A 53,466-nucleotide genomic window follows, 5' to 3' on the forward strand; every position below is an offset into this window, starting at 1 on the left:
ATAGGACCATCTTATAGAATTAAGAATCATTTAAAGCCTGATGACGAGTAAATTTGTACATTCTTAAACAATCAAAAGTGTACATAGTATTCTTGACATTTATAGCGCCTTGCGTGACCGCCTCATCCTTTTTCCCACTTCACCGGGCACATTGAAGCTTCTTGCTCGACCGCATCATCCTTTTTCTCATAAAACCGGACACGATGAGCCTCTCTTCGTGACCTCCTCTCAGCTTTTCACGCAAAACCGGGCACGTATAACTCCTTACCATTCCCTCATCCCAATTAAACATCTTATCGCTAGCAAGAAGTACACTCTGCTCACTTAAAGCCTCCACCTAGCATTTCCCACGTCATTACATACTTTTCCTTTCTATTACTAATTTACAAGCACATTAAATTTTGATAACAGGAAAAAGCTTACTTTTTGGGTAAGTCCCTGTATTGAGTATGTTCCACTCCTTTTCAGTTTGTAACATTCGATTTATTTCCAATATATGTAACAAGCAATCTAGCAAAATTTTGTCTATACTAATAGAACATTGTCTATATATGATATAAAGGGTTTGGTGATTTCATGTTCTCAAATACGGAAATAGGTATTGATTTAGGTACTGCTAATGTACTTGTTTATACAAAGAATAAAGGTATTATATTAAACGAACCTTCAGTTGTTGCAATGAATACGGACACGAATCAAGTTGTAGCTGTTGGGATGGATGCGAAAAATATGATCGGTAAAACACCTGGTAATATTGTTGCGGTTCGACCATTGCGTGATGGTGTTATTGCAGATTTTGACATTACTAGCCAGTTATTAAAGCAAGTTATGAAAAAGGCTGGGAAAGCAATGGGATTATCTTTACGAAAACCTGATGTAGTAGTTTGTACTCCATCTGGTGCTACTTCCGTTGAGCGTCGTGCTATTCATGATGCTGTAAAAGGATGCGGCGCAAAAAATGTCCATTTAATTGAAGAGCCTGTTGCAGCAGCGATTGGCGCTGATCTCCCTGTGGAAGAACCAGTAGCGAACGTTGTTGTAGATATTGGTGGAGGAACTACAGAAGTTGCCATCATTTCATATGGTGGAGTCGTGAACAGCAATACTGTTCGTGTTGGTGGTGATTTATTTGATGATAATATCATTCAATACGTTCGAAAAAAATATAACTTGCTGATTGGTGAACGAACTGCAGAAGAAATAAAAATTGAAATTGGCCATGCTTTAGTAGAGCATCCTGAATTAAAGAAGGATATTCGTGGTCGTGATTTAGTAACAGGTCTCCCAAAAACAGTTACATTAAGCTCAAAAGAAATTCAACAAGCAATGAGGGAATCTTTACTCCATATTTTAGAAGCAATTAGAGCAACATTGGAAAATTCACCAGCAGAGCTTAGTGGTGATATCGTAGACCGTGGGGTTGTATTAACTGGAGGAGGCGCCCTTCTTAATGGCATACAAGAATGGCTGTCCAAAGAAATTATTGTTCCAGTTCACATAGCTCCAAATCCGCTAGAATCGGTTGCAATCGGTACTGGTAGATCACTTAAATTCATTAATCAACTACAAAAAGTATCTAGATAAAGCAAAAACCCCCTTGGGAAATTTCCAAGGGGGTTTGTTTAGTATTAATTATTTTCTTCTGTTTTATTAGCCTCAGTAGACTTCTTGTTCTCACTAATTTCTTGTGTTAGTGCATCAATGCTACCGCGGACATTATTTTTACCAGATAAGTTTTCTAGTAATTCCTTCACGTCAATACCAGCTGATGCTTTTAATGATTCTTGCATTGTAGACATTAGGTTTGTTGCATAGCCAGTAACTTTGTTGGCTCCACCGTTTTCACTATTTCCACCAGTGTCAACAACTGTAATCTTTTCAATGTTACCAAGTGGTGCAGCAACTTGTTTCGCATATTCAGGAAGCATCTTCAAGACCATGTCGAGTACAGCTGCTTTTCCGAACTGTTCGAATGCTTCTGCAACTTTCCGTTTTGCTTCTGCTTCTGCGATACCTTTTAAGCGGATAACTTCAGCTTCGGATTCACCTTGTGCTCTTTGTGCATCTGCTTTCGCAATACCATCTAGACGTATGCGTGCTGCATCAGCTTTTGCTGTCGCCTCTACACGATATTGATGGGCATCTGCTTCCGCCATTTGTCTTACCTTATCCGCAGTTGCAGCCTGCTCAACTGCATAACGATCTGCATCCGCCTTTTTCTTGACCTCTGAATCGTATTGTTTTTCACGACGTAAAATCTCTTTCTCCTCAAGTTCAATTTGCTTTTCACGCTCAATAATTTTGACTTGCATCTCATGTTCTGTTACTGCTTGCTTCGCACGTGCTGTCTCCAAGTCATATGCTTGGTCCGCATTTGCGCGAGCTGTATCTTGTTCACGACGATATTCTGCCATTTTTAATTGGTTTACTTTTTCTGCTTCAGCAATTTCAGTTGCACGTTCAAGCTCTGCTTTTTTCGCTTCTTTTGCAGCTTCTGCACGTTTAATTCTTGTTTCTTTATCTGCTTCAGCAGTTGCAATATCGGCATCGCGTTTTACTTGAGCAATACGTGGTTTACCTAGTGAATCAAGGTAACCATTTTTATCGCGTACTTCTTTAATAGTAAATGATACGATAATAAGACCCATTTTAGCTAAGTCCTGCGAAGCAACACGTTGCACTTCTTGTGAGAACTTATCACGGTTTTTATAGATTTCTTCCACTGTCATTGAACCTAGAATAGAACGCAAATGTCCTTCCAGTACTTCTTTTGCTTCAATTTCTCTATCTTCCTTAGACTTACCAAGAAATTGTTCCGCAGCAGTCGCAATTTCTCCGATAGAACCACCGATTTTAATAATTGCGGTACCATCTGCCATAACTGGAACACCTTGTTCTGTGTAGACTTCAGGTGTCGTAACTTCTAGTTTACTAGATAATAGACTAAGAGGTTCTGCTTGTTGGAATACAGGAAGTACAAATGTACCACCACCACGAATAATTTTTATTTTATTTCCTGATTCATCGACGTGGACATTTTTCCCACCTAAATAACTTCCTGTAACAATTAACGCTTCATCTGGTCCAGCTGTGCGGTATTTTGTTACGAATACACCAATTAAAGCTATTAGTATAAATGCAACAATACCAATGACAATCCAAATTCCCATTTCTGGCATATAAATTCCCCCTCATAAAAATATTTAAGTAAAGCTTGGTTTATATGGTATTACATATAAAACTCCATCTCTCACTTCTATTACAAGTACTTCTGAACCGCCTGCAATTTCTGTATTCTCGTAACTTGCTGCAGGTTTCGAAATCATTCCACTATAGCTCTCAATTACCACTTCACCAAAACCGTTTTGTGGAATTGTAATGATTGCTTTTCCCATTCGACCTTCCAAGGATTTTTCAGTATAACTCAAGGATTGTTCAGCCGAGGACATTGGAACGAGGACAAAAATATTAAGAAGTACATCTAGAATAGCAGCTATAATTGCAGAAATTACAATAATAAGAATACTATTAAGTGAGGTTACCTTTTCCAGTATATAACCGCCTGCAGAAAAAAATGTTATAAATGCTAAAATCAATACTGGATGTAAAAAACCTGTTGCTTCTCCAATACCTTCTAACACATCTCCAAATAACAGATAAAGTATTGTTAATACACCAGAGACAACTAATAATATCAAATAAATAGTTTCAATTGACATTCCAAACAATGTCATAGTCATCAATTCCTTTACATTGTTTTTTTTACTAACAATGCTATTCTACTTCTCCATCCCTCCTTGATAATTGTATTACGAATTAATTGTTAAGAAAGTTTCACATTTGTTAAAAATTTTCTCTATATTAGATCTTTCTTTTATTATACGTGACTTTTATGTAAAATAAAGAAATAGTAAAGAGAGGATGGAGAAAAATGTCATTATTGAACGAAATTCTTGATCACAATAAAACTTTTACCGAAGAAAAATTATATGAGGAATATGCTACCACAAAGTTTCCTGATAAAAAGGCAGTAATTCTAACATGTATGGATACAAGGTTAATTGAACTTCTATATAAGGCAATGAACCTAAAAAATGGTGATGTCAAGGTTGTGAAGAATGCCGGAGCAATTCTTACCCATCCATTTGGTAGTATTATGCGCAGTATTTTAATCGCTGTGTACGAATTACAAGCAGATGAAGTGTTTGTTATTGGGCACCATGATTGTGGTATGAGTGCAATTGAAAGCAGCCATATTTTAGGGATTATGAAAGAACGTGGCATATCAGAAGAGACATTAGACATCATTAGCAGTTCTGGAATAGACCTTGACAGTTGGTTAACTGGATTTGACAGTGTTGAACAAAGTGTACAACACAGTGTGGATATGATCCGTAATCACCCACTGATGGAAAAAACAGTACCTGTACACGGCCTCGTCATTAATCCTGAAACAGGTAAACTTGATTTAGTAACAAATGGTTATGAAATTTAATATGTTAAGCTATTTGTAAAATAAGCCCGGGTTACCGGGTTTTTATTATGCTTACTTTTTGCAGTTCTCCTCTTTATTATCTATTTGTTTCTTTTCCATCATATTCTTACTTCCACTGTAAAGTCCACTAGCAGATAAACCTAACATTGTTCCAACTAATATTCCTTGTTTTAAATTAAAGTCTGCAATATATACAATACCTATGATAATTCCCAATCCTAAAGCAATTACCGGTAACCACCTCGTTTTAACTCCAACCTTTTTACACAACTCAACTAGTCCAATAATAAGCGGGATAATCATTACATCATACACTTCCATTACAGCATTTCACCCCCTACATTATTTTATGAGGCTTATCTACTATTTGTAACGGCCACCCAGAATACAAAATCCATACATAAGATTTTCACCTTGTGGAAAATTAAAGTTGCAGAGATTGCGACAAAATTCATATCAAGGGGTTAATACTCATGAAAAAACTTTGGATGGCATTAATGCTTAGTTTTATTCTTACGTTAGGAGCATGTGGAACTGACTCTGACAATAAGGATACGAATAAAGAAACTCCGGAAGAAAATATTGAAAAAGATGGAGATACTACTACCAAAAAAGATGAAATCACTGATGGGAAAGATGTGGTAGTAGAAAATGGGGAACCTGCTGATGATGAAAATGATCAAAATCAGGAAGCAAATGAAGAAAACAATGACGAAGGAAAGATTGATCAAGGTACGTATAAAGTAGGAACCGATATTGCTGCAGGAGAATACCTCGTATTTGCACAAGGAATGGCCTACATTGAAAATGCATCAGATAGTACTGGCAATTTAGATAGCATCATTTTTAATGATAATTTAATGAATGATGCCCATTCCTATGTGACTCTAAAAGACGGTGAGTATTTTAAATTAACTTCTGGCTATATGTATCCAGTTGATAAAGCTCCATCTGTCCAACCTGATGATGGTTTATATAAAGACGGAATGTACAAAGTAGGTACGGACATTCCTGCTGGTGAATACAAAGTAAAATTAGATAATTCCACAGATATGGGGTATTTAGAAGTGTCCACCAATAGTAGACATGATTTATCCAGTATTGTTACGAATGAAATTGTACAAGCTGACATGTATATTACGGTCAAGGATGGCCAATATATCAAATTACAAGGTGTTAGTATTCAAAAATAAACTTGGAGGTTTTTAAATATGGCTAAAAGTAAAAAAAGTGTCCGTGCACGAAATTACTCTAGTAATAAAGGAAATGCAGCAACTAGTGTAAATCCACAAGGAATCGCAGACACAGAATTTTCAGTGGAGCCAAAAAGCAAATTAGAGAATGCTGCAAAGAAAAAGAACACAAAGTAACTGTTTTAAGAGCAATCGAAGATCTTCGATTGCTTTTATTTTTTATGATTCAAAAATGTGTGAATGAATCGGAATATAGAAATACAAACTTTTTTCCAAATCCAACTATATAGCAAGGAAAATGCAAATGTCCCTAAAATAACCGTAGAACTAATTTTAGTCGTGATTGACGGCCCAAGGATAGCAAATTTCATACCATATAATAAAATACTGATTCCTATTGTTAAAGTGATTGCAGAAAACGCAATAATAAGTATGTTCCTTCTTAAGTACTTCATACTAAAACCTAAACTAAGCCCAAGTAAACCTGTAGTAAATATGAAGATGAATAACTCTGTTGGCTGCAGTATTGCCACCAGAAGGATCGTTAGGAAATATGTCATCACACCTATGTTCATTGATAATAGACATGCTAATACAATTGGTGCTGTACTCATCATACTAAATATATAACCGACTCCAGTGAAAATCCCTGCCGATTGTAATATAGCAGCTAACCCACCTAAGCTCGCACCAGCTACGAGTTGCATCGATTTTGAATAACTATCAATGGTAGGAATAAAAACATCTATCCACATGCTAGACGTAACTTTTTTGAATAATGACCTCACCATCACACCCCCTTATATAGGTAAATGCAGGTAAAAAGTTGTTTATGCGAAAATTGATTATTTCAAATTGATTAGGTACTACAGGATATCACGTACTAATACATTAGCTCTATTCATATTCTGATAAAAGATTACTTTTAAGGGATGTGAAGCAGGGTGAAAAAAATAAAGGTTCGTCTAAGACCAATTGTTAGTAGACTAAATTTGCCTACCGTTATAAAAACAGCAATACTTCCTGGTGAATCGATGGAAAGTTTATTTATCGCTACTCAAGTTGGAGAAATTTTTTATGTAAGAAACAGAGATGTTCGAACCTTTTTAGACATTAGTTCGCAAATAATAAAACTAGGTGGAAAAAGAGGTTCTGATGAGCGCGGTTTATTAGGATTAGCTTTCCATCCTGAATTTCATCATAATGGATTGTTTTATTTGCATTATTCAGTTGCTGGAACACAAGGACCTGGTGCACTGACGGAATCATTTACACCTAACCCGTGCGACCCTAAAACATTATACCTAAAGTGGACGAATAGAGAAAAACAATATGATCATATTGATACAGTTGAGGAGTGGGTAGTTCAGAGGAATGGTCAACCTATAAAAAGTCGTACTTTACTTAACTTGAGAAGACCATTTTCGAACCATAATGGTGTGAACAGCTTAAACTTTTCACCAGAGACTGGGAAACTTGTATTAACAACCGGGGATGGTGGATCTGGATATGATCCATTTAATTTAAGCCAGGATAATCTCGAAATTGCTGGAAAAATAATTGAGATAGATGTAAAGAAAAATACATCCATTACAAATCCACCAGTCGTTTCCCGTTTCAGTGAACTCCCTGTCTCCATCCAAGAAATGCTTTCTGTAATAGTGAAAGGAGTTCGCAATATACCGGGAATCGCATTCCAACGCTATAACGACCGCTTTTTAAAATATGTAGGTAATGTTGGCCAGGGGTTAGTAGAGTCTATTTTTATATTCACGCAATATAAGCCCATCCCTGTAACACAACTCACTTCATCTTCCCTTAATACGGAAGGATTTATTAACTTAGGATGGAGAGGCTGGGAAGGTGCATTCCCTACTACCATTATTAAAGACTGTTCCAGCAACCCGAATTTGAAGGAACAAACAATTGCTTATTATAATGAAGCAGTTAACACCTCCGTAAAGAGGCATCCACCGTTAATAAGTTATTTCCATCAAGATGCCAGGCAGGATAAATTTTCGGGTACGGCCATTACAGGAGTACAACCGTATTTGGGAAATACAATTTCTGATTTAACAGGAAGCGTAGTATTTATCGACCTCGCAAATAGAAATCAATCCCCATCCAAAGGTGTTTTAGCTTATACGAGAATTACAACAGATAATAATAACTTGAGTGATTATAGTGTAATTGAAACGGATTATAATTTCGGAGATAAACCAGCATTCTATGTTAGTCTCGGAACAAATTTAGACCAAACTAGATTATTCTTAGGAGTTAATGGCTCCATGAAAGTGACGGATTATAACCAAGGTACGGTTTTTGAAGTAATTTCTTGAATAGAATATACCGCAAATAGTGAAAAAGGGGATGGAAGAATATTCACCATCCTTTTTTCTCCTCCCTTTAAATAGGTCTATAATCCCAAAATCTGTCGAAAGTAAGAATATATAGTATAATCAGGACGTTATTACTATTTAATGGGGGAAATGCAAAAAATGAATCATGAAACGAACAACCACTCTTCCACTGGCACTAGTGCCAAATCTACTAGCTCCAGCAAAAAAGTTGTAGCAATTTTAGGTGCCATCATTTTAATAGGTGTAATTATTTATTTTTTATTCAATAAGGACAATAATACTTCGGGTCTTTCTGCACTAGATGGTCTTCGTCCTATTCAAGAAACTATAATGAAGTATGACATGGAAGAATTAACTGAAGTTCGCAAAGAAGGTGTATCACCTTTAAATCTGATCCTGGTTGGTAATGATATCGATGTTAAAGGTGCTGAATTACAAAATGCAATAAAACCTGTTATTAGTGAGTTAGGTCTTAAACAACCTAACGCTAATGAAGCAACTGCTATTTGGTTCCTATCAAACAACCCAGAAAATCGTGACCTACGTGTCGGCTTATTAGCATATGAGTGGTATCTACACCATAATGTCATTATAAATAATAAGAAAGATATGACGTATCATAAAAATGCTTTGTCAGAACTACCAGCAATAAAAAAAGCTATAATGGAAAATATTTTGCCCGCTTACTTTTTGGACCGATTTAAAAATGAGATCCCTGATGAAGAAACGATGTTATTTTGGTCAGGCTCATTCCAAGATGTGTATGATTATATGCATGTTACTAATGTATATTAATGGGAGAGGAAAAAACACTTTGGATAAACATATCCAAAGTGTTTTTATCTTCTTCATAACTAAAGATATTGTACAAATGTTTACATTATTGCTACTCAGTAATTGGATTACCTACTATTGTTTCTAAGTCATTACTACTAAATTTCCTTTATATGATATCTACACCTAGTCATTCGCCTTTTCTGCATTAAAAATAGATCATCAACACACACTACTTTCATGAAAGAAAGTAATAAAATTCATGTTTACGTACTAATTCATTTACTAAAAAGGATTGATCGAATGCCACATAATTTACTTAAATTCTTATTAGTATTCTTTTCAGTAATTTCGGGTTTTTTCCTCCCTAAGAGATCAATCGTTAGGTATTTACCTGTAACTATATTTTCAACTGCTACAATACTTCTAGAAATACTTTATTTTACTATTCGCAAACTATGGAATGTTAAAGGTGGAAGGAAAGGAATTATTAGTACAGCTTTATCTTTAGTAATTGGCCCTTATTTCTTTTCTAATTTATGGGTTTTTTCCATTTATCAAAAGGGAAATTCTTGCGTTATACATTACTAAATATCATTGGTGATTTAATATATGCCTTTCCTGGTATAAAATTATTTAGAAAATGGAACTTTTTCAAACTAAACATTAGTTCGTTGCAATTTTTCATATTACTTATTACGAATGCCTACTTAAATTATGCGTTTCACAAGTTGTTCGAGAAAATAACCGTACACAAAGTCAAATAATAACAGTAAAAAGCAAGGGTAAAATATACTCATACCTTGCTATTTCTGTTTTTTAAATTCGCCCATCATTCCACTTAGCAGGTTCGGACATCCTTAAAAGTATAATAAAAATACTATTTAGTATAAAATAGGACAGTTAGTATTTGATCTTGAAAGGATGAAAGATTTGTTAAAAGCATATGCTTGGCTCACCTTTTGTGTAATTGTATGGGGGAGCAATTTTGTTTTTGGAAAGATTTTAGTGCAAGACTTTTCTCCAACTTTGTTAACCATGCTTAGACTTTTGTTTATAGTATTATTTTTACTTGGATTATTCTCATATAAAAAGCACTTTAAACGAGTTAATAAATCTGATTTACTGGCAATTTTCCTTCTAGGGGTTATTGGTGTTTTTATAAACCAATGGTCTTTTTTTGTAGGTTTACAAACCGCTGATCCAACTACTTCTGCATTAATTTTGGCAACTACCCCTATTATAACTAGCGTATTAGCTGCCATTTTTTTGAAAGAAAAATTAACACTTAGTATGATGATAGGGTCGATTGTGGCAATTATAGGTATTTATCTGGTTGTAGCAAATGGCGATTTATCTTCATTGCATGTAGATAAAGGTCTATTTTGGATTGTTATAACAATGATAACTTTCGCAATAATGATCATCATGACGAGGCTTCTTTCTCATAGAATAGATCCACTTACTATTACTTTATATTCAAATGTTGTAGGTTTAATTGTGGCAATTCCTTTTACTTTTATACTGGACAAGCCCTTAAAGGTAAGTACAAATATGTCGGATTGGTGTTTCTGATAGGAACTGCTATTGTTGTACATGGTATTGCTACACTAATTTGGAATAATAACATTAGACATGTAGATGCTTCAAAGGCTTCAATATTATCTAATTTAGAACCTTTTGTAGCAATGGTTATGGGATTGATATTACTTTACAAACCGATAACTGGCTCAGAGATTTTAGGTTCACTATTTATAGTTGGAGGAGTGGTGCTATCTACTTATCAAAGAAAAAAGTTAAAATTACCTTAATTGAATTTGTTTATGGTACACGAACCCTAAATTAGGGATCTGTCAAGTAGAGATGGATTCCTTTTTGATTACTTTTGAAAACAAAATATACTTGTATGCCCTGCCATACCTGTCTTTCTTATTCTGATTTCAATTCAATTAACTCTGACTCTTTATCCCACTCAATGAGTAACTTCATTTTGTAGTCTTTCGTCGGCAAAGGTTCAAAACTACCAGATATGCCTAAGAGATATATTCCGTTTTCAGGTTCATCTTCGTAAGTTGTACTTCCACTTCCAGTATCACTACCTGCATCATAATAATATTTTATTGTACCTGTCGGATTTGGTTTCTCACCAATGTATTTTACATACAAATCTGCTGAAAACTTATCGTTATCTCTCACCTTATAAGCAATATAAACTGCTGCCCAATTTTCCCCATGTCCCTTAAACTTAACATACTCCATATTTGAATCATTAAGAATGTCTTTAATTACAAATTCCTCAATAAAGGAATAATGATCATTACTGTCAATAATCGCCCTATCAGAAAACTTTAAATCTATATTTTGAGTAAATATAAGCATGCAACATATACCAATCGCAGTGATAGTTAGGAATGAAACTAAAAGTTTTGGAGTTAAGAATTTCCTTTGTGTGGTATCATTTAAAATAGCGTATTTCATTTTATCTTTTGATTGTCTACTTAGTTTTACTGCGTCGTTTAGTTTTATAAAGTCATTGTCTTGAAGTTTCTTCATATTTCATCCCTCCCCTTCATCTATAATTTTCTGTAGCTTTTCTATTGCTCTTGCCGTTGTCATTTTCACTTTACTCTCACTCCATCTAAGGACAGAAGCAGTTTCTTTAACAGATAATTGTTGAATTTTCCGCAATATAATAACTTGCTTATAACTTAATTTTAATTTTGAAATAGCCTGATATAGCTCTTCCAAATCACTTTTTTCCAGGAAACTTTCTTCAGCACTTTTTACATGTATAGGGGAGTCAAAAAGTGTTGGAATTGGATGCTTTTTTCTAAAATAATTCATGGTCGTTGTATAAGCTATTCGATACAACCAAGTTTTTAGCTCAGAGTTCCCTTTGTACTGATGTGACTTAATATGTGCTTTGATGAAGGTCTCCTGCGTTAAATCCTCTGCAATTTGATGATCTTTTACCATGAAAAAAATATATTTATAAATAAGTTCTACATACTTTTCAAACCAAGTTTCAATCACATCTGAAAACCCCCTTTTAATCTATAGACACATTAAAAGTTTGATTGGTCACATAATTCAAATAAATTAAATCTCACTATAAAAAAACCATCAATTGATGGTCTCTGATACACGCCGTGAATCAATCCTTTTCATTTATTTGCTTTAATAACATAATTATTTCTTGCTGTTGTTTATTCCCTTTTCTGAGCTGTGCTTCTATGGAAAAAAGCGTAATTATGATTGCGATAAGACATAATAAAAACCACATAATATAATCCCCCACTCTTTTCATTGAATATTTAACTTTATTCGATTCATCAGCCAGTTAGTAGTCTACATTCTATTTAAAAAAGCTTTATTCCTTTTTGGATCATCGTATTCTGTTTACATTATAACTACCAATTAATTGGAAAGACGATTCTTATTATATAAGAAAATACTAAACGTTAGGTTTTTATGATGTGATTTAGAAATTCAATTTTTTTAATACAGTAATATGAGTTTCAATGAAACATTCATATCTTTGTATCCGTATTAAAAGTAAGCTATTTTGTTTATTTGAAAAGAGGGCGGTTCAGTGGGGATTAAAAAGACAAGTAAAGGTTTAGGTAGTATGTTGCTTAAGGTGCTTTTGTTCACTTTATTGCTTATATTAATTGTTTTCTATTTTAAAACATTTTTTTCTTATGGTATTTATTTTGGAGAGGATAATACTTTCTTAAAAAAGAAAACGCTATCAAGCGAAACATACTATTCTGGTAGTAACTGGAGTGGAGACTTCAAAATAATTATTAAAGGAGAAAAAGACGCACATAGCCGTGCAGAAGTGTTATTTGAGCTGCCAAATAATATTCATCGTCGATACACCGTTACTTTTGAAGATGCTAGTCATTGGGATTATGGTATTCGTAATATAAAAGATTCAAAAGGGAATATCATTTTTGAAGGGAAATATTTGCAAAACAGTCCCTTTTTATTTGATAAGCATGGAAATCCAGTTATGGAAGAACCTCGAGTTCTGATGGATGGAGAATCTCCATACTCGGCAGTGTATAAAGTACCTCTGAAAACTATTGCGGATTTAGCAATGATGGTAAATGAAACAATTCGAGGTAAATTTCCTTTGCTAATTTTAGCTTTGTTTATCTTTATATATACTGCAATAGATTACAAGTTTCCATTATTCTTCTTTAAACTTAGCAATATATTGGTTGTTAGAGACCCTGAACCACATGATTTTTATATTTTTACGCAAAGACTCTCGTGGTATATTTTCCCAATATTTGGATTGGTTATATCCTTGATCGCAATATATTAAGTATAATTAATTAGTGAAGCAATGAGCATCATTACTATGTGTCTATCCAAGTCTTTTTTTAAAGTGTTTAAATTGAACTTTTAATTAAAAAAATTTGTCCCCAATTTAACCCCAAGTATAAAAAAACCTTTCTAGACCAACCTATAAACAAAACAAAAAACCTTGCCACAGCAAGGTTTGGTTGACGGCCCCGGCAGGAATCGAACCTGCGACGCACGGTTTAGGAAACCGACGCTCTATCCTCTGAGCTACGGAGCCATTATTTAGACAATATTTTTAACACAAGAAGTATTATAATATAAAATTCCTTTGATTAAAAGGAAAAACTCCATTATACTAAAAGTAACAGCACTATTATTTTCTTATTCGAAAAGAAACAAAATGATATAGCATTGGTAAAAAAGGAGGCAGTGACATGCAACTTGGCATTCTACTAGGTCTAATTTTTGTCATTGGTGTAGTAGCATTATTTATTATTTACTTTATTAATTCTGCTATGGATACAAAAGACGCTAGCATCATTGACGAAGTACCAGAAAATCATTTAAATCCAAAAAATAACTAAACGTTGGTCTCCGATTTGTTTCAAATAGGAGACCTTTTCCACATTTTCTATTTCGCTTCTTTTATTTCATGGAATGTGCACAAATTTAGTGCATACATTGGAATATATGGGAGGGATTTAGATGGATTTAATTGTGACAATTGGACTTATTGGTGTAATTGGCGCAGTCGCAGCTTTTCTTAGCTACTATCTTAGCAGTGCTTTGAATTTTGAAGATGCAAAACGAATCGATGAAGTCCCTAAAAATGATAATACACAAGAATAATGTACTAACCCTTCTTCTATGATGAAGGGTTTTTTAATTGTAACGAATTACTTCCATTTTCTAAATATTACGATACAATATATAGCTAGTACTTCATAATAGAAAGGAAATATGTTATGCACACAAAGGGAAGCTTACTTGCTGATTTAGAGAAACTCTCAATTAACCCTAAAGGGACTGTTTTAGTACATTCATCATACAAAAAAATTGGAGAAGTGAATGGTCGAGCAGACACTGTTCTAGATGCATTTGAGGAGTATATGAAAGATGGATTATTAGTATTTCCAGCACATACTTGGTCTTATATTAATGCGAAAAATCCTGTTTTTTCTGTAAAAGACTCTCACTCCATTGTTGGGATTTTAACAGAGTTATTCAGGCAAAGAGAACATACCATTCGCTCTGCTCATCCTACTCATTCTGTCTCTGCACTAGGGAAAGATGCAGTTGAATTTACAACTGGGGATGAATATTGTACAACCCCTTGTGCAAGAGAATCAGCTTGGGGAAGATTACTAGATCGCAATGCTCAAATTATACTTGTTGGTGTAGATTTGCGCAGAAATACGTTTATGCATGGAGTTGAAGAATGGGCCGACATCCCTGGAAGAATGACGGACACATATGAACCGCTTGTTTCCATCTTGGAAGATGGTACGAGAGTTGATGTACCTTCCCGTCGTCATACAGGATTAGCATGGCACGAACATTTCTGGAAAGTGGAAGAAATTCTACTTAACCGTGGTGCAATGCATATCGGAAAATTCGGTGATGCCGAAACCCGTGTATGTGATGCAAAATTACTAACAGAAGTATTAATGGAAATGTTGAAAGATAACCCAGACTTATTTTCAGATAACGAACCACTAAGTGAGGAAACAATTAAATATTATTCAAAACTTCCTCAAAATGCATAAAAACAGGATGGTCTCATCGTCATATTCATGACTTTGGACCATCCTTCTTTATCGCTTGATGATAAATAGAATAAAGCTGTTGAACGAGTCTACCGTTTTTACCGGGATAAAAGTGTTTGTCTAATTTATTTACAGGAATGATTTCTTGAACTGAGTTCGTAAAGAAAATCTCATCTGCTTGACCTAAATCTTCCACCTTAAACAATCCTATTTTCACATCTATACCTAGTTCTTGCGCAATCCTTATAATAAATTGTCTTGTAATTCCATTTAAAATTCCTGTTTCAAGGGAAGGTGTGCAAAGAACACCATCTCGTAGCCAAAAGATATTCGAAGTTACTCCTTCTGCGATAAAACCATCTTTCGTTAACATTAATCCCTCTTTATTCGGATCTGCTCCTAATTCTAATTTTGCCGCCACATTATTGAAAAAGTGATGCGATTTTATACGTATAGTTGTTTCTGGAGTATTTCGGACTGTTTTTAATATAACCGCTTCTTTTTCACGCAATGGTTCAATACCTACTAGTGGCTTCTGAAAAACAATGACAGTCGGCTCACTATAAGGATTTGTTTGTAAACCTATTTCCCCTATACCAGCAGAGACATTAAAGCGAATATAGGAATTTTGTAAGTCATTCAAGCGTGATAGCTCCTTCAATATTTTCTCCACCTGTGAAGTACTAAATTCCAGAGCTATATTCATTTCCTTCATACCACTATTAAGCCGCTCTACATGCTGATTTAATAGAAAAGCGTTACCTTCATATGTCCGCATTGTTTCAAACACACCAAGCCCGTATAAATACCCATGATCAAAAGGTGATATTGTCGCCTCTTCCCGTCGGATATATTGTCCATTAAGAAAGATATACATGGCTCAGATTTCTTCCTTCCGATAACATTGGAGGAAATTTTGCAATAGTTGCATTCCAGGGTCCGTTAAAATCGATTCGGGATGAAATTGAACACCCTCCACCGCAAACTCTTTGTGACGAATTCCCATAATTTCTTCCTCATCTGTCCACGCAGTAACTTCTAAGCAGTCTGGAAGTCCGACTTGTTCTACAATTAATGAATGGTAGCGAGTTGCCCTGAAAGGATTGTCTATTTGCGTAAAAATTGTTTTACCGTCATGATGAACAAGAGACGTTTTCCCATGAAATAGTCGTTTTGCTTTTATAACTTTCCCTCCAAATACTTGAGCAATCGCTTGATGTCCTAGACAGACGCCAAGTATTGGGATTTTCCCTGCAAAATGTTGAATTACTTCTAGAGAAATGCCAGCTTCATTCGGTGTACATGGACCAGGAGATATAATGACATAGTCTGGATTTATTTGTTCTATTTCAGGAATCGTAATTTCATCATTTCTTTTTACGATAATTTCTTCCCCAAGTTCACCTAAATATTGCACTAAGTTAAAGGTAAAGGAATCATAATTATCTATCATTACAATCATTTTAGTTCCCCCTTTTCTCCGCCATTTCTTTTGCTTTCCAAAGTGCAGCGGCTTTTTTCAAGGACTCTTTGTATTCTGCTTTTGGATTCGAGTCAATGACAATTCCAGCCCCAGCTTGGACATGGCAAAGGCCATCTTTTACAAGCATCGTGCGAATCACAATATTTAAGTGTACATCTTGATTAAAGCCAATCCAACCTATCGAACCTGTATAAATACCACGTTTTACTTGTTCTAGCTCTTCAATAATTTCCATCGTTCTTATTTTCGGTGCACCAGTAATTGTTCCTCCTGGAAAAACAGCATCGATTAAGTTAGCTACACCCTTTTCTTCTCGAAGAACACCGCTTACATGTGACACAATGTGCATAACATGTGAATACTTTTCAACCGTCATCAGTTCATCCACTTTTACCGATCCATATTCACACACTCTTCCAAGGTCATTTCGCTCTAGATCAACGAGCATAATATGTTCTGCACGTTCCTTTTCATTTTCAATCAATTCATTCACTAATCTCATATCTTCTTCTTCATTTTCACCACGTGAGCGCGTCCCAGCAATTGGTCTCGTACTTACTTTTTGACCATCCTTTTTAATTAACAACTCTGGTGAACCAGAAACAATTTGAAATTCTGGTGTATGCATATATCCCATATATGGAGAAGGGTTTAACAAACGTAATTCTTTATACACTTCAACTGCCTCAACAGCTAATGGGCGTGACTGTCGAACGGCTAAATTAACTTGAAACACGTCGCCTTCCGCAATGTATTGTTGCACTTTTTCGACTGCTTCCACATATTCTTCTTCCGTAAGTGAAACTTGGAGTTCATTGTCAACTTGAGGCATTTCTCTTGGTTTTACAGAAACTGCAGATGATAACCAAGATGATTTTGCGGATTCCAGTTTTTCTTGCGCATTACCGCGATTTAATACCATCACCCACAAACATTCTTCCACATGATCAAATACTGCCCATTCATCAAAAACGAGAAAGTAAATGAGTGGTAACTGTAAATCATTTTGTGCGATGTTTGGGAGTTTCTCAATACATTGTCCATAGTCATAGCTAATGTATCCAATTGCCCCGCCTTGGAAATCTGGAAGCCCAGGGATTGGTCGGAAATAAAATTGTTGCATCCATTTTTCTAGTTCGTGAAGAGGATTCCCTTCCAATACATATTTCTCTCCACCTTCTTCAATTTCTATTGTGTTTTTTGTTCCTTTCACAACCGCAAATGGCTTAATCCCAGCAATGCTATAGCGACCAGCTCGACCGCTTTCTAGAAGAATATGTTGCTCTTCCTTTTTAGATAAAATTTCATAACAGTGAAAAAAATGATCCTTATGTATATCATTAACTTTTTCATATAAAACTTTTTGCATCACTACATCACTTCCATTCTTCACATATGGATGATTGTACCATTTCCAGTGTTTATTAAGAATAGCTATTTTCAACAGAATGAATTTCGTTATAATAGAAAAGGATGTAAATAAATTTAGGAGTAATGACATGAGTATTTTATCTGTAACTAATCTTAGTCACGGTTTCGGTGACCGGGCTATTTTTAATAATGTTTCGTTTCGTCTATTAAAAGGCGAACATATTGGATTAATTGGCGCAAACGGTGAGGGTAAATCTACCTTTATGAACATAATCACGGGGAAACTACAACCAGATGAAGGTAAAGTAGAATGGGCTAAGAAAGTACGTGTCGGCTATCTGGATCAACATGCCATTTTAGAAAAAGGCTTAACAATACGCGATGTGTTAAAAATGGCATTCCAATATTTATTTGATCTTGAAAATGAGATGAATGAGATTTATGGAAAAATGGGTGACTCGACACCTGAGCAGTTGGAACAGTATTTAGAGGAAACTGGTGTCATACAAGACATGCTCACAAACAATGATTTCTATTTAATCGATGCAAAAATTGAGGAAATCGCGCGTGGACTTGGACTGGATGACATAGGACTTGAGCGTGATGTTGTTGACCTCTCTGGTGGACAAAGAACAAAAGTCTTATTAGCAAAACTTTTACTGGAAAAACCAGATATTTTACTATTAGACGAGCCAACAAACTATTTAGATGAGGTTCATATTGAATGGTTAAAACGCTACTTGCAGGAGTATGAGAATGCGTTCATTCTAATTTCTCATGACATTCCATTTTTGAATAGCGTAATCAATTTAATTTATCATATGGAAAATCAAGAATTACATCGCTATGCAGGGGATTATGAAAATTTCTTGAAGGTCCATGAGATGAAAAAGCAACAAATGGAAGCCGCCTTTAAAAAGCAACAAAAAGAAATTTCTGAGTTAAAGGATTTTGTTGCTCGCAATAAAGCACGTGTGTCGACTCGAAATATGGCAATGTCACGTCAAAAGAAGCTGGATAAAATGGAAGTAATCGAACTAGCGGGAGAAAAGCCAAAACCAGAATTTAATTTCCGAGAAGCGCGTGCTGCTGGTAAGGTAATTTTTGAAACAAAAGAGCTAGTGATCGGCTATAATGAACCACTTTCTCGACCACTTAATTTACGCATGGAACGTGGACAAAAAATCGCATTAACAGGTGCTAACGGGATTGGAAAAACTACCTTACTTCGTAGTATTCTTGGAGAAATTAAACCAGTATCTGGGCATGTCGACTTAGGTGATTACTTGCATATCGGATATTTTGAACAAGAAATTAAAACGAGTAATGGAAACACTTGTATTGAAGAGGTGTGGAATGAGTTTCCTTCCTTTACTCAATATGAAATCCGCGCAGCCCTTGCAAAATGTGGTTTAACAACAAAACACATTGAGAGTAAAGTAGAAGTATTAAGTGGTGGCGAAAAAGCGAAAGTTCGCCTTTGTAAGTTGGTAAACAATGAAACGAATTTACTTGTATTGGACGAGCCTACAAACCATTTAGACGTAGATGCAAAAGCAGAATTAAAACGAGCTCTCCAAAACTATAAAGGTTCAATACTTTTAATAAGCCATGAACCAGACTTTTATCAAGATGTTGCTACAGATATCTGGAATTGTGAATCTTGGACTACGAAAGTGTTTTAATTTAATCGCTAATAGACATTTCACCAGTTAATTAACTGGGAATTGTCTATTAGCTTTTGTTTTATTCGACATTATTACTTTAATGATTCTTCGAAAAGGACATTAGATGGATTCTATTAGACATTTCAACTATATGAATCCGTCAAATTGTCCATTAGAGCCATCCTATTAGACATTTCAACGGTAATTCACCTTCCAATTGTCCATTAGAGCCTTCCTATTAGACATTTCATTTGAAATACCACTTCAAACTGTTCATTAGAACCTCTACATCTTACAAACTACCTTCAATCCATTTACTAACATGTCAATTACTGCAGGATGTGTAGTGCCTTCCTCAAAATGGGATGGTGTTAAACATACAACGCTCCCTTTTCCATATTCATGCGTCCAGCCGGCGATTGATGCTCCATCTTCAGACTCAGAAGTTAGAAAAATATTAGTCTTCTCTTCCTCACATACGACAAAGTAATGTTCATCAAATATCGTAAACTCCTCAACATTCTCAACGATGCTGGATCCAGATACGGGCTTATATGTAATATCTTTTGGTGCGGGATGGTGTTCGAAATAGCCTTTTATCATCTCCGTATAAGTTTGGACATTTTGAAAAGATGCGATCCCAGAATGCCATGCGAACCAGCCTCCACCAGCATCCACATAATCACTTACTGTTGCAGCTAATTCCTCATCCATCCATGTAATTACATGTTCGTCTTGTGGGTTCAATTTATTTAGTTTAAAAAGAATCACTGCATCTGGTTGTGTCTCTAGTTTTTCTAATAACTCATTTTCAGAAGCATATTCTAGTTCCACCTCTGGAAGATTAAGCAAAGCTTTATTTAGAGCGGATATTGCCACTTCTTTCGGATGATAAAAATCCCCTACTAACGCTACAACTCGCTTCTTCATCATTTGCACCTCAATTTCAAATATTTCAGTTTATATCCAATATACAGTAATCATTATATGGATGCCAAAGATTCCTCATGTAATAGAACTTCAAAGAAATTAATTTCTTTATAAATAATCCTTCACTGAAAGCATATAGTTAATTATACTTGACGAAATGTTAACTAAACTTTACATTATGTATACAAAAGTTAACACCTTATGAAAGGAGTTACAGATGCTTCGTAATCGAGTGAAGGAACTAAGAGCAAGGCATGGATTTTCTCAAACAGAATTAGCTAATCGTGTAGGTGTTACAAGACAAACAATTGGTTTTATCGAAAAAGGAGAGTTTTCACCTTCCATTACATTATCTTTACGATTAGCAAAAGAATTACAAATAAAGGTTGATGAATTATTTTGGCTAGAAGGAGAGGATGCTGGTGAATAAAAACGATTTTCGTGTAAATATCCCACTATGGAACATTGCCTTATGGTGCATTTTGATTGTTTGGACATACGGTGTTACGTATGCAGCAGATCTGTTATTCAGTAATTTTGAAGGCTTCTTTATGATGGTGGATAACGAGTTAACAATAAAATGGCACACACCAGGAATGCTTTCGCTTATTGTTGGTTCTATTTTATTAGCGATATTCTTCCTTACTTACTATATAAAACTTAAAAATTACAATTCTAAAAATCCCCATAATAAGGTGCCAGCAATTACTTTCTTAAGACCAGGAGAACTCTTAGAAGATGACGAAATGTTACGTCAAGTGACAAAGAATGCGACCAAAAAAGTATACATTCTCTACTCCCTAACAGTTCCGTTACTGATTTTCATTATGATCATCTTTCCATTGGATCGTTATGTATATATCGTGTTACTATCTTTGCTTTTAATTGTTCATAATGCTTTATATTATAGAGAGATACGAAAGTTTATTTCTGGGGATTATTCCCTCTCTAACACGTCAAAACCAATGTTCAATAAATTACAAAGGGGATTTATCGGTTTTGTTGTAGTTGCTTTCATACTTGTCATCACTATCCCCACTATCCGAATCGTACAAATGGAAATAGAACACAAAGAATCACTACAAGAATTTAAGGCATGTGTTCATGAAGGTAAAACTGCAACATTGGAATTGAAAGAAAACGGCTCTACAACTGTAATATGTGAGTAAAAATTAATAAAAGGAAGCCCGTATAAAAAGTAGGCTTCCTTTCATTTTCTATTTTCTTTTTTTCCACTCGACGAATTGTCCTTTATGAATGCGTCTCGGCTCTACGGTAATGTTTAGTTGTCTTCCATATTTCTTCAGTTCTCGTTCTTCACGTGGCCCGACCAAGGATACAACCGTTCCTTTTGCTCCCATTCTTCCGGTTCTACCTGAGCGATGAATATATTGCTCGATGTCCGCTGGGAAGTCAGAGTGAATAACATGAGTTAATCCTTCCACATCCAATCCTCTTGCAGCTACATCTGTCGCAAGTAAAATGCTAACTTGTCCATTGCGTAATGCTTTTAGTGCTTTTTCGCGTTCATTTTTATTAAGCTCACTATGAAGAATCCCGACAGACACTTTTTCAAACTTCAGTTTCTCTGCTAGTACGGTCATGTTACCTACATCGCGTACAAATACAAGTCCCTTCATTCCCGGCATTGCAGCAATTTTTTGTAAAAGTTTCGCTTTTTCTCGTTGTTCACTCAATAAATAATAATGATTCACGTTTGATTCTGCCGTTTCACTCTTACGACCAATTTTCACAGTTTCAGGTTTTCTTCCTAAAATTGCTGTCACTTGATCAAAATCTTCTACTGGAGTTGCAGAGAAAAGTAGCAATTGGCGGTCGTTCATTGCTGATTTTACAACCGTTCGAACAGTTTCAAGGTGTTCTTTTCCTAATAACTGGTCGCCTTCATCCAAAACAATAGTTTTTACTTCGTGCATTTTTAACTTTTTCAGTTTTATTAATTCTAAAATTCTTCCAGGTGTACCAACAATGATTTGTGGTCTTTCTTTCAGTTTATCTATTTGTCTTTTTATGTTGGCACCACCAACTAATGATGCTCCTTTAATTTTCGTCCCTTTCACCCATTTTTGAACTTCTTGATAGATTTGCATGACAAGTTCACGTGAAGGAGCTAAGACAACCGCCTGTAATCCATTCGCATCCTCATTTATTTGCTGAAGGACTGGTAGTAAGTAGGCAACCGTCTTCCCGGTACCTGTTGGTGATTGGGCGATCATATCTTTCCCAGCTAAAATTTCTGGGATAGCTTCATTTTGAATATCTGTCGGTTTCGTAAAACCACTTTCTTCCCATGTTTTTTGCAACGCTGGCTTTAATGTATGTAAAAATGTATTCTCACTCATTATAATTCTCCTTTATGTCTCAAATCCTTCTCCACATCATACTACAACTAATGAAAAAAATAAAAAACTGCCTCCATTGGAGACAGTTATATTTTCAACTGGTGGATTCCATTTTCAAGTCGTTGATCCACTTCTTTCGCATCCTCTATATGATCGAGAATCATTTCATATGCTTGCGAGAATAGGTTTCTTGCTTCTTCCAATTCCTTTTTTACCGCTTCCGACAATTGCTTCTGTTCTTCTATCATATCTTGTACTGCACTGATATCTAGTTGACTATGCTCCACCGTTTTCATCATGTTGTTGATCTTATCAGCTGTATTTAAACTGACGAGAATACCTTTATCAACAAGTGCAGCACTTTTCTTCGTTGCTTGTAAAGCTATCTGTATATCCTCTTGAAGTGAAGTCGTTAATGCTTGAATGTCAGATGTGCTTTTTGCAGTGCTTTCTGCAAGCTTTCTAACTTCTTGGGCAACAACTGCAAATCCTTTTCCATATTCGCCAGCTCTTGCTGCTTCAATAGAAGCATTAAGAGCAAGCAAATTTGTTTGTGAGGCAATATTCTCGATCACACCAACGATCGATTGAATTTCACCTGAGCGCTCACTTAAATTCGTCATATTTTTTTCAGAAGCAAGAATCTCTACGCCTAATTCTTGAATTACATCTGCAGTATTTTTCACATCTTCAGAACCTTGTTTGGCATCTTCAACCATTTTTATAGAGAACTCTTTTAGCGAATTACCTTTGTCAAAAAGCTCATTTGATTTATTGGAAGTTTGATCACTTAAGTCAGATACATTCTCAAATCTCTTTTCAATTTTCTTAACGGCATCTCCAAGTTCATGATGCTGAGCATTTACTTTCTCATGCTGATCGACAGCTGCATGAATTTCCTCTTGTACCTTCAATAGCCATTCTTTATCCGCCATATCTTTATGCTGATAAGAAGATTTGAGTTGTTCTATTTCCTTTTGTAACTGTTCAATTCGTTGTTCTTTAGCCTTTTTCGTTTTAAACATAGCTGCGCCTCCCATGATGGATGCCTTTTTACCTACTATAGCATAAGAGAACAACTTTATAACAGTTTAATAGTTTGATTACTTTCTACCTACCAATTCCTTTTCACGAGCTTTTAACTCTCTACGCAAAATCTTTCCACTTATTTTTGTTTTTGGTAATTCTGATAAAATTTCAATTTCACGTGGTGCTGCATGTGCGGCTAGTCGATTTCGAACAAACAAGCGAATTTCCTCTATTAAGTTAACATCTTCTTGATAACCTTTATTTAGCACAAGGAATGCTTTTACTATTTCCCCACGTAAAGGATCTGGCTTTCCAATTACCGCCACTTCTGCTACTGCCGGGTGTTCCATCAGTTTGCTTTCAACTTCAAATGGACCGATTCTTTCCCCAGAGGAATTAATCATATCGTCACTTCTTCCTTGGAAAAACACATATCCATCCTCGTCTATTAATGCTAAATCACCAGCTACATACCATTCAGGACCAAATGGGAAATAGGATGCAAACTTTTCTGGATTTTTCCAAACTTCTTTCATGATTCCAGGCCAAGGAGCTTTTATCGCTAAATGACCGACTTCCCCACTTGGAAGTTGTTTTCCATCATCATCCAACACTACTGCCTCGATATTCGGTAATGGTTTCCCCATGGAGCCTGGTTTTATTGTCGTAGTCGGTAAATTTACGATTAGTTGTGCACCTGTTTCCGTCATCCACCATGTATCATGAATTCGTAGGTTAAGATGTTCCAATCCCCAATAAATTACTTCTGGATTTAAAGGTTCACCTACACTTAAAATATGACGAAGGTTATGAAGATCATAGTTTTCTAGAATATCGTTTCCTTCCGCCATTAACATCCGGAAAGCAGTTGGTGCACTATACCATACAGTGACTCCTGTTTTTTCAAGTGTTTCATACCAACTATGTGCATTGAACCTTCCACCGTGAAGGACAAGCGTTGCCCGATTTAGTAATGGTGCAAAAATGCCATATACAGAACCAGTTACCCAACCCGGGTGAGCCGTGCACCAATATACATCATCTTCTTTTAGATCTAACACCCAACGTCCAGTAATATATTGGTGAATCATCGCACGATGGGCATGAATAATACCTTTCGGTTTTCCAGTCGAGCCGCTCGTATAATGAATATTTAATCCATCCTCCAGATCGACCCATTCTAAAATATCCTGTTTTACTACTACAGAACTTAGTTCATCTTGTATAGAAATTCCATTAATTGAGTCATCTGTTAGAAAAATCTTTTCTAAACTCGGTAGATCTTCTCTCGGAACTCTTGTCATAAACTCCTTATTCGTAATGAGAAATTTCCCTTCACAATCTGAAATTCGATCACGGACTGCTTCTTCCATGAAAGCTTCAAATAAAGGACCAACAATAGCACCAAGTTTAATCGCAGCTAATATAGCAATATAGCAATCTGGATGTTTCGGTAAGAATACGAATAAGAAGTCACCTTTCTTTACTCCGTGGTTCTTTAATACTTGTGCCCATCTATCGGTTTCTATTTTCAAATCTTTATAGCTTAATTTCCATTCCACATCTCCCTCTACATAATGGAGAGCTGTTTTGGAACCAAAACCATCCACTACATGGCGATTTACACATTCATAAGCCATATTAACTTTTCCCGTAACATGCCAACTGAAATGTCTTTCTATCGATTCCCAAGTTATAGTATCACCATTGGAATAGTCTGTTTTAAAGTTATATTGACCACTTCTCGGCTCAATAATTTGTTGCCTAGCCATGTAGATTACCCCTTTCCTTATTTAAATCAAGAAGATGTAGAATTTCAGCCTTCTTTTCTGCCAGTTGGATATCTCCTCTGGAACGTGGTTTTGCTTTATCTATTCTAATTTCCGCATAAATTTCTCCTGGTTGTCCCCGTAAAATAATGATGCGATCACATAAATATAAAGCTTCATCTATATCGTGAGTTACGAGTACCATCGTTGTTTTTCGCTCTTCCCAAATCGATAATAGTAAATCTTGCAGCTGCATTTTTGTAAATGCATCTAATGCGCTAAATGGTTCATCTAGTAAAAGCACATCCGGTTCCGTGATAAGGGAGCGCGCAATTGCTGTTCTTTGTGCCATCCCTCCAGATAAGTCTTTAGGGAAGTTACGTTCAAATCCGCTCAAACCGACAAGTTCAATTAATTCATTTGCTAACAATTTTTGTTTTTCTGTTTCTGCTCCAAACGTAATATTATTTATTACTGACAGCCATGGCATAAGCCTTGGTTCTTGGAACATCATCCCTACACTTTTATCTCCTAGTGAATACTGACCCTCAAACTGTTGATCGAGTCCTGACAGCACTCGAAGTAATGTACTTTTTCCACAACCACTAGTCCCAAGTACTCCAATTATTTCTCCTTTTTGGATTGAAAAAGTAAGATTCTTAAATCCTACCTTCCCCTCATTAAAAGTTCGAGTTATATTTTGAACTGCGAGCACCGTTGCATCCCCCTTTAACGTTGATTTGATAAACTATCTTGCCAGCTCAATGATTTTGTTTCTAATAATTTCAATAATGAATCCGTGATTTTCCCAATTAGCGCAAACAATAATATACTCGCTATGACAATTTCCGGAGAATACGTATTTTGGCCTAAGATGAGTAAATAACCTAACCCTTTACTAGCCCCCATTATTTCTGCGGCAACAACAAACATCCAACCAAGTCCTAGCCCACTGCGTAATCCTACGAGAAAAGATGGCAAAGCAGCTGGCAAGATGATTTTCCGTAATGTTTTCACGGAACTAAACTTATAAATTTTTCCAACTTCGATTAACTTCCGATCAACGCCTTGAATACCAGAAACGATGTTTAAGTAGACTGGAAAAAATACACCTACTGCAATTAATGTCACTTTGGATGGCTCCCCTATCCCCATCCACAAAATGAATAAAGGTACCCATGCTAGAGATGGGATTGCACGAAATGCTTGAATAAGTGGATCCATCAATTTTTCAAACAGAGAAAAATAACCAACGATTGCTCCAAGAACAACAGCTACTATCGTTCCAATGAAAAATCCAAGAACCACCCGATATAATGTAATGCCAATATGATCAATCAATATTCCTTCTTTGCCCATTTCTACAATTTCTTCAAATATTTTTGATGGAGTTGGTAGTAAATGCGCTTCTATAAGTCCTACTCTTCCAGCAATCTCCCAAATAATTAATAGAATAATAGGGATAAGGCTTCCAAGAATCCATCTCTCATTTGCTTTATAGGAAAATTTCGAGCGTTTTTCTCGTTTTGATTTTTTTACGGGAACTGAAATTGTTTCTGTACGGCCACTCATGTTGTCCACCATCCTTTATTTATTCAAAATAGTCCGGGTTAATTAAATCATTAACAACCTTATCTACATCCGTATCCGAATCAATTACACCTTCTGTTTTCAATACATCACCAGCTGCTTTAATTGTTTCAATTTGCACATCACCTGGTTTTGATGCTGAAAAATCGTTACGTTCTAATTGAAGCTTTGCTACTTCAATATCTATTTGTGCTTCCTTCGCTAAAATCTCTGCTGTTTCCTCTGGATTATCAATTGCCCATTGCCTTGCTTTCTCATAAACTTCGATAACTTTACTTACATACTCTGGGTAATCTTCTGCAAATTTTGATCTTACATTCAAAGTTCCATACGTGTTAAAGTCTGCATTACGGAAGAATAGATGAGCCCCAGAATCTTTTTCCACTCTTGCCATATGAGGATCTAATCCTGCCCATGCATCTACTTCACCAGATAGTAGTGCAGCTGCTCCGTCTCCATGTTGAAGATTAACAATTTCTACATCTTTGGCAGAAAGGCCATGTGCATCTAAAGCACGAAGCAAGAAAATATACGGGTCTGTACCAATTGTTGCAGCAACCTTTTTCCCTTTTAAATCATTGACAGACTTAATGGAAGAATCTTTTGCAACGAGAGCCGTCCATTCTGGTTTGGAATAAATATATACGGATTCAATTGGCGATCCTTTTGCTTTTGCCATTAAAGCAGCAGCACCAGCAGATGAACTGAAATCAACACTTCTGGAATTGAGGAATTCTAACGCTTTGTTACTCCCTTGACTTAGAACAAACTCTACTTCAATGCCTTCTTCCTCAAATACTTCTTCTGCAAAACCTTTCTCCTTTAAAATCAAGCTTGTTGGCGAATAGTAAGCATAATCTAAAATAATTTTCTTTGGCTTGCCACTCGCACTATCTGAACACCCTGCTAGCACGATAATTCCTATCAATAATAAAATGGTTTTCCAAATATTAATTCTCATTGTAAATCCCCCTAAATATAATTAATATGATTAGTTTACTTGGTTTAATATTTAAAAAAAGATATATAAAAAGAAAAGCCCCCTTCCTAAGAAGAGGGCGTTGTTGACGGTTCCTCCTCTTATCTTCCAGATTTTAAATCTGTAGGATGTAGCACCTTGTTTTAAAATAACAGGTTGCCGGGCTTCACAGGGCCTATTCCCTCCGCCACTCTCGATAAGAGATTCGATTTAGTTGTTTTACTTATGAATGGAGTATAGAACAGAGTTTTTTATCTGTCAACTACTTTTTTACACTTTTGGTTAAATATACCTATGCTTTGATTGCAATTAGGAGTTGATTAATGATATCTTGCCTATCTTCAATACCGACTGAAATGCGAACAACTCGTTCATTAATTCCAAGCTTTTCTTGAGCTGCTTTAGGTAAATTTCGATGTGATGTACCTAATGGATAGGAAACAGCAGTCTCTACACCACCTAAAGAAGGAACTACTTTTATCCATCCAAGAGACGAAAAGAATGAGCGAATGTCACAATGAGGTGCAAGTTCTATCGACACAATTGCACCATTACCTTTTTCTGATACATTATTTGGATAATATACTTTTGCTATATTTTCATTTTCCCTTAGTGAATCTGCAATAAATTGCGCATTCCTTGTTTGCTTCTCCATTCTTAACGCAAGAGTTTTAATGCCTCTACATGTTAACCATGCTTCAAATGGACTTAAATTCGCCCCTAAGCTAACCACCTTTTGTTTTGCAACTTGAATGATATCTTCACGGCCAACTACAATACCTGCAGAAATATCACTATGGCCACCAAGGTACTTCGTTGCACTATGGACAACAAGATCAACCCCATCAACACATGGCTGTAGTAAAAACGGTGTTGCAAAAGTGTTATCCACAATTGTTATTAGCTTATGTTCTTTCGCTATTTTAACAAGTAACGGTATATTTTCAGCTCTAAGTAATGGGTTCGTAATGCTCTCTGTATATAGTAATTTTGTATTTGGACGAATTGCTGCACGTATCTCCTCTTCATTCGCAAAGGAGACAAATGTAACATCGATACCAAAACTTCTAATTTCTTGATCTAATAGATGATAAGTTCCACCATAAAGGTCATCACATGCAACAATATGGTCCCCATTTTTTGCTACTGAAAGTAATGCTGATAAAATAGCTGACATCCCTGATGAAGCTGCTACACCAGCTTCTGCTCCTTCCAAAGCAGCAACGGCACTCCCTAATTCATCTGTATTTGGATTTCCGTAACGGGAATATAAGTAAGGTGTTTCTCCGTGAAAATAGCTTTCAAGCTCATCTAAATTATCAAAGGAAAAAGATGATGTTTGATATATTGGTGTTACTTTACTATTAAAATTTTTTGATACTTTCTTAGATTGATGTACAGTTTTCGTATGAAAAGACATGTCACTCATCTTTATGTCACTCTCCTAATTGCCGAATTCTAGTTTTTTCGAAAAGAATTATATTTGCGATTATACGCCTATTTCTGTTTTATGTCCAAGTATTTTTATGTGAATTGTGAATTTTATGTCGAAATATATAACATTCTGAAGGAATAGGTGGTACTTAGCTAGTACCAATGTTACATCGGCTTCCAATTTTTTGTGAAGTGGGTATGGGGGATTTCCTCCGTGCCCTCTTCCATTGCTTTTACTTGTTAGAGGGCACAATGGAGATTCTTGCGTGACCTAGTCTTCTTATATTTCTGTTAAGAGGGCATCATCATGACCGACTACACTACTTTTCCCTCTTAAGTGGGCACGATACAACGTTCAACGTTACCTCCTTAAGCATTTTCTTCATTAAGAGGGAATGCTGTGGCATTCAATGTGACCACTTCTGTAGTTTTTCCTAGCTAGAGGGCACGATGGAGCCTTCATCGAGACCACCTCCTACACTTTTCCTCCTAAGCGGGCACGAGGCGGTCTCCAATGTGACCACCTATCCCTTTTTTCCTCCTAAGTGGGAACGATGCAACCTCCAGCGTGACCACCTCTGACACTTTTTTCGCCAAGTGGGCATGATAAAGCTTCCAACGTGACCACCTCCTACACTTTTCCTCCGAAGTGGGCACGATGGAGCCTTCATCGTAACCGCCTCTGCCTTTTTTCATCTCAAGTGGGCATGATGGAGCCTTCATCGTTACCAACTCTACCACTTTTCCTCCTAAGCGGGCACGATAGAGCCTTCATCGTGACCGCCTCTAACGCTTTTCTCGCCAAGTGGGCATGATAGAGCCTTCATCGTGACCGCCTCCGACACTTTTCCTCCTAAGCGGGCACGATACAGCCTTCATCGTGACCACCTCCGACACTTTTTCCTCTTAAGCGGGCACGATGCAGCTTCCAACGTGACCACCTCTGCCACTTTTTTCGCCAAGTGGGCATGATAAAGCTTCCAGCGTGACCGCCTCTACAACTTTTCCCACCCAGTGGATACGCAGCCGCTCCCAGCGTGACAACCTCCACAGCGGGTACACAACATCCTTCTCGCATTCCCGACTTAACAGTTTTCTCATTTATAACAGTCACACTAACTGCAAAGATATTCCCTCTTAAATTAAAAAAGCAAGTAAGCGATTTGTATATTCGCCCACTTGCTTGACCTTACCAATTCTCTATTTCTTGACGTTCTTTCTTTGCATTACCTTTTTTGCTTGATCTTTTTCTCAACTCGGCTTCAACATCTGCTAAGTCTACCCCTTGGTCTGCTAACAGAACGAGGCAGTGGTATAGTAAATCACTCGTTTCATATACAAGTTCATCTGTATCCTTGTTTTTAGCGGCAATGATTACTTCACCGGCTTCTTCTATTAATTTCTTAGCAATTTTGTCGGTACCTTTTTCAAATAAGTAAGTGGTGTATGAACCTTCTACAGGTGTTTGTTTGCGATCGACAATTTCACTCATTAGGTCATGATATATGATTGTGTCTTCCACTTGGGCTGCATCTTCTGTTTCCAAAATAGTATTGTAGAAGCAAGATGTTTCCCCAGTATGACAGGCTGGCCCTAGCGGCTCGACACGAACTAATAAAGAATCACCATCACAATCTAGTGCAATGGACTTTACGATTTGTTTGTTACCAGAGGTTGCACCTTTGTTCCAGTACTCTTTCCGAGAGCGTGAATAGAACCATGTTTCTTTTGTTTCTAATGTACGTTCATATGCTGTCTCATCCATATAAGCGAGCATTAGTACCTCGCCATTTTTATCATCTACAACAACGGCTGGAATGAGACCTTTTGAAAAATCAGGCTTCACTTACATTCACTCCTCTATTTCGGCAAAGCTCTTTTACCTCTTGGATGCTTACTGAATTTTCGTGAAAAATAGATGCAGCGAGAGCAGCGTCTACATTTGTTTTCTCAAAAACTTCCACAATATGTTCTGCATTACCACAACCGCCAGATGCGATAACTGGAATGTTCACAGCCTCTACAATTGCTTTCGTTAATTCCAAATCGTAGCCATCCTTAACACCATCACGGTCAACACTAGTTGGTAGTAAAGAGCCCGCTCCCAATTGTTCTAACTGCTTCGACCATTCTATGGCATCAATTCCAGCATCTTTCAGCCCACCATGAGTCATGACACGCCATGTCCCATCTGGGAATAATTTAGCATCAACGGCTGCTACGATTCGTTCAGAACCAAACTTTTCAGCTGCCTCTTTAATTAGTTCTGGACGAGCTACAGCTGCAGAATTAATCCCCACTTTGTCAGCTCCTGCATCTAGAATTCTAGCAATATCGTCCACAGTTCGAATGCCACCACCGACTGTAAAAGGAACATTCACTTGTGCTGCTACTTGTTTCACAACGTCTACCATTGTGTCGCGACCTTCTGTTGTAGCGGAAATGTCTAGAAATACAAGTTCATCTGCGCCATTATCACTATAGGCTTTTGCCATAGCAACAGGATCTCCCATTTCGCGCATCCCCTCAAAATTAATTCCTTTCACTACTTTTCCGTCTTTTACATCCAAACACGGTATAATTTTCTTTGCCGTCATTGTGTTTTCACCTCTTTGAATTTTTTTGTTCTAATGTAGCTTGATTTCCGCTACAGGGGCTCGCTTTCCGCGGGCGGTTCGGGAGCCTACTCGGCGCTTAAACGCCTGTGGGGTCTCCCGGCTACCGTTCATCCCGAAGGAGTCTCGCCCCTTCCACTACAATCAACACTGTGTGAAATCTTTAATTAATCTCAGCAAAGCCAATTTATTAGAAAATGATGCAATATTATCTATAACTACTCCAACATTCCTTTAGTAGAGTTAACGCCTTTAATATTAGGGTCGATTCGAACTGCTTCTGCAAGTGCGCGACCTAATGCTTTGAATAATGCTTCGATTTTATGATGCGTATTTTCTCCATATAACACTCGTGCATGAAGGGTTATTCCAGCATTAAAGGCAAATGCACGAAAAAATTCTTTCACTAACTCCGTATCAAAGTTACCTAGTGACTGAGTTTGAAACTCTCCTTCAAAATGTAAAAATGGGCGTCCACTAATATCAATTGCTGCAAATGCTAATGCTTCATCCATTGGAACATAAGATGATCCGTATCGAACGATCCCTACTTTATCTCCAAGCGCTTCTCTAATTGCTTTTCCGAGAACAATGCCGGCATCTTCCACAGTATGATGGCTATCAATATGTAAATCACCGTCTACTTTTAATGAAAGCCCAATGCGACCATGTCGTGCAAATGCTTCAAGCATATGGTCAAAAAAACCTACTCCCGTCTGAATCTCCACTATTGACGGATCATCTAGACGACATTCTAGTTCAATTTTTGTTTCTCTTGTTTCTCGTTTATTTGATGCAACTCGCATTACTAATCCTCCCATTCACCAACACTACTTATTCACTCTTACCTTTACCGCTCTAGCATGCCCTGATAATTGTTCCTCTTCCGCAATTGCCTCGATATATGGCGCAGCATTTCGCAATGCCTTTTCCGAATAAGACACATATGTTGTTTTCTTAATAAAATCATCCACAGATAAACCTGATGAAAAACGTGCTGTGCCAACTGTAGGTAATACGTGGTTTGGACCAGCAAAATAATCACCAACGGGTTCAGGTGTGTAGTTCCCAATGAATACCGAACCTGCATTTTTCACCTTACTTAATTGTGCTAACGCATTTTCTACTTGGATTTCCAAGTGCTCAGGCGCAAGTGCATTGGATAGTGCAAATGCCTCTTCGATACTATCTACAACAACCGCTGCTCCTTCGTTTTTCAAGGACACGGATGCAATATCCTTCCGTGGTAATTGAGCACATTGTTTTTCCACTTCAACGATTGTTTCTTCTAAAATTCTTTCAGATGTTGTAAACAGAAATGCACGGGCTTTTTCATCATGCTCTGCCTGTGCCAGTAAATCAGCAGCGATGAAGGCAGGATTAGCAGTTTCGTCAGCAATGATGGCTACTTCTGAAGGCCCCGCAATCATGTCGATTCCAACATCTCCAAAAACTAATGACTTAGCAGCAGCTACATAGGCATTCCCAGGTCCGACGATTTTATCAACTGGTTCAATTGTTTCTGTACCATATGCGAGTGCAGCAATCGCTTGGCTACCTCCGATTTTATAAATCTTATGAACACCTGCAATATCTGCAGCTACAGATAAAATTGGAGCAATTTCTTGTCCGCCGCGTGAAGGTGTTACCATTATTATTTCACTCACTCCTGCTAATACGGCTGGAATAGCGTTCATTAATACAGTTGATGGATAACAAGCTTTACCACCTGGAACGTAAATACCTACACGAGCAATGGGACGGAATAATTGTCCTGCAATAATGTCATCAGATAATTCCATCATGCGTGATTGCTGTAATTGTTTCGAGTGAAAACTACGGATATTTCCAGCAGCTTTTTTAAGAGCTTCGATAATTTCAGGGGATACCTGCTCCCAAGCTTGTTTCCGCTCTTCTGCAGTTACTTCCCAATTTCCAGGAACTCCACCATCAAATTTTTCCGTATATTCCTTTAATGCTTCGTCCCCTCTAGTACTCACATTTTCGATTACTTCTTGGACAGTTTGAAGTACTTCAGCATCAAATGGTTGCTTCTTAGTTTTTCTGGAGGTGAAATTTGCAGTGAACTTTTCCACTGTAAAAATAGGAATCATCTCGCAACCTCCTCCATCCGGAAAGAATCAATAATTGGTGCAAGAATTGATTTCTTCAGTTTTAATGAATTACGATTTGCGATACATCTAGCTGAAAGTGAAAACATTTCTTCCTTCACAATTAGTCCATTTTCTTTCAATGTACTTCCTGTTTCTACAATATCCACAATATCATCGGCTAACCCTAAAAGAGGCGCTAATTCTACAGATCCTTCTAATTTCACGATATCGATTGATTTCCCTTGCTCGCGGAAATACTTTGTCGCGATATTCGGGTATTTCGTAGCAATTCGTTGTTTACCTCCGCGCACTTCAGAAGTAGGTAGGCCAGCAACAGCAAATCGGCATTTACCAAAAGGTAACGGTAGTAAATCAAATACATCCGGCTGAACCTCTAATAAAATATCTGCACCTACTATTCCTAGATCGGCAATTCCATATTCTACATAAGTTGTTACATCAATTCCTTTAGCGAAAACCGCAAAGAAATCATCTGTTTCTACTTGTAGTCTTCTACCTTTATCTAATAATGGCGCTACATCATAGCCATTTGATTTAAGAAATTCTGTAAACTGTTTTTCCAATCTTCCTTTTGTTAAGGCGATAACTGGCTTCATTTTTCCACCACCTCATTCTTTCCATTACGATTCACAATTTCCAAGACTTTATCATATTTTTCTCTATTAATAGGTTCGGATTGTACGTCCACAATTGCATCTGGGAATTCACTTCTTAATTGTTCAGAATAAGCAATTGTTTCAGGACTTGCGATAATACAAATCGTCTCTTTTTGTTCAGAATCTTGCACTTGGTCCACTAATACATCGACATCAAAAGCTAAGCCGACTGCGGAAACACTATTACCAAATTGTTCATATAAACGATCATAGCGCCCACCTGAGAAACAAACTACACCAGAAGACGGTAAAAATCCTCTGAACATCATTCCGGAGTAATATGGTTGATTTTTTACCCTTCCTAAATCAACTAAAATATCTTCACTTCCAGATTGCTGTAAAATCGCAACTAATTGTTTAATATGTTGTAAAATCTCAAGGAGATCTTTTCTGTTTTCCCAACGCTGCTCATATTCAGCGATAATTTCAATTGAACCAAACGCATCTACCAATGCAGCAAGTTCTTCCGCTGTCTCTATAGTTCCATTGGCTTTAGCAATTTGATACACTTCATCTTTCTTTTTATCGTGCATTGCTTGGCGTAAATTTTCTGCCGCTACTGTCGACAAGGATAGTTCTTGCGCAAGGCTTTCATATATATCTGTATGGCCCAGCTCAATAATACAACTTCCAACACCAAGTTGTTTCAAGAATGTCTGCGCCATTAATAAACTTTCACTTTCTCCCATTAAATCTGGAATATGTATCATCTCAATACCGATTTGATGGAATTCAACCCCAGGGGTATTTAGCTTAAAAACAGATCCTTGGTATGCATATTTCTGTGGTTCCTGTGGTTGTGTAGACAATGCACGAGCAATTGCAATTGTCCAATCTGGACGTAGGACCTCAATATCTCCATTCGCATTAAACCATTTCATCATTTCTTGCAGCTTCATTCCAACATGTTCGTTTGTAAATGTCGTTGCATATTCCAATAAAGGTGTAGCAATTTGTTGATATCCTCTTGTAGATACTACCTTTCTGAAAACTTCCATTACATGAAAACGTTTATTAACTACTGACCCCATCTCATCTCTACTGCCTTCAGGCAAAAACATCATCATCCACTTCCTAACTCTTTATCACATTATCACTCTATCGAACTAAAGCGTTCCTGAATTTTCTATAACTTTATCATACAGGTAATAAGTAGTCAATATAAACAAAAAAATTCGGACGAAGGAAGAAATCGTCCGAACTTAGCTTCTATATCTGATTAAGCTGCTACATCCCTCTTTGTAAAAAACAGGAACGCAAGCAAATGAAAAATGGCGAAATAAATGAAGATCATTGTGATCGAGAAGGATAAGGTCATCCCTTCTATCATTGGTATACCATCGAAATATTGCATTAAATTAGTATTCGCAAATAAGCTGTATTTTGCCCATTCAAATTTGCTTGCCAGTAAATTCGTGACAGTTCCACCCATTAATAAAAGGAAGATGGAAACCCCAATCGCAAGTCCACTTACTCGGAATACGGCTGAGAGCATGAATGCCATTGTTGCAAGTAAGAACACGCTTAGTGAGTTTAATAAATATGTTTTAATAAGGTAGAATAATAGACTTTGCTCTTCGACAACGCCATTGTTATACGCTAAATGAATATTACTTCCATCTCCACCTGTCCCAAATAAAATGGCTCCAACGATGGATGAGCTAACGAATAATACACCGAGCATTAATAGTAAAAATAAGATTACAGTCATATATTTTGCCAACAGTATTTTCCAACGTTTATATGGTTTTACAAGTAAAATTTTTACCGTTCCCCAACTGAATTCGTTCGCTACAATTCCAGCTGCAATAATAATAACAATAAGCCCCACTGTACCAATCATCGATCCAGAATCACTGATAAATGTCCAAACATTACTAGATGTTTCAGGTGGAAGATCGTGTTCAATTCGATACTCATTAATTGCAATATCTTTCATCAAAAATTCTTTCATCGTAGGTGTTATCATTGGAATTTCTTCAAGATCTCGTTTCGATTGCTCATTTGCTGCAGCTAATTCTTGCTTCCAGTCATTGTTCGCTTGTGGTTCCTCTTTTGATTCTAAGTATTTTACTAATGCACCTGAAGCGATGATAAGCAATACAAAAAGACCAATCATGATAAAGGTACTAATTTGTTTAAAAATCTTTACCCATTCATTTTGTATTAATTTAAGCATGTTTCTTCACCTCTCCTGCACTAGTAATTTCAAGAAAGCGATCCTCTAGTGATTTTTGAATCATTTTCACTTCATAGATTAAGAGATTCTTATCTACTAAAAGTTTAATAATTTTCGGTACCTGTTCATGTTGTAACTCTAGCTCCAGGTTTGTATTTTTCTGTTGTACGGCAAATCCATTCTTAATAAGAATTTGTTGAGCTTTTTCTACATCATTCACTTGGACACTATACATTCGTTTATCCGAAGTCTCACTTGTTCGAACTCCTTGTACATCAATTAACTTTCCTTGTTGAATAATCGCAATTCTGTCACACATCATTTCCATTTCAGAAAGTAAATGACTCGAAACAATGACAGCTAATCCTTTTTCTTTCGCAAGACTTCTTAAGTAATCACGAACCTCTCTTATACCTGCAGGATCAAGGCCATTAGTTGGTTCATCTAAAATAAGTACTTTCGGATCGTGTAATAAGCTTTGCGCAATCCCTAGACGTTGACGCATACCTAGAGAATACGTTTTTACTTTGTCGTGAATTCTATCCTTTAGTCCAACAAGCTCGATAACTTCATTTATTTTTTCTTTTGTAATTCCTTTCGTTAATCGGGCAACTTGCATCAAATTTTGATATCCAGTTAGGAATTTATACAGTTCAGGATTTTCTACAATCGCACCTACCTTACTAATCGCCTGTTCAAACTCACTTTTAACATTTTTTCCACAAATAGATATTTCCCCTGACGTAATGCCGATTAATCCAACTACCATTCTTATCGTTGTTGTTTTTCCAGCTCCATTTGGTCCTAATAAACCAAAAACCTCGCCTTCTACAATATTGATACTTAAGTCATCAATGATAGTCCTTTTACCAATTTTCTTCGTAACATTTTTCAACTCAACAACTGTTTTCATTTTATATCATCTCCTGTTGTTGCATTTTTGCTTTGAACCACTCTAATACCGAATAACCTTGTTCCTCACGAATTGTTTCTACATTTTCCGCTCCAATAATATCTCCGTTATAAATTGCAATAACCTCATCTAATATCGCCTCAATCTCATCTATTTCATGGGTAGCGATTATGACTGTCTGCTTTTCAAAATCAATAAATGTAAGTAAACTTTTCACGATGGATTCTCTTACAAGCGGATCGAGACCGGAAAATGGCTCATCTAATAAAATAATTGGGGCTTCCCGCGCCAAGGTAAGTACAAGCTTTAACCTGCCACGGTTCCCTTTCGAAAGCTGTCTTATTTTTTTGCTTCCTGTTAATTTCATTTCTATTAAAAGTAATTTTGCCTTTTCTACATTGAAGTCTGGAAATTGTGATGCATAAAAAGCTATCATTTTATCTACAGTGAAAGAATCATAAAACATATCAAGCTCGGTTAAGTAGGCTACCTTCCTACTAATTTTTCTTGTAACAGACTCCCCCTGGACGGTAACACTACCTTTATTTGGATAGACTAGACCGGTAATCAGTTTTAAAGTAGTAGATTTCCCACTCCCATTCGGCCCAAGTAACCCATAAATTTTACCAGGTACTAACTCAAGATCTACATTGTTCAAGGCGAATTCAGTGCCATATTTCTTTGTTACATTTAACAATTTAATTGTCACTTCTATCACCTGCTTTTAAATATTCATGGAGACCTTCAAGCATCTGGTCTTTCGTAAATCCAAGCTCTTTCATATTGTTTACAAACTGTCCTATTATTTCCAGTTGCATTGATTGTTTTAATTGAAGAACGATGTCTTCATTTTCCACAACAAATGTCCCTTGTCCTCGCTTTGTTTCCACTACTCCCATCCTCTCCATTTCTGAATATGTTCGTTGGATAGTGTTCGGGTTAACCCCTGATTGAATCGCCATTTCTCTTACGGAAGGTAATTTTTCACCTGGGCTAATTTCTTTACGGATGATTTGTTGATATACTTTCTCGGCAATTTGGATATAAATTGGTTTTGATACTTCGAATTCCTTTCCCACCGATTTACACCTCCACTTTTTTATCAAGTAACTTCGTTGCTGCAAAGAATAAAAGGATTGCTAATACACCATAAAGTAGTATCGGCAAAATCGGCACAGAAATTTCCAGCGTATCCATCGACCAACCAACACCTTTGTCGTAACGTATAGAAATCATCGCTTCCATTGTTGTAGACCACCCAAATAGATGATCTTTCATTATATTGAATCTTATAAGTAAGGCTTCAAAGACGTTGAAACTGATTACAGTGAGCGCAACAGCAAGCCAGCGATAATTTCTCCATGCTGGGTATCTCCCTAAAGAATGGTAAAGTGTCCACAAAAACGTAACCCAAATAGAAAAATATAGGGCGATTGCAAGCATTGCTAAATAGGTTAATGTGATAGCTGTTATCGAAATATTAATTTCTACACCACGAGTGGATAGAAATGATGTCATTAGAACCGTATAAGCAATAACAATTAGTTGTGAAATAATTTGAAAAATAAATGCAGTAGTCAATTTAGCTAATAATAATTTCATGCTACTTTGTGGATTATAAAGCCACAATTGCGTTTTGCCTTCGAGTCTTAGTAGCGCTCCAATCATAACTGGCATGAAAAATATATGTGACGGCATAAATAGCGTTGTGATAGGTATAATGGCTGTTGGTTCTTCTATACGAAAAGCGATTATAGTGCTCGCAGTTAATCCAAGTAGCAAGATAACTAACCAAGTACAATACCAAAACCTCGAAATGAGCATTTCTTTTTTCAAAAGACCAATAAATGGTTTCATTATGTTCAACCTCCACTATGTATTAGTGTTCTATTTAGATAGTACACTAGGACACACGAACACGTCAAGGGGTAAAAAAATAGGAAGTACATATCGTACCTCCCATTTTTTGTTTATTATCCAAAGAATAAATCCAGAATATTAGATCCTGTAGATGATTTTTTATTATAAAATTCCGAGTATCCACAGTTGTTACAATAAACAACAATGAATTGATTGTGCTGAATGTCAAACATTTTAGAAAGACCCGTTCCTGTCATTGCCACCTCTTTTGTAGATGCACTTGTACTCCCACACTTTATACAACCTTTATCCGCCATATTCATCTCCCCTTCCTATAAATATGAAATAATTATGTTATTGATAAGTACCATAAACATTTTATTGGTCTTTTCACCTTAATATGTTTATGGAGGACAATCTATTAGAATTTTCATTGCTTAACTAAGTTGAAATGGTGATTAAAGTTTCTATTGGACATTTCAGCCGCTCTCTCATCTCGAAGTGTCCATTACAACGCTCTATTGGACATTTCAACTGCCTATCACCCTAGAAGTGTCCATTACAACACTCCTATCGGACGTTTCAACTACTCCCTCATCACGAAATGTCCATAAGAGCACTCCTGTCGGACATTTCATCACTCTTTTCAATGCATAGTGTCCTTTAGAATCTCCCTGGTAGATAAACCATCCACTTTCCTTATCTGGTGTCTGGATTACATCCATAAAACAATTACTGTATTTATATAACATTACGAATAACTGAATCTTTAGTTTCATTTTTCTTCATGTCGATTTATAATTATCTTTATAATTCCATTTTGCCCTTTTTTCAAAAAACTATTGACTTTCCACGCTATTATGTCTACTATAAAAACACAAATGTATTTAGCAGAAAGACAAAATGAGGTGAGGAACAAAAATGAAAAACTATGTATCTATCGGCCTATTAGGATTAGGTACTGTAGGCTCCGGGGTTGTACAACTAATTCAACAGCATCAAGAAGATCTTGTCCATCAAGTAGGCTGTGAAGTACGGGTGAAAAGTATCCTCGTTCGTGATATCCATAAAAATCGCGATCTAGGAAATCATCAAGTACACCTCACTACAGATGCAAATGAAGTATTACAAGATCCGGAAATTGATGTAGTTATTGAAGTAATGGGTGGAATTGAAGAATCACGAGCTTACATAACGCAAGCTCTTAAAGCGAAAAAGCACGTAGTAACTGCAAATAAAGACTTAATCGCATTATATGGTCCTGAATTGCAAGATTTAGCTGTGGAAAATGAGTGCGATTTATTCTATGAAGCAAGTGTTGCGGGCGGAATTCCTATCTTAAGAGGATTAGCTGATGGCCTTGTATCTGACCGTATCCAAAAAATCATGGGAATTGTAAACGGAACGACGAACTACATTTTAACGAAAATGGATGAGGATGGCCTATCCTATGAGGCTGCACTAAAAGAAGCACAAGAACTTGGTTTTGCAGAAGCTGATCCTACTGCCGATGTCGAAGGACTAGATGCAGCTAGGAAAATGGCAATTTTAGCAAGACTTGCATTCTTTACAAATGTAGACTTGGAAGACGTCGAAGTTTCAGGTATTAGCAATGTTTCCGTTAGTGATTTAAATTATGGAAAACAACTTGGATACACAATGAAATTAATTGGTCATGCACATATAGAAGACCAACAATTAGAAATCAGTGTTCAACCAACCTTCCTAAGTAGAAATCATCCATTAGCAGCTGTGAAAGATGAATATAATGCTATTTACGTGAACGGAAAAGCTGTTGGAGAAACGATGTTCTATGGTCCTGGTGCTGGTAGTCTTCCTACTGCTACTGCAGTAATGGCTGATGTAATTTCAGTTATTAAAAATATGAAACTACAAGTCAATGGAACTAGCGTAGTGAAACCAAGATTTGAACGTGTGTTAAAAACACCTGAACAACGCTTCGGACAATACTATTTCCGTCTCCATTTGAAAGATGAAGTTGGTGCATTCTCCAAAATCACATCTTTATTTAATGAATTAGGAATTAGTTTTGAAAAGATTTTACAACAACCTTTAAAGAAAAAAGAAGTTGCTGAAATCATTATTGTTACACATACTATATCTTTGGAAAGCTTCCAAAAGGCATTAATGGAATTAAGTGATCTACCTGTTGTAGATAATGTTATTAGTTATTATCGTGTTGAAGGAGATGGAAAAAAATAATGAAATGGCCGGGCTTAATAGCACAATACAGAGAATATTTACCAGTAACTGATGAAACTCCGGCGTTAACGCTAAATGAGGGAAATACACCGTTGGTCCATCTCTCTAATTTATCGAAGCAGCTTGGAATTGAATTACATGCAAAAATCGAAGGTGCAAATCCAACTGGTTCATTTAAAGACCGTGGAATGGTAATGGCAGTTGCAAAGGCTCTCGAGGAAGGTAGTAAGTCCATTATTTGTGCTTCTACTGGAAATACTTCTGCTGCCGCTGCTGCATATGCTGCAAAAGCAGGTATTAGAGCGATAATTGTCATTCCTAAAGGTAAAGTTGCGCTAGGAAAATTAGCACAAGCAATGATGTATGGCGCTGAAATCGTTGAAATTGAAGGTAACTTTGATGATGCTTTAAATATGGTAAGAACAATTAGTGAGACTTCTCCAGTAACACTTGTTAACTCGGTGAATCCATATCGTTTAGAAGGTCAAAAAACAGCTGCATTTGAGGTTTGTGATCAACTTGGCGGTGCGCCTGATATTCTAGCAATCCCTGTAGGTAATGCTGGAAACATTAGCGCATATTGGAAAGGGTTTAAGGAATATAACGAAATCAAACAAACTGGACTTCCAAAAATGTTTGGTTTTGAAGCAGAAGGTGCTGCTGCGATTGTACAAGGAAAGCCAATTGCTGAACCTGAAACAGTTGCTACAGCTATCCGAATTGGTAACCCTGCAAGCTGGAGCTTAGCAGAAGCTGCTCGTGATGAATCAGGTGGTACAATTAAATCTGTAAGTGACCCAGAAATTCTAGAAGCATTTAAACTTCTTGCTAAAACAGAAGGTGTCTTTGCAGAACCAGCATCATGTGCTTCCATTGCTGGTGTTCTTCAACAAGTGAAGAGTGGTGCTATTCCACAAGGAAGTAAAGTTGTAGCTGTGTTAACTGGAAATGGTTTAAAAGATCCACAAACAGCTATTTCAGAACTGAATATCGAAACAACTGTACTACCAAATGATGAACAAACTGTTTTAAAATATATTGAAGGCGTCGTTAGTCAATGAGTAGGATGACAATTGCAGTTCCTGCTAGCACTGCAAACATAGGACCGGGATTTGATTCAGCAGGAATGGCCGTCAATCGTTATCTTACGTTACATGTGGAAGAATCAACACAATGGGAGATTGAGCATCGTTCTGTTCACCTCCCTTCCGTTCCTCCTGTGACAGATCATTTAGTCTATCAAGCGGCCTTACATACAGCCAATGCTTACAACAAAACATTGACTCCATGTAAAATTACAATGGAAAGTGAAATTCCATTGGCACGCGGTCTTGGTAGTAGTGCTTCTGCGATCATTGCAGGAATTGAAGTAGCAAATCAACTTTGCTCTTTATCCTTAACAAAAGCGGATAAGTTAAAACTTGCTACTGAAATGGAAGGTCATCCAGATAATGTAGCAGCTGCATTATACGGTGGCTTCATTGTTTCTGTTCTTCTTCCTAATGGTGAGATAGAAATTTTACAAAAGACGGATGTGCCACTAGATTTAGTTGTTTATATTCCGACGTTTGAACTAAAAACGGAAGATGCTCGTAAAGTATTACCTGAACAATTTTCCCGAAACGAAGCTGCGGCTGCCAGTGCGGTAAGTAATGTAATGATTGCCGCTTTATCTGCAGGTGATTTCACTCTTGCAGGTAAAATGATGGAAGCAGACCTGTTTCATGAGCCATATCGAGCAACACTTATTCCAAATTATGAACAAATCCGTCAAGAGGCAAAACTAGCTGGAGCATACGGAACTGTAATTAGTGGTGCAGGACCAACAATGATATCCTTCGCTCCTAAAGGCGAAGGTCATAAGATTGAAAGTAAACTCAAAACAACTTTCCCATCCTATGAAGTACAACTACTATCCATGGATGATGTTGGAATACATGTAAGCTATATATCTGAAAAAGAAAAGACTTCTAAATAATCAAAAGGGATTGCATTTATCTGCAGTCCCTTTTTTTGATTTCTTCGTCTTGATAAAGCATAATATTAAACGAAGGAGTTGATCATAAATGGATAATTTTACTTTCTGGAATCCAACAAAATTGATCTTTGGTAAAGGACAATTGGAACAACTTAAAACCGAAATTCCTCCATACGGAAAAAAAATTCTATTGGTTTATGGTGGCGGAAGTATTAAAAGAAATGGATTGTATGATCAAGTCAAAGAAATTTTACAGGAAATTGGTGCCGATGTATTTGAACTTGCAGGTGTTGAGCCTAATCCACGCCTTTCTACTGTACATAAAGGAGTTCAAATTTGTAAGGAAGAAGGGATTGAGTTTCTTCTTGCAGTTGGTGGTGGAAGTGTAATTGATTGTACGAAGGCAATAGCTGCAGGTGCAAAATATGATGGGGACGCGTGGGATTTCATCATAAAGAAAGCAAGTGTTACAGATGCCTTACCTTTTGGTACCGTGCTTACTTTAGCTGCAACCGGCTCCGAAATGAACTCTGGTTCTGTCATTACAAATTGGGAGACAAAAGAAAAACACGGTTGGGGAAGTCCGTATACATTCCCTAAATTTTCTATCCTAGATCCAGTGAATACATTCACTGTTCCAAAGGATCAAACTGTTTATGGGATTGTCGATATGATGTCTCATGTGTTTGAACATTATTTCCATCTAACCGAGAATACAGATTTTCAAGATAGAATGTGTGAATCTTTGCTCATTACGGTAATGGAAACTGCACCAAAGTTACTGGCAGATTTAGAAAATTATGAGCATCGTGCAACAATCCTTTATTGTGGTACGATGGCGTTAAACGGAATATTAAATATGGGGTATCGAGGCGATTGGGCTTCACATAATATTGAACACGCTGTTTCCGCTGTTTATGATATTCCACATGGTGGCGGTCTTGCCATTCTGTTTCCAAACTGGATGAAGCATAATTTACATGTAAAACCATCTCGTTTTAAGCAATTAGCTATCCGTGTATTTGGAGTAGATGCCAACGGTAAAACAGATGAAGAGATTGGTTTAGAAGGGATCGAAAAACTTCGCGAGTTTTGGAATAGTATTGGTGCACCTTCTCGTCTTGCAGATTATGATATCGATGATAGCAGACTTGAAGAAATGGCTGATAAAGCAATGGTAAACGGTGAGTTTGGTAACTTCACAAAATTAAATCGTGACGATGTATTAGCAATATATCGGGCATCACTATAAACATAAAAACAGCAGCACCTCCACTTTATTATGGAGGTGCTGCTGTTTATTTATAGTATATCGATTCTCTCGACCGTTTTTACGAATTGTTCTTTGTCTATCCGTTGTGCAGGGCTGCTCTCAACCACTTCCACTAATAACTCATTGCATATCTGTCGTGATAGGACTCCTCTCGACCGTTTCCACGAAGGACTCCATTAATATATGTCTTGATAAAGCTGCTCTCGACAATTTCACTATTAACTCAAACCATATCCGTCTTGACAAAGCTCATCTCGACCGTTTCCACTAATAACTCATTGCATATCTGTCGTGACAGGGCTCCTCTCGACCGTTTTCACGAAGGACTCCATTAATATATGTCTTGATAAAGCTTCTCTCGACCAGTTTCACTAATAACTCAAACCATATCTGTCGTGACAGGACTCATCTCGACCGTTTTTACTTAAACGTTCTCTCCGATTGGTCATGATGCAGCCTGTATCAACATTTTCAATATAAATGTTTACTACAATTATTATATAAGCCAGCAACTATTGGCTAATTTGAGATAATTAATGACCGCTGTGATCGTGTTCCTCTTCCTCGTCTTCTGCATTGTGATGGTCCTCGAGGGTAGCGTCACCTACTACAACAGTTGTTTTTGGCATGCTGTGCATGTTTCTCGCTGTTACATGGACTTGAACAATATACACGCCATCATGTTCAAATGCTTTTTCTGCTTCATAAGAACCATCATCATTATTTGTAGCAACAATCATTTCGCTATCATCTTTATTTCCATCTTCCCAAACTTCAAATATCACTTCATCTGCATCTTTCACTTTTTCATCGCCTTGTGTAACGGTTGCCTTCAGCACAAGCTTTTCATTTACATCTGCAGTTTCATTCACATGTAGCTGCACATCAATTATTTCTGGAGCTTCATCAACTTGATTATCCTTATCACCACATGCCGTAAGAATCAGCATTAACATACTAGCTATTACAAGCAAAACTTTCTTATTCACTGCTTTTACCTCCATTACAATATTTATCTTATATAAAAGCATAACCTAAGTTACTTGTATGTAAATCAATAATTATGAATATTTTCCGAAAGAAATACAAAAGGTCAGACATTCATCCGCTTAAGCGAGTTTCATCTGACCTTTTAATCTAATATTCTATTTAAATTGAACTGGGGTCATTGCTTCATTAAGTGCTAACATTTCATATCCGTTCTTTTGATAATATTGAAGCAATTTTTCCAAATGTTCTAGAGTTGTAGGTTTTTCATGAAGTAAAACTACAAGTGGTTCCTTATTAACAAGACGCTCCGTTTGCTCAATTACCTTCTCCACAAATTCTCCATTCTGGAATTTCCAGTCTACTGAATCAATATTCCAGTCCCAGAGAATTAAATTTGCTGCATCTGCTGCAGACTTAAAAGGTGGAGTAATATACGGTTTTGATCCATAAGGCGCTCTACTTAGCAATGTATCAATATTAGTTAAATCATATATATATGAAATTGCTTTTTCCATTTCGTTTACAAAGTTACTTGGAGATTTATATACTTTAGATTTATCATGTGTAACACCATGGACACCAACTGTATGGCCACCTTCCACCATTGCTTTTACTGCCTCTGGATGGTTCTTCATATTTGGTTCAAGCATAAAGAAAGTTGCCTTCGCATTATATTTATCTAAGAGTGCTAAGATGTCTTTCGATACAGGATGTGGGCCATCATCAAACGTTAAATAAACATATTTCCCGGTTTTTAATGCAGTCTCCACATTTTGCTCTCCTTCCGTCGAATCATCCTTTTCTCCCTCTTGGTCTTTTTGTTGATTATCATTTTTTGGTGTTTCTTCATTATTTTCATCAATTGGTTGATCTTCTTCTATCGGCAGCTCCGATTCTTTATCAGTCTGCGGATCTTCTAAATTAGAATCATCTTCTTCATTTTGAACAGGTTCATCCACCTCTTCATCTTGGATAGGGGTATCCTCTTCCTTCTCAGGTTCTGGTGTTTGATTCTGCTCTTGATCATTATGTCCTACTACGGGATATCCATTACTCTTCGTTGCCTCAGCATTGCTTTCTGAAATTCCGACCCAAATTAAATACACTAACATCATTAACAGTGCAAATAACAAACTAGCCGCTATTTTCCCCTTTTTATTTAACCTTCTCATTCTTCTTCTGGTTGTTCTATCCATCCCGTTTCATCCCTTCGACACATTCTACTATTATATTAAAATATCCGACATGTAAATTGGTAACATAAAAGTTACAATATTGATAAATAAATACCACTGTTACTTTTTTGTTACAAATACTGTTAAGATGTATAATAAAATAGATTTGCTATTGAATACGGAGGCTACTATATATGAAACGACTTCATAGATTACTGATTTCAATATTAGCTTTATTTTTTATAACTGGTTGCTCTTTCTATGAACCAAACACCTCCTTAATGTCACCACCAAAACTTCCAGGAACAAAGGCAGAATTAAAGGAATCTTTGTCGAAATATATCCCAAATAATGCAGATTTGTTAACACCAATAAATAGTGAAAAGAATAATCCAATAATGCTAGTAGACTTAGACGGTGATGGTAAAGAAGAAGCAATTGTGTTTTATCAATCGACCGTAAAAACAGAACTAGCAAAAGGTATTATTTTAAAAAATAATGATGGGTGGGAAAAAGTTGCCAGTATCGATGGAGGTGGTGCCGTACTCGTTGACCTCCAATTTACAGACATAACGAATGATAATCGAAAAGAAATTATCGCTGGTTTCACCTATTCAGAAGAATCAACGGAACGCGGCTTGCTCATATATGATATTTTTTCAGAAGAAACACCAAAGTTGTTATTAGATGAGTCGTATTCTCATTTCTTAGTGGATAACTTCGATGAGAAAGAAGCGCAGGAATTAATATTAATAAAATTTGATAAAGGAAAATTCAACACTCTCCTTCTGTATGGACAAGAAAAAGATACATTAGTGGTACGAGATCGCCTGGAACTGGACCCGTATATTAACGGATATTACAACTTAATTAGTGGGAAAGTTTCAACGACTAAGAATGGAATCATGCTGGATGCAAGTATTGGGGCACATTCTGCAACAACTTATATTATAGTAGTGGAAGAAAATCGCCTACAAAATATGTATTCACAAATTGCAGAGAAACCTTTACATGACACATTTAAGATAGCAGCAGTGAAAAGTGAAGATATCAATTTCGATGGTATACTTGAATATGGAACTTTAATCGAACCAGTATTAGAAAAACAACTTGCCTATGTCGATACACCCTATATTACAGTTTATTATCAAATAGGTGAAAATGACCAGACGGAAATTATCGACAAATTATTCATCCAATATCAATTACAATATAAAATAAGTATCCCGTTACATTGGCCAGCTATCAAGATCAACCAGTCAGATGATAGAAAGTACACGGAAATATTAGATGCTGAAACAAATGATGTTTTATTTGATGTATACGTAACGAATAAATATTATGATCCAAATGATGAATGGACAATACTCGCAGAAAATAATAACTTTATATACTTATCTAAATCTGCAGATGAAGAAACGGAAAATCTTTTTCAACTATTAAATGAAAATGAATAAAGCTGAGAGGGAAACGAATGGAAAAAATATTAATAGTGGAAGATGAGGAAAATATAAGAGGTTTTATATTAATCAATTTAAAAAGACATGGGTATCAAGTAGTCGAAGCAAGTTCAGGGGAAGAAGCTCTAGCTATTTTACAAAATACACCAGATATCTCCCTCGTTCTTCTCGATATAATGCTCCCTGGTATAGACGGCTTTCAAGTTTGTAAAGAAATTAGGCAAAAAAATGAAAACATCGGTATTATTATGCTTACTGCAAAAACTACAGAGACTGATAAAGTGGACGGATTGCTTAGTGGAGCCGATGACTATATATCAAAACCATTTAGCCCAAATGAATTAGTTGCTCGGATAAAAACATTGATGCGTAGAATCATTCATCACCATAATCCTGTTGAGGTAAAAGAAACTGGGATTCGCTTGGATCGTCAAAATAGATGTGTATATAAGAATGGAAAAAAGATTGAATTATCACCAACCGAATATGCAATTCTTTCTATTTTAGATCTAGCAAACGGTGATGCCATCAATCGGAATGACATTTTAGATGAAGTATGGGGATTAGATTTCCCTGGTGATTCTAAAATTGTGGATGTGAATATACGCCGTATAAGGCAAAAGCTTGAGGATGATGCTTCCAATCCGGCCTATATTCAAACTGTATGGGGCTTCGGGTACAAATGGGTGAAACAATGACAAAAGAAGTTGGAATTAAGAAGCGGCTTTTTTTACAGCAATTTATGATTATTACCTTAACTGTTGCAATGTTGGAAGGTGTATTTTTTGTAAGTATATACCAGTATTACTATAAAAACACAGAGGAAATTATTACATCGTATGCCAAAAACGCAGCTAATTTTGCTACGCGTTTTATGGATTTATCACCTTTTAACTTACAGTATTCCATGCCGAAAATGATACAAGAATTTAAAATGTCACAGGCAGAAATGCAGATTGTTTCTCCGTCTGGTGAAGTATTAATGTCTTCTAGTGGGTTTTCCCCACACGGAACAATCGACCAATTAGAACTTGTAAAAGCAACCTTAGAAACTCCATCCACTTGGGTAGGTGAAAATCCGGACACTGGTGAACGAATTTTAGCAGCAGCTGTCCCATTAGAGTTTGAGGATGAACCAACCATTTACTTTCGCTTTGTTATTTCTCTAGAAAAAATCGATGAGTTCGTAAAAAGACTAATTATTATTGCCCTATGTATAGGTGTTGGCATAGTAACAATTGTCTTAATCCTGAGTTATGCGATTGCCAAAAGGATTACAACTCCACTTACACATATAACAAATGCAGCAAAGCAGTTTTCCAATGGGAACTTCGATATGAATATTGAAGAAAATTATATTGGAGAACTAGGCACTCTTGCTAAGTCTTTTAATGAAATGAGTCATTCCTTACAACAACATGAGACAATGAAGAATCGTTTTATCTCTTCAGTATCCCATGAACTCCGAACTCCACTTACAAGTATTAAAGGTTGGAGTGAAACACTCTTATCTGGAAATCTTCAAGATAAACAAGAAACGGAAACTGGGCTTCGGATTATAACGAATGAAACCGATAGGCTCATTAAGATGGTAGAAGAATTACTCGATTTTTCTAGGTTAAATAATGAAACAATGAAAATTGAAAAGATGGATTTTAATTTTCACGAGCTTGTAGATGAAGTGGTAAAGCAATTCGATAAGCAATTAAAAAAGAAACAAGTGCATATACTTGTTGATGTTTCTGATGAAGTTTCCTTGCATGCTGATCGTAATCGCATAAAACAGTTGCTTATTAACTTAATTGATAATGCCTTGAATTATAGTGGCGAAGATAGTGTCATTGAAATTAAAGGGTATATTCAAAACCAATCTTTTATCGGAGAAATTAATGATAATGGTTGTGGAATTAAAGAAGAGGATTTAAAAAATATTCACAAGCCGTTTTATAAAGCAAATGAGAATACAACTGGTACTGGCCTAGGCCTTGCAATTTGCCAGCAAATTATTAATCTGCACAATGGTCAACTTATTATTAAAAGCGAAGTTGGAGTGGGCACTAAGGCTGCTTTTATGTTACCAGTGTAAAAAGGGTAGATCCAAAATTATTGGAATCTACCCTTTTTTTATATTAAAATTGCAGTTTCTTGGTCCACAATTGCTTGTACTTCTGTTCCATCCAACGTTTCTTCTTTTAGTAATGCTTCTACTAATTGTTCAAACGCAGGTTTGTGTTCTACTATCATTTGTTCCGTTTGTTGTATTGCTTGTTGGAATAACTCTTGCATTTTTGCATCTTTATCTTGTTTATGGAAAGTTAACGTAAAACCATCTTGAAGCATTCCTGTGTCAACCATATCTTCTAGAAGTTGTTTTGCTTGTTGAACATCACCACTTACACCAACACTATGTTCGCCAAGATATAACCGTTCTGCAACTCCACCTGCAAGAATCATACTTACTCGATTTAATAACTCGCTTGCTGTAGTAAGATGCAATTCTTGTTGTAATGGTGCCACATACCCTAATGCTTGACCACGAGGAATAATTGTCGCTTTCCGGACAGAACCCGGTTTCGTTACTGCTTGAATAAGTGCATGTCCAGATTCATGGATTGCGACTCTTCTCTTTGTTTCTGGATCGTTCAACGCTCTAGAAGTGCTACCTAGAATAGTACGGTCTATCGCATAATCCAGGTCTTCCATCCCTACTTCTTCCCGTCCTTCACGAACTGCTTTTCTACTTGCCATTTCAAATAAAGAACTTATTTGTGCACCAGAAAAACCTGTTGTACTTTCAGCAAGTGTATCAAGTGACGCAATTACATTATCTGCAAGTCGCTTATTCTTTGTGTGAATATCGATAATCTCTTTACGACCTTTTGTATCCGGTAAAGGAACATTAAATGTAAAGTCAATCCGACCCGGGCGTAAGAATGCATCATCTAGCATATCTTTTCTGTTTGTGGCCGCAATAAATAAAATTCCTTCATTTTGATGACCACCATCCAGTTGTACAAGTAATTCTGTTAATGTTTTCTCTGCTTCTTCCCCGCCATGTTGCTTCCGTTTCCCGGCTAGAGCATCCACTTCATCAATAAAAATTACTGCAGGTGTTTGCTTTCGAGCATTTTCGAATAATCCTCTAATTCTAGAAGCTCCAACACCAACAAATAATTCAGTAAAAGCAGATCCACTCGCAGAGAAGAAGTTTGCACCAAGCTCACGTGCAATCGCCTGTGCAAGTAAAGTCTTCCCAGTTCCAGGCGGTCCATAAAGTAGGATTCCTTTTGGTGCTTTGATTCCTACTTTCGCAGAGCGCTCTGGATCTTTTACTATCTCAAGTGTTTGTAAAATCTCATCTTTCATCTCTTCTGGCAAACCACCAATATCTTTCAAAGTAATGGTTGGTAGTGGGATCGATTTTGCAGTGCTATGTTTTGACTTAGCAAAACTTAACCCACCCTTTTTTCGTAAAATAATCGCTGCTGTTAATCCAACAATTATTATACCGCCAAATATGAAATACCCAGCACTACTACTATCAGAGTACTTGTATTGTATATTGTATTTTTGCACTAATTCTTCAACTAGTGGACTATTTGGGCGAAAATGAGAAATAAATTTACCATCTGGAGTATCTATATAAATCGTACCGTCTACTTTCTCAGTTAAGGTTACGAGCTCACCTTTTTGAGCTTTTATGGTATCTTCTATTGAGGAAAATGGAATTACTTTTCCACTATTCATGGAGGAAAATGCCCATATTGCGGCAGCTACTACGATGACAAAACCAATGACAAAAGGGATAAGTTTAGCTGAAATTCTTGAATTTGACTTCACTGGTCCATCTCCTTATATAATATCAATCTATTATTCATTATATCAAAATAATATTATATAGGTCATTAGGCATATTTTAGTAAAATGGTTGGTTATTAGAGGTGAAGACTAGTATGTAGCTGAATTATTCATTTATGTGGTAAGTTGCTGGATATATTGTAGCATGTGCTGCTTATTTCATTTGGGAGTGGGAACGCGAGTGTATTGAACTGAGCATGACCTCTCCTTTCTCTTTTTCCTTTAGGCGGGCATGAGTGAAGCTCTAGCATGACCTCCATCTTCTTTTTTTACTTTAAGAGGGGACTTTGAGGACTCATGTGTGACCGCCACCGCCCATTTTCCTCTCAACCGGGCACGATACGACTTCCAACGTGACCGACTCCTCCGATTTTTTTTTCTTTTACTGGGCACGCAGCAGGCTACTGCGTGACCGCTACCATCCATTTCCCTCTCAACCGGGCACGATACGAGCTCCAACGTGACCGACTCCTTCGATTTTTCCTTCCACTGGGCACGCGGCAACCTCCATCGTGACCACCTCCGTCCATTTTCCGATTAAGTCCATATAATTGTGTAAAAAGAATAGGTCATCACCATGACCCGTGATACAATGTTTTCGACCAAGAAACCATTTAAACGGAGGACATGATGA

General features: G+C 36.6%; 53 protein-coding genes, 1 tRNA gene, 1 pseudogene and 1 riboswitch. Of the genes and pseudogenes, 21 read left to right on the forward strand and 34 right to left on the reverse strand.

Annotation, left to right across the window (positions count from 1 at the left end; all coding sequences use genetic code 11):
• The first annotated feature begins 576 nt into the window (after positions 1–576).
• Positions 577–1,584: a rod-share determining protein MreBH gene (mreBH, locus tag ACFPM4_RS19595; RefSeq protein WP_144923096.1), complete on the forward strand. Its 1,008-nt coding sequence runs from the start codon at positions 577–579 to the stop codon at positions 1,582–1,584.
• A 44-nt stretch (positions 1,585–1,628) separates the two neighbouring features.
• Here mreBH and ACFPM4_RS19600 read toward each other — a convergent pair whose 3' ends face one another.
• Complete coding sequence (locus ACFPM4_RS19600) at positions 1,629–3,170, reverse strand: flotillin family protein (protein ID WP_382355691.1); 1,542 nt, start codon at positions 3,168–3,170, stop codon at positions 1,629–1,631.
• A gap of 33 nt (positions 3,171–3,203) precedes the next feature.
• Positions 3,204–3,734, reverse strand: coding sequence for an NfeD family membrane protein (locus tag ACFPM4_RS19605; RefSeq protein ID WP_144923093.1), 531 nt, complete (start codon positions 3,732–3,734; stop codon positions 3,204–3,206).
• Positions 3,735–3,931: 197 nt separating this feature from the next.
• Here ACFPM4_RS19605 and ACFPM4_RS19610 point away from each other — a divergent pair, with 197 nt between their 5' ends.
• On the forward strand, positions 3,932–4,495 hold the full coding sequence (locus ACFPM4_RS19610; RefSeq protein ID WP_144923090.1) for a beta-class carbonic anhydrase: 564 nt from the start codon (positions 3,932–3,934) through the stop codon (positions 4,493–4,495).
• A 51-nt stretch (positions 4,496–4,546) separates the two neighbouring features.
• Here the strand turns inward: ACFPM4_RS19610 and ACFPM4_RS19615 are convergent, their stop codons facing one another.
• The gene (locus ACFPM4_RS19615; RefSeq protein WP_144923087.1) at positions 4,547–4,816 is read right to left on the reverse strand and encodes a hypothetical protein; all 270 of its coding nucleotides are present in this window, start codon (positions 4,814–4,816) and stop codon (positions 4,547–4,549) included.
• Between the two features lie 152 nt (positions 4,817–4,968).
• Between ACFPM4_RS19615 and ACFPM4_RS19620 the strand changes: the two genes are divergently transcribed.
• Positions 4,969–5,688, forward strand: coding sequence for a hypothetical protein (locus ACFPM4_RS19620; RefSeq protein ID WP_144923083.1), 720 nt, complete (start codon positions 4,969–4,971; stop codon positions 5,686–5,688).
• An 18-nt stretch (positions 5,689–5,706) separates the two neighbouring features.
• Positions 5,707–5,865: a small, acid-soluble spore protein L gene (sspL, locus tag ACFPM4_RS19625; RefSeq protein ID WP_144923080.1), complete on the forward strand. Its 159-nt coding sequence runs from the start codon at positions 5,707–5,709 to the stop codon at positions 5,863–5,865.
• A gap of 35 nt (positions 5,866–5,900) precedes the next feature.
• On the opposite strand, the gene ACFPM4_RS19630 is transcribed toward sspL, so the two are convergent.
• Positions 5,901–6,476, reverse strand: a complete 576-nt coding sequence (locus ACFPM4_RS19630; protein WP_382355591.1) for a hypothetical protein — start codon at positions 6,474–6,476, stop codon at positions 5,901–5,903.
• A 156-nt stretch (positions 6,477–6,632) separates the two neighbouring features.
• Here ACFPM4_RS19630 and ACFPM4_RS19635 point away from each other — a divergent pair, with 156 nt between their 5' ends.
• The 3 genes and pseudogenes from ACFPM4_RS19635 (at position 6,633) to ACFPM4_RS19645 (ending at position 10,633) form a co-directional block, all read left to right on the forward strand.
• Entirely contained in the window at positions 6,633–8,027 is a 1,395-nt protein-coding gene (locus ACFPM4_RS19635) for a PQQ-dependent sugar dehydrogenase (RefSeq protein WP_382355594.1), read from the forward strand.
• Positions 8,028–8,186: 159 nt separating this feature from the next.
• Positions 8,187–8,843: a hypothetical protein gene (locus ACFPM4_RS19640; RefSeq protein WP_382355597.1), complete on the forward strand. Its 657-nt coding sequence runs from the start codon at positions 8,187–8,189 to the stop codon at positions 8,841–8,843.
• 903 nt (positions 8,844–9,746) lie between these two features.
• Positions 9,747–10,633 (forward strand): annotated as a pseudogene (locus ACFPM4_RS19645) (DMT family transporter).
• A gap of 118 nt (positions 10,634–10,751) precedes the next feature.
• On the opposite strand, the gene ACFPM4_RS19650 reads toward ACFPM4_RS19645, so the two are convergent.
• Together ACFPM4_RS19650 and ACFPM4_RS19655 are read right to left on the reverse strand one after the other, a co-directional pair.
• A complete protein-coding gene (locus ACFPM4_RS19650; RefSeq protein ID WP_382355600.1) occupies positions 10,752–11,375 on the reverse strand; it encodes a hypothetical protein in 624 nt (207 codons plus the stop codon).
• Between the two features lie 3 nt (positions 11,376–11,378).
• Positions 11,379–11,855, reverse strand: coding sequence for an RNA polymerase sigma factor (locus ACFPM4_RS19655; protein ID WP_382355603.1), 477 nt, complete (start codon positions 11,853–11,855; stop codon positions 11,379–11,381).
• Between the two features lie 559 nt (positions 11,856–12,414).
• On the opposite strand from ACFPM4_RS19655, the gene ACFPM4_RS19660 reads away from it, so the two are divergent.
• Positions 12,415–13,155 (forward strand): DUF6199 family natural product biosynthesis protein, encoded by a 741-nt coding sequence (locus tag ACFPM4_RS19660; protein WP_382355606.1) that lies wholly within the window; start codon positions 12,415–12,417, stop codon positions 13,153–13,155.
• A gap of 185 nt (positions 13,156–13,340) precedes the next feature.
• Here the strand turns inward: ACFPM4_RS19660 and ACFPM4_RS19665 are convergent.
• Positions 13,341–13,413, reverse strand: a tRNA-Arg gene (locus ACFPM4_RS19665).
• Positions 13,414–13,570: 157 nt separating this feature from the next.
• Between ACFPM4_RS19665 and ACFPM4_RS19670 the strand changes: the two genes are divergently transcribed.
• The 3 genes from ACFPM4_RS19670 to ACFPM4_RS19680 all read left to right on the forward strand — a co-directional run bounded on the left by ACFPM4_RS19670 (position 13,571) and on the right by ACFPM4_RS19680 (position 14,902).
• Complete coding sequence (locus ACFPM4_RS19670; RefSeq protein ID WP_186324716.1) at positions 13,571–13,720, forward strand: hypothetical protein; 150 nt, start codon at positions 13,571–13,573, stop codon at positions 13,718–13,720.
• A 121-nt stretch (positions 13,721–13,841) separates the two neighbouring features.
• Positions 13,842–13,985 (forward strand): hypothetical protein, encoded by a 144-nt coding sequence (locus ACFPM4_RS19675; protein WP_382355609.1) that lies wholly within the window; start codon positions 13,842–13,844, stop codon positions 13,983–13,985.
• A 116-nt stretch (positions 13,986–14,101) separates the two neighbouring features.
• On the forward strand, positions 14,102–14,902 hold the full coding sequence (locus tag ACFPM4_RS19680) for an AAC(3) family N-acetyltransferase (protein WP_382355612.1): 801 nt from the start codon (positions 14,102–14,104) through the stop codon (positions 14,900–14,902).
• A 25-nt stretch (positions 14,903–14,927) separates the two neighbouring features.
• On the opposite strand, the gene pabC is transcribed toward ACFPM4_RS19680, so the two are convergent.
• From pabC to pabB, 3 genes are read right to left on the reverse strand one after another with little or no spacing between them, the layout of a single operon-like run.
• Positions 14,928–15,779 (reverse strand): aminodeoxychorismate lyase, encoded by an 852-nt coding sequence (pabC, locus tag ACFPM4_RS19685; protein WP_382355615.1) that lies wholly within the window; start codon positions 15,777–15,779, stop codon positions 14,928–14,930.
• A gap of 3 nt (positions 15,780–15,782) precedes the next feature.
• Positions 15,783–16,364 (reverse strand): aminodeoxychorismate/anthranilate synthase component II, encoded by a 582-nt coding sequence (gene pabA, locus ACFPM4_RS19690; protein WP_144923053.1) that lies wholly within the window; start codon positions 16,362–16,364, stop codon positions 15,783–15,785.
• Between the two features lies 1 nt (position 16,365).
• Positions 16,366–17,754: an aminodeoxychorismate synthase component I gene (pabB, locus tag ACFPM4_RS19695; RefSeq protein WP_382355696.1), complete on the reverse strand. Its 1,389-nt coding sequence runs from the start codon at positions 17,752–17,754 to the stop codon at positions 16,366–16,368.
• A 130-nt stretch (positions 17,755–17,884) separates the two neighbouring features.
• On the opposite strand from pabB, the gene ACFPM4_RS19700 reads away from it, so the two are divergent.
• Complete coding sequence (locus ACFPM4_RS19700; protein WP_382355618.1) at positions 17,885–19,441, forward strand: ABC-F family ATP-binding cassette domain-containing protein; 1,557 nt, start codon at positions 17,885–17,887, stop codon at positions 19,439–19,441.
• Between the two features lie 267 nt (positions 19,442–19,708).
• On the opposite strand, the gene ACFPM4_RS19705 is transcribed toward ACFPM4_RS19700, so the two are convergent.
• A complete protein-coding gene (locus ACFPM4_RS19705) occupies positions 19,709–20,353 on the reverse strand; it encodes a ThuA domain-containing protein (RefSeq protein ID WP_186324714.1) in 645 nt (214 codons plus the stop codon).
• A gap of 217 nt (positions 20,354–20,570) precedes the next feature.
• On the opposite strand from ACFPM4_RS19705, the gene ACFPM4_RS19710 reads away from it, so the two are divergent.
• Both ACFPM4_RS19710 and ACFPM4_RS19715 read left to right on the forward strand, forming a co-directional pair.
• A complete protein-coding gene (locus ACFPM4_RS19710; protein ID WP_382355621.1) occupies positions 20,571–20,783 on the forward strand; it encodes a helix-turn-helix transcriptional regulator in 213 nt (70 codons plus the stop codon).
• The gene (locus ACFPM4_RS19715) at positions 20,776–21,522 is read left to right on the forward strand and encodes a hypothetical protein (RefSeq protein ID WP_144923040.1); all 747 of its coding nucleotides are present in this window, start codon (positions 20,776–20,778) and stop codon (positions 21,520–21,522) included. The genes ACFPM4_RS19710 and ACFPM4_RS19715 overlap by 8 nt, the downstream gene beginning before the upstream one ends.
• Before the next feature lie 48 nt (positions 21,523–21,570).
• Here the strand turns inward: ACFPM4_RS19715 and ACFPM4_RS19720 are convergent, their stop codons facing one another.
• From ACFPM4_RS19720 to ACFPM4_RS19810, 19 genes are all read right to left on the reverse strand, one after another.
• Complete coding sequence (locus ACFPM4_RS19720) at positions 21,571–22,716, reverse strand: DEAD/DEAH box helicase (RefSeq protein WP_144923037.1); 1,146 nt, start codon at positions 22,714–22,716, stop codon at positions 21,571–21,573.
• Positions 22,717–22,802: 86 nt separating this feature from the next.
• The gene (locus tag ACFPM4_RS19725) at positions 22,803–23,741 is read right to left on the reverse strand and encodes a methyl-accepting chemotaxis protein (protein ID WP_382355626.1); all 939 of its coding nucleotides are present in this window, start codon (positions 23,739–23,741) and stop codon (positions 22,803–22,805) included.
• A gap of 78 nt (positions 23,742–23,819) precedes the next feature.
• A complete protein-coding gene (acsA, locus tag ACFPM4_RS19730; protein ID WP_382355629.1) occupies positions 23,820–25,517 on the reverse strand; it encodes an acetate--CoA ligase in 1,698 nt (565 codons plus the stop codon).
• Positions 25,510–26,229, reverse strand: a complete 720-nt coding sequence (locus tag ACFPM4_RS19735; protein ID WP_382355631.1) for an ABC transporter ATP-binding protein — start codon at positions 26,227–26,229, stop codon at positions 25,510–25,512. Before ACFPM4_RS19735 ends, acsA begins: the two co-directional genes overlap by 8 nt.
• Before the next feature lie 14 nt (positions 26,230–26,243).
• The gene (locus tag ACFPM4_RS19740; RefSeq protein ID WP_382355633.1) at positions 26,244–27,086 is read right to left on the reverse strand and encodes an ABC transporter permease; all 843 of its coding nucleotides are present in this window, start codon (positions 27,084–27,086) and stop codon (positions 26,244–26,246) included.
• Positions 27,087–27,105: 19 nt separating this feature from the next.
• Positions 27,106–28,065 (reverse strand): aliphatic sulfonate ABC transporter substrate-binding protein, encoded by a 960-nt coding sequence (locus ACFPM4_RS19745; protein ID WP_382355636.1) that lies wholly within the window; start codon positions 28,063–28,065, stop codon positions 27,106–27,108.
• A 116-nt stretch (positions 28,066–28,181) separates the two neighbouring features.
• Positions 28,182–28,286, reverse strand: a riboswitch (SAM riboswitch).
• An 89-nt stretch (positions 28,287–28,375) separates the two neighbouring features.
• Entirely contained in the window at positions 28,376–29,503 is a 1,128-nt protein-coding gene (locus tag ACFPM4_RS19750) for a trans-sulfuration enzyme family protein (protein ID WP_382355699.1), read from the reverse strand.
• A gap of 1,203 nt (positions 29,504–30,706) precedes the next feature.
• Complete coding sequence (hisIE, locus tag ACFPM4_RS19755) at positions 30,707–31,363, reverse strand: bifunctional phosphoribosyl-AMP cyclohydrolase/phosphoribosyl-ATP diphosphatase HisIE (RefSeq protein WP_382355639.1); 657 nt, start codon at positions 31,361–31,363, stop codon at positions 30,707–30,709.
• Entirely contained in the window at positions 31,353–32,114 is a 762-nt protein-coding gene (gene hisF, locus ACFPM4_RS19760; RefSeq protein WP_144923013.1) for an imidazole glycerol phosphate synthase subunit HisF, read from the reverse strand. Before hisF ends, hisIE begins: the two co-directional genes overlap by 11 nt.
• Positions 32,115–32,350: 236 nt before the next feature.
• Entirely contained in the window at positions 32,351–32,938 is a 588-nt protein-coding gene (gene hisB / locus ACFPM4_RS19765) for an imidazoleglycerol-phosphate dehydratase HisB (protein WP_144923010.1), read from the reverse strand.
• A gap of 24 nt (positions 32,939–32,962) precedes the next feature.
• Entirely contained in the window at positions 32,963–34,246 is a 1,284-nt protein-coding gene (gene hisD / locus ACFPM4_RS19770; RefSeq protein ID WP_382355643.1) for a histidinol dehydrogenase, read from the reverse strand.
• Positions 34,243–34,863 carry an ATP phosphoribosyltransferase gene (gene hisG / locus ACFPM4_RS19775; protein ID WP_382355646.1) on the reverse strand — a complete coding sequence of 207 codons (621 nt, stop codon included), beginning with the start codon at positions 34,861–34,863 and terminating at the stop codon, positions 34,243–34,245. The genes hisD and hisG overlap by 4 nt, the downstream gene beginning before the upstream one ends.
• Positions 34,860–35,984: an ATP phosphoribosyltransferase regulatory subunit gene (locus ACFPM4_RS19780; protein WP_382355649.1), complete on the reverse strand. Its 1,125-nt coding sequence runs from the start codon at positions 35,982–35,984 to the stop codon at positions 34,860–34,862. Before ACFPM4_RS19780 ends, hisG begins: the two co-directional genes overlap by 4 nt.
• Before the next feature lie 158 nt (positions 35,985–36,142).
• Entirely contained in the window at positions 36,143–37,102 is a 960-nt protein-coding gene (locus ACFPM4_RS19785) for an ABC transporter permease (RefSeq protein ID WP_144923000.1), read from the reverse strand.
• The gene (locus ACFPM4_RS19790) at positions 37,095–38,015 is read right to left on the reverse strand and encodes an ABC transporter ATP-binding protein (protein ID WP_382355652.1); all 921 of its coding nucleotides are present in this window, start codon (positions 38,013–38,015) and stop codon (positions 37,095–37,097) included. The genes ACFPM4_RS19785 and ACFPM4_RS19790 overlap by 8 nt, the downstream gene beginning before the upstream one ends.
• A 1-nt stretch (position 38,016) precedes the next feature.
• Positions 38,017–38,724: an ABC transporter ATP-binding protein gene (locus ACFPM4_RS19795; protein ID WP_144922994.1), complete on the reverse strand. Its 708-nt coding sequence runs from the start codon at positions 38,722–38,724 to the stop codon at positions 38,017–38,019.
• A complete protein-coding gene (locus ACFPM4_RS19800) occupies positions 38,714–39,094 on the reverse strand; it encodes a GntR family transcriptional regulator (protein ID WP_144922991.1) in 381 nt (126 codons plus the stop codon). The genes ACFPM4_RS19795 and ACFPM4_RS19800 overlap by 11 nt, the downstream gene beginning before the upstream one ends.
• Before the next feature lie 4 nt (positions 39,095–39,098).
• The gene (locus ACFPM4_RS19805; protein WP_382355657.1) at positions 39,099–39,872 is read right to left on the reverse strand and encodes a hypothetical protein; all 774 of its coding nucleotides are present in this window, start codon (positions 39,870–39,872) and stop codon (positions 39,099–39,101) included.
• 116 nt (positions 39,873–39,988) lie between these two features.
• On the reverse strand, positions 39,989–40,192 hold the full coding sequence (locus ACFPM4_RS19810) for a zinc ribbon domain-containing protein (protein WP_382355660.1): 204 nt from the start codon (positions 40,190–40,192) through the stop codon (positions 39,989–39,991).
• Positions 40,193–40,796: 604 nt separating this feature from the next.
• On the opposite strand from ACFPM4_RS19810, the gene ACFPM4_RS19815 reads away from it, so the two are divergent.
• From ACFPM4_RS19815 to ACFPM4_RS19830, 4 genes are all read left to right on the forward strand, one after another.
• Positions 40,797–42,098 (forward strand): homoserine dehydrogenase, encoded by a 1,302-nt coding sequence (locus ACFPM4_RS19815; protein ID WP_144922981.1) that lies wholly within the window; start codon positions 40,797–40,799, stop codon positions 42,096–42,098.
• Positions 42,098–43,159, forward strand: coding sequence for a threonine synthase (thrC, locus tag ACFPM4_RS19820; protein ID WP_382355663.1), 1,062 nt, complete (start codon positions 42,098–42,100; stop codon positions 43,157–43,159). The genes ACFPM4_RS19815 and thrC overlap by 1 nt, the downstream gene beginning before the upstream one ends.
• Positions 43,156–44,076: a homoserine kinase gene (thrB, locus tag ACFPM4_RS19825; RefSeq protein ID WP_382355666.1), complete on the forward strand. Its 921-nt coding sequence runs from the start codon at positions 43,156–43,158 to the stop codon at positions 44,074–44,076. Before thrC ends, thrB begins: the two co-directional genes overlap by 4 nt.
• 88 nt (positions 44,077–44,164) lie before the next feature.
• The gene (locus ACFPM4_RS19830) at positions 44,165–45,328 is read left to right on the forward strand and encodes an iron-containing alcohol dehydrogenase (protein WP_382355669.1); all 1,164 of its coding nucleotides are present in this window, start codon (positions 44,165–44,167) and stop codon (positions 45,326–45,328) included.
• 554 nt (positions 45,329–45,882) lie between these two features.
• Here ACFPM4_RS19830 and ACFPM4_RS19835 read toward each other — a convergent pair.
• Positions 45,883–46,338: a FixH family protein gene (locus ACFPM4_RS19835; protein WP_382355672.1), complete on the reverse strand. Its 456-nt coding sequence runs from the start codon at positions 46,336–46,338 to the stop codon at positions 45,883–45,885.
• Positions 46,339–46,494: 156 nt separating this feature from the next.
• Positions 46,495–47,535: a polysaccharide deacetylase family protein gene (locus ACFPM4_RS19840; protein WP_144922965.1), complete on the reverse strand. Its 1,041-nt coding sequence runs from the start codon at positions 47,533–47,535 to the stop codon at positions 46,495–46,497.
• Between the two features lie 173 nt (positions 47,536–47,708).
• On the opposite strand from ACFPM4_RS19840, the gene ACFPM4_RS19845 reads away from it, so the two are divergent.
• Genes ACFPM4_RS19845 through ACFPM4_RS19855 form a run of 3 tightly spaced genes read left to right on the forward strand, consistent with a single transcriptional unit; the run spans position 47,709 to position 51,060 of the window.
• Positions 47,709–48,971 (forward strand): FG-GAP repeat domain-containing protein, encoded by a 1,263-nt coding sequence (locus tag ACFPM4_RS19845; protein ID WP_382355676.1) that lies wholly within the window; start codon positions 47,709–47,711, stop codon positions 48,969–48,971.
• A 17-nt stretch (positions 48,972–48,988) separates the two neighbouring features.
• Positions 48,989–49,672 (forward strand): response regulator transcription factor, encoded by a 684-nt coding sequence (locus tag ACFPM4_RS19850; RefSeq protein WP_382355679.1) that lies wholly within the window; start codon positions 48,989–48,991, stop codon positions 49,670–49,672.
• Positions 49,657–51,060 carry a sensor histidine kinase gene (locus ACFPM4_RS19855; protein ID WP_382355682.1) on the forward strand — a complete coding sequence of 468 codons (1,404 nt, stop codon included), beginning with the start codon at positions 49,657–49,659 and terminating at the stop codon, positions 51,058–51,060. Before ACFPM4_RS19850 ends, ACFPM4_RS19855 begins: the two co-directional genes overlap by 16 nt.
• 38 nt (positions 51,061–51,098) lie before the next feature.
• Here ACFPM4_RS19855 and ACFPM4_RS19860 read toward each other — a convergent pair whose 3' ends face one another.
• Positions 51,099–52,814 (reverse strand): AAA family ATPase, encoded by a 1,716-nt coding sequence (locus ACFPM4_RS19860; RefSeq protein ID WP_382355685.1) that lies wholly within the window; start codon positions 52,812–52,814, stop codon positions 51,099–51,101.
• A 451-nt stretch (positions 52,815–53,265) separates the two neighbouring features.
• Positions 53,266–53,466: hypothetical protein (locus ACFPM4_RS19865; RefSeq protein WP_382355688.1), on the reverse strand; the 201-nt coding region annotated here is incomplete at its 5' end.

It is taken from the genome of Lederbergia graminis, from assembly GCF_042655485.1.
Lineage (GTDB): Bacteria > Bacillota > Bacilli > Bacillales > Bacillaceae_C > Lederbergia > Lederbergia graminis.

Coding starts and splice junctions, on each gene's coding strand:
- mreBH (WP_144923096.1), top strand. CDS start 577: ATGTTCTCAAATACGGAAATAGGTATTGATTTAGGTACTGCTAATGTA.
- ACFPM4_RS19600 (WP_382355691.1), bottom strand. CDS start 3,170: ATGGGAATTTGGATTGTCATTGGTATTGTTGCATTTATACTAATAGCT.
- ACFPM4_RS19605 (WP_144923093.1), bottom strand. CDS start 3,734: ATGACATTGTTTGGAATGTCAATTGAAACTATTTATTTGATATTATTA.
- ACFPM4_RS19610 (WP_144923090.1), top strand. CDS start 3,932: ATGTCATTATTGAACGAAATTCTTGATCACAATAAAACTTTTACCGAA.
- ACFPM4_RS19615 (WP_144923087.1), bottom strand. CDS start 4,816: ATGGAAGTGTATGATGTAATGATTATCCCGCTTATTATTGGACTAGTT.
- ACFPM4_RS19620 (WP_144923083.1), top strand. CDS start 4,969: ATGAAAAAACTTTGGATGGCATTAATGCTTAGTTTTATTCTTACGTTA.
- sspL (WP_144923080.1), top strand. CDS start 5,707: ATGGCTAAAAGTAAAAAAAGTGTCCGTGCACGAAATTACTCTAGTAAT.
- ACFPM4_RS19640 (WP_382355597.1), top strand. CDS start 8,187: ATGAATCATGAAACGAACAACCACTCTTCCACTGGCACTAGTGCCAAA.
- ACFPM4_RS19650 (WP_382355600.1), bottom strand. CDS start 11,375: ATGAAGAAACTTCAAGACAATGACTTTATAAAACTAAACGACGCAGTA.
- ACFPM4_RS19670 (WP_186324716.1), top strand. CDS start 13,571: ATGCAACTTGGCATTCTACTAGGTCTAATTTTTGTCATTGGTGTAGTA.
- ACFPM4_RS19675 (WP_382355609.1), top strand. CDS start 13,842: ATGGATTTAATTGTGACAATTGGACTTATTGGTGTAATTGGCGCAGTC.
- ACFPM4_RS19680 (WP_382355612.1), top strand. CDS start 14,102: ATGCACACAAAGGGAAGCTTACTTGCTGATTTAGAGAAACTCTCAATT.
- pabC (WP_382355615.1), bottom strand. CDS start 15,779: ATGTATATCTTTCTTAATGGACAATATATCCGACGGGAAGAGGCGACA.
- pabA (WP_144923053.1), bottom strand. CDS start 16,364: ATGATTGTAATGATAGATAATTATGATTCCTTTACCTTTAACTTAGTG.
- pabB (WP_382355696.1), bottom strand. CDS start 17,754: ATGCAAAAAGTTTTATATGAAAAAGTTAATGATATACATAAGGATCAT.
- ACFPM4_RS19700 (WP_382355618.1), top strand. CDS start 17,885: ATGAGTATTTTATCTGTAACTAATCTTAGTCACGGTTTCGGTGACCGG.
- ACFPM4_RS19705 (WP_186324714.1), bottom strand. CDS start 20,353: ATGAAGAAGCGAGTTGTAGCGTTAGTAGGGGATTTTTATCATCCGAAA.
- ACFPM4_RS19710 (WP_382355621.1), top strand. CDS start 20,571: ATGCTTCGTAATCGAGTGAAGGAACTAAGAGCAAGGCATGGATTTTCT.
- ACFPM4_RS19720 (WP_144923037.1), bottom strand. CDS start 22,716: ATGAGTGAGAATACATTTTTACATACATTAAAGCCAGCGTTGCAAAAA.
- ACFPM4_RS19725 (WP_382355626.1), bottom strand. CDS start 23,741: ATGTTTAAAACGAAAAAGGCTAAAGAACAACGAATTGAACAGTTACAA.
- acsA (WP_382355629.1), bottom strand. CDS start 25,517: ATGGCTAGGCAACAAATTATTGAGCCGAGAAGTGGTCAATATAACTTT.
- ACFPM4_RS19740 (WP_382355633.1), bottom strand. CDS start 27,086: ATGAGTGGCCGTACAGAAACAATTTCAGTTCCCGTAAAAAAATCAAAA.
- ACFPM4_RS19745 (WP_382355636.1), bottom strand. CDS start 28,065: ATGAGAATTAATATTTGGAAAACCATTTTATTATTGATAGGAATTATC.
- ACFPM4_RS19750 (WP_382355699.1), bottom strand. CDS start 29,503: ATGTCTTTTCATACGAAAACTGTACATCAATCTAAGAAAGTATCAAAA.
- hisF (WP_144923013.1), bottom strand. CDS start 32,114: ATGACGGCAAAGAAAATTATACCGTGTTTGGATGTAAAAGACGGAAAA.
- hisB (WP_144923010.1), bottom strand. CDS start 32,938: ATGCGAGTTGCATCAAATAAACGAGAAACAAGAGAAACAAAAATTGAA.
- hisD (WP_382355643.1), bottom strand. CDS start 34,246: ATGATTCCTATTTTTACAGTGGAAAAGTTCACTGCAAATTTCACCTCC.
- hisG (WP_382355646.1), bottom strand. CDS start 34,863: ATGAAGCCAGTTATCGCCTTAACAAAAGGAAGATTGGAAAAACAGTTT.
- ACFPM4_RS19780 (WP_382355649.1), bottom strand. CDS start 35,984: ATGTTTTTGCCTGAAGGCAGTAGAGATGAGATGGGGTCAGTAGTTAAT.
- ACFPM4_RS19785 (WP_144923000.1), bottom strand. CDS start 37,102: ATGCTTAAATTAATACAAAATGAATGGGTAAAGATTTTTAAACAAATT.
- ACFPM4_RS19790 (WP_382355652.1), bottom strand. CDS start 38,015: ATGAAAACAGTTGTTGAGTTGAAAAATGTTACGAAGAAAATTGGTAAA.
- ACFPM4_RS19805 (WP_382355657.1), bottom strand. CDS start 39,872: ATGAAACCATTTATTGGTCTTTTGAAAAAAGAAATGCTCATTTCGAGG.
- ACFPM4_RS19810 (WP_382355660.1), bottom strand. CDS start 40,192: ATGGCGGATAAAGGTTGTATAAAGTGTGGGAGTACAAGTGCATCTACA.
- ACFPM4_RS19815 (WP_144922981.1), top strand. CDS start 40,797: ATGAAAAACTATGTATCTATCGGCCTATTAGGATTAGGTACTGTAGGC.
- thrC (WP_382355663.1), top strand. CDS start 42,098: ATGAAATGGCCGGGCTTAATAGCACAATACAGAGAATATTTACCAGTA.
- thrB (WP_382355666.1), top strand. CDS start 43,156: ATGAGTAGGATGACAATTGCAGTTCCTGCTAGCACTGCAAACATAGGA.
- ACFPM4_RS19830 (WP_382355669.1), top strand. CDS start 44,165: ATGGATAATTTTACTTTCTGGAATCCAACAAAATTGATCTTTGGTAAA.
- ACFPM4_RS19840 (WP_144922965.1), bottom strand. CDS start 47,535: ATGGATAGAACAACCAGAAGAAGAATGAGAAGGTTAAATAAAAAGGGG.
- ACFPM4_RS19845 (WP_382355676.1), top strand. CDS start 47,709: ATGAAACGACTTCATAGATTACTGATTTCAATATTAGCTTTATTTTTT.
- ACFPM4_RS19850 (WP_382355679.1), top strand. CDS start 48,989: ATGGAAAAAATATTAATAGTGGAAGATGAGGAAAATATAAGAGGTTTT.
- ACFPM4_RS19855 (WP_382355682.1), top strand. CDS start 49,657: ATGGGTGAAACAATGACAAAAGAAGTTGGAATTAAGAAGCGGCTTTTT.